General features: G+C 71.0%; 55 protein-coding genes and 4 pseudogenes (2 of these 59 only partly in view). 30 read left to right on the top strand and 29 right to left on the bottom strand.

Annotated features, from left to right (window positions below; all coding sequences use genetic code 11):
• The 3 genes in view from Prum_RS36120 to Prum_RS36110 are tightly spaced (at most 37 nt apart) and all read left to right on the top strand, a layout consistent with a single transcriptional unit that may run on beyond the window.
• A protein-coding gene (locus Prum_RS36120; protein WP_173080937.1) for a thioesterase family protein crosses the window boundary here: on the top strand, positions 1-219 show its final stretch. The gene continues 543 nt to the left of window position 1, outside the view; 219 of the gene's 762 nt are visible here — the last part of the coding sequence; the start codon falls outside the window, past its left edge; it ends in the stop codon at positions 217-219.
• Positions 220-256: 37 nt separating this feature from the next.
• Positions 257-997, top strand: a complete 741-nt coding sequence (locus Prum_RS36115) for an arsenate reductase/protein-tyrosine-phosphatase family protein (RefSeq protein WP_173080929.1) — start codon at positions 257-259, stop codon at positions 995-997.
• 15 nt (positions 998-1,012) lie between these two features.
• Positions 1,013-1,408: a VOC family protein gene (locus Prum_RS36110; protein ID WP_173080927.1), complete on the top strand. Its 396-nt coding sequence runs from the start codon at positions 1,013-1,015 to the stop codon at positions 1,406-1,408.
• On the opposite strand, the gene Prum_RS36105 is transcribed toward Prum_RS36110, so the two are convergent.
• The 8 genes from Prum_RS36105 to Prum_RS36070 form a co-directional block, all read right to left on the bottom strand.
• On the bottom strand, positions 1,409-2,059 hold the full coding sequence (locus Prum_RS36105; RefSeq protein ID WP_173084533.1) for an alpha/beta fold hydrolase: 651 nt from the start codon (positions 2,057-2,059) through the stop codon (positions 1,409-1,411). It abuts the gene before it with no gap.
• A gap of 60 nt (positions 2,060-2,119) precedes the next feature.
• Positions 2,120-2,860, bottom strand: a complete 741-nt coding sequence (locus tag Prum_RS36100) for a class I SAM-dependent methyltransferase (RefSeq protein WP_371871407.1) — start codon at positions 2,858-2,860, stop codon at positions 2,120-2,122.
• 102 nt (positions 2,861-2,962) lie between these two features.
• Entirely contained in the window at positions 2,963-3,595 is a 633-nt protein-coding gene (locus tag Prum_RS36095; protein WP_173080925.1) for a hypothetical protein, read from the bottom strand.
• Positions 3,592-4,164, bottom strand: coding sequence for an RNA polymerase sigma factor (locus Prum_RS36090; RefSeq protein ID WP_218577516.1), 573 nt, complete (start codon positions 4,162-4,164; stop codon positions 3,592-3,594). The genes Prum_RS36095 and Prum_RS36090 overlap by 4 nt, the downstream gene beginning before the upstream one ends.
• Positions 4,165-4,304: 140 nt before the next feature.
• On the bottom strand, positions 4,305-4,796 hold the full coding sequence (locus tag Prum_RS36085) for a peroxiredoxin family protein (RefSeq protein WP_173080923.1): 492 nt from the start codon (positions 4,794-4,796) through the stop codon (positions 4,305-4,307).
• Positions 4,796-6,790 carry a galactose-binding domain-containing protein gene (locus tag Prum_RS50010; protein WP_218577515.1) on the bottom strand — a complete coding sequence of 665 codons (1,995 nt, stop codon included), beginning with the start codon at positions 6,788-6,790 and terminating at the stop codon, positions 4,796-4,798. Before Prum_RS50010 ends, Prum_RS36085 begins: the two co-directional genes overlap by 1 nt.
• A gap of 150 nt (positions 6,791-6,940) precedes the next feature.
• Positions 6,941-7,123, bottom strand: coding sequence for a hypothetical protein (locus Prum_RS36075; RefSeq protein WP_173080921.1), 183 nt, complete (start codon positions 7,121-7,123; stop codon positions 6,941-6,943).
• Positions 7,117-7,908 carry an N-acetylglucosamine kinase gene (locus Prum_RS36070; protein ID WP_173080919.1) on the bottom strand — a complete coding sequence of 264 codons (792 nt, stop codon included), beginning with the start codon at positions 7,906-7,908 and terminating at the stop codon, positions 7,117-7,119. The genes Prum_RS36075 and Prum_RS36070 overlap by 7 nt, the downstream gene beginning before the upstream one ends.
• 89 nt (positions 7,909-7,997) lie before the next feature.
• Here Prum_RS36070 and Prum_RS36065 point away from each other — a divergent pair, with 89 nt between their 5' ends.
• The 8 genes and pseudogenes from Prum_RS36065 to Prum_RS55830 all read left to right on the top strand — a co-directional run bounded on the left by Prum_RS36065 (position 7,998) and on the right by Prum_RS55830 (position 15,776).
• Positions 7,998-8,750 carry a sugar isomerase domain-containing protein gene (locus tag Prum_RS36065; protein WP_173080917.1) on the top strand — a complete coding sequence of 251 codons (753 nt, stop codon included), beginning with the start codon at positions 7,998-8,000 and terminating at the stop codon, positions 8,748-8,750.
• A gap of 62 nt (positions 8,751-8,812) precedes the next feature.
• Positions 8,813-10,222 carry an N-acetylglucosamine/diacetylchitobiose ABC transporter substrate-binding protein gene (ngcE, locus tag Prum_RS36060; RefSeq protein WP_246278321.1) on the top strand — a complete coding sequence of 470 codons (1,410 nt, stop codon included), beginning with the start codon at positions 8,813-8,815 and terminating at the stop codon, positions 10,220-10,222.
• 11 nt (positions 10,223-10,233) lie between these two features.
• Positions 10,234-11,148 (top strand): carbohydrate ABC transporter permease, encoded by a 915-nt coding sequence (locus tag Prum_RS36055; RefSeq protein WP_218577514.1) that lies wholly within the window; start codon positions 10,234-10,236, stop codon positions 11,146-11,148.
• Positions 11,145-11,948, top strand: a pseudogene (locus Prum_RS55375) (carbohydrate ABC transporter permease); the annotation flags it as partial. The gene Prum_RS36055 and the pseudogene Prum_RS55375, both read left to right, overlap by 4 nt.
• Before the next feature lie 246 nt (positions 11,949-12,194).
• A complete protein-coding gene (locus Prum_RS36045; RefSeq protein WP_443094371.1) occupies positions 12,195-13,217 on the top strand; it encodes an alpha-L-fucosidase in 1,023 nt (340 codons plus the stop codon).
• A gap of 32 nt (positions 13,218-13,249) precedes the next feature.
• Positions 13,250-14,176 carry a MurR/RpiR family transcriptional regulator gene (locus Prum_RS36040; RefSeq protein ID WP_246278674.1) on the top strand — a complete coding sequence of 309 codons (927 nt, stop codon included), beginning with the start codon at positions 13,250-13,252 and terminating at the stop codon, positions 14,174-14,176.
• 37 nt (positions 14,177-14,213) lie between these two features.
• A pseudogene (locus Prum_RS55835) lies at positions 14,214-15,098 on the top strand (serine/threonine-protein kinase); the annotation flags it as partial.
• A gap of 6 nt (positions 15,099-15,104) precedes the next feature.
• Positions 15,105-15,776 carry a ricin-type beta-trefoil lectin domain protein gene (locus Prum_RS55830; RefSeq protein WP_443094370.1) on the top strand — a complete coding sequence of 224 codons (672 nt, stop codon included), beginning with the start codon at positions 15,105-15,107 and terminating at the stop codon, positions 15,774-15,776.
• On the opposite strand, the pseudogene Prum_RS36030 reads toward Prum_RS55830, so the two are convergent.
• The 3 genes and pseudogenes from Prum_RS36030 to Prum_RS52475 form a co-directional block, all read right to left on the bottom strand.
• Positions 15,773-17,550: pseudogene (locus Prum_RS36030) on the bottom strand (FAD-binding dehydrogenase). The gene Prum_RS55830 and the pseudogene Prum_RS36030 overlap by 4 nt on opposite strands.
• Positions 17,551-17,670: 120 nt before the next feature.
• Positions 17,671-19,143: an alpha-amylase family glycosyl hydrolase gene (locus Prum_RS36025; protein WP_443094369.1), complete on the bottom strand. Its 1,473-nt coding sequence runs from the start codon at positions 19,141-19,143 to the stop codon at positions 17,671-17,673.
• A gap of 62 nt (positions 19,144-19,205) precedes the next feature.
• Complete coding sequence (locus Prum_RS52475) at positions 19,206-19,847, bottom strand: hypothetical protein (RefSeq protein ID WP_246278320.1); 642 nt, start codon at positions 19,845-19,847, stop codon at positions 19,206-19,208.
• A gap of 45 nt (positions 19,848-19,892) precedes the next feature.
• On the opposite strand from Prum_RS52475, the gene Prum_RS50005 reads away from it, so the two are divergent.
• A complete protein-coding gene (locus Prum_RS50005) occupies positions 19,893-20,039 on the top strand; it encodes a hypothetical protein (RefSeq protein WP_218577512.1) in 147 nt (48 codons plus the stop codon).
• A 33-nt stretch (positions 20,040-20,072) separates the two neighbouring features.
• Here Prum_RS50005 and Prum_RS50000 read toward each other — a convergent pair whose 3' ends face one another.
• From Prum_RS50000 to Prum_RS36010, 4 genes are read right to left on the bottom strand one after another with little or no spacing between them, the layout of a single operon-like run.
• Positions 20,073-20,465, bottom strand: coding sequence for a thiamine pyrophosphate-dependent enzyme (locus Prum_RS50000; protein ID WP_218577511.1), 393 nt, complete (start codon positions 20,463-20,465; stop codon positions 20,073-20,075).
• Positions 20,420-21,793, bottom strand: coding sequence for a thiamine pyrophosphate-binding protein (locus Prum_RS36020; RefSeq protein ID WP_218577510.1), 1,374 nt, complete (start codon positions 21,791-21,793; stop codon positions 20,420-20,422). The genes Prum_RS50000 and Prum_RS36020 overlap by 46 nt, the downstream gene beginning before the upstream one ends.
• On the bottom strand, positions 21,781-23,325 hold the full coding sequence (locus tag Prum_RS36015; RefSeq protein WP_173080911.1) for a DJ-1/PfpI family protein: 1,545 nt from the start codon (positions 23,323-23,325) through the stop codon (positions 21,781-21,783). The genes Prum_RS36020 and Prum_RS36015 overlap by 13 nt, the downstream gene beginning before the upstream one ends.
• 14 nt (positions 23,326-23,339) lie before the next feature.
• Positions 23,340-25,376: an AGE family epimerase/isomerase gene (locus tag Prum_RS36010; RefSeq protein ID WP_173080909.1), complete on the bottom strand. Its 2,037-nt coding sequence runs from the start codon at positions 25,374-25,376 to the stop codon at positions 23,340-23,342.
• Positions 25,377-25,612: 236 nt separating this feature from the next.
• Between Prum_RS36010 and Prum_RS36005 the strand changes: the two genes are divergently transcribed.
• Genes Prum_RS36005 through Prum_RS35995 form a run of 3 tightly spaced genes read left to right on the top strand, consistent with a single transcriptional unit; the run spans position 25,613 to position 29,699 of the window.
• Positions 25,613-26,662: an aldo/keto reductase gene (locus tag Prum_RS36005; protein WP_173080907.1), complete on the top strand. Its 1,050-nt coding sequence runs from the start codon at positions 25,613-25,615 to the stop codon at positions 26,660-26,662.
• A 41-nt stretch (positions 26,663-26,703) separates the two neighbouring features.
• Positions 26,704-27,012: a hypothetical protein gene (locus Prum_RS36000; protein WP_173080905.1), complete on the top strand. Its 309-nt coding sequence runs from the start codon at positions 26,704-26,706 to the stop codon at positions 27,010-27,012.
• The gene (locus tag Prum_RS35995; RefSeq protein ID WP_246278319.1) at positions 27,012-29,699 is read left to right on the top strand and encodes a DUF4132 domain-containing protein; all 2,688 of its coding nucleotides are present in this window, start codon (positions 27,012-27,014) and stop codon (positions 29,697-29,699) included. Before Prum_RS36000 ends, Prum_RS35995 begins: the two co-directional genes overlap by 1 nt.
• A 161-nt stretch (positions 29,700-29,860) precedes the next feature.
• Here Prum_RS35995 and treS read toward each other — a convergent pair whose 3' ends face one another.
• Positions 29,861-32,548, bottom strand: a complete 2,688-nt coding sequence (gene treS, locus Prum_RS35990; protein WP_173080903.1) for a maltose alpha-D-glucosyltransferase — start codon at positions 32,546-32,548, stop codon at positions 29,861-29,863.
• Complete coding sequence (locus Prum_RS35985; protein ID WP_173080901.1) at positions 32,541-32,984, bottom strand: hypothetical protein; 444 nt, start codon at positions 32,982-32,984, stop codon at positions 32,541-32,543. Before Prum_RS35985 ends, treS begins: the two co-directional genes overlap by 8 nt.
• 110 nt (positions 32,985-33,094) lie before the next feature.
• Between Prum_RS35985 and Prum_RS35980 the strand changes: the two genes are divergently transcribed.
• The gene (locus tag Prum_RS35980) at positions 33,095-33,550 is read left to right on the top strand and encodes a hypothetical protein (RefSeq protein WP_173080899.1); all 456 of its coding nucleotides are present in this window, start codon (positions 33,095-33,097) and stop codon (positions 33,548-33,550) included.
• On the opposite strand, the gene Prum_RS35975 is transcribed toward Prum_RS35980, so the two are convergent.
• Positions 33,436-34,395: a DMT family transporter gene (locus Prum_RS35975; RefSeq protein WP_173080897.1), complete on the bottom strand. Its 960-nt coding sequence runs from the start codon at positions 34,393-34,395 to the stop codon at positions 33,436-33,438. The genes Prum_RS35980 and Prum_RS35975 overlap by 115 nt on opposite strands.
• Before the next feature lie 39 nt (positions 34,396-34,434).
• On the opposite strand from Prum_RS35975, the gene Prum_RS35970 reads away from it, so the two are divergent.
• The 3 genes from Prum_RS35970 to Prum_RS35960 all read left to right on the top strand — a co-directional run bounded on the left by Prum_RS35970 (position 34,435) and on the right by Prum_RS35960 (position 38,150).
• Positions 34,435-34,968 carry a MarR family winged helix-turn-helix transcriptional regulator gene (locus tag Prum_RS35970; protein WP_218577509.1) on the top strand — a complete coding sequence of 178 codons (534 nt, stop codon included), beginning with the start codon at positions 34,435-34,437 and terminating at the stop codon, positions 34,966-34,968.
• Positions 34,969-34,995: 27 nt separating this feature from the next.
• A complete protein-coding gene (locus Prum_RS35965; protein WP_173080893.1) occupies positions 34,996-35,859 on the top strand; it encodes an alpha/beta fold hydrolase in 864 nt (287 codons plus the stop codon).
• Between the two features lie 560 nt (positions 35,860-36,419).
• A complete protein-coding gene (locus tag Prum_RS35960; RefSeq protein ID WP_173080891.1) occupies positions 36,420-38,150 on the top strand; it encodes an Hsp70 family protein in 1,731 nt (576 codons plus the stop codon).
• A 5-nt stretch (positions 38,151-38,155) separates the two neighbouring features.
• On the opposite strand, the gene Prum_RS35955 is transcribed toward Prum_RS35960, so the two are convergent.
• Positions 38,156-38,452 carry an antibiotic biosynthesis monooxygenase family protein gene (locus Prum_RS35955; RefSeq protein WP_173080889.1) on the bottom strand — a complete coding sequence of 99 codons (297 nt, stop codon included), beginning with the start codon at positions 38,450-38,452 and terminating at the stop codon, positions 38,156-38,158.
• A 59-nt stretch (positions 38,453-38,511) separates the two neighbouring features.
• Here Prum_RS35955 and Prum_RS35950 point away from each other — a divergent pair, with 59 nt between their 5' ends.
• From Prum_RS35950 to Prum_RS35940, 3 genes are all read left to right on the top strand, one after another.
• Entirely contained in the window at positions 38,512-39,618 is a 1,107-nt protein-coding gene (locus Prum_RS35950; RefSeq protein WP_173080887.1) for a hypothetical protein, read from the top strand.
• A gap of 502 nt (positions 39,619-40,120) precedes the next feature.
• On the top strand, positions 40,121-41,482 hold the full coding sequence (locus Prum_RS35945; RefSeq protein ID WP_173080885.1) for a pectate lyase family protein: 1,362 nt from the start codon (positions 40,121-40,123) through the stop codon (positions 41,480-41,482).
• 109 nt (positions 41,483-41,591) lie between these two features.
• Positions 41,592-42,482 (top strand): phytanoyl-CoA dioxygenase family protein, encoded by an 891-nt coding sequence (locus tag Prum_RS35940; RefSeq protein WP_173080883.1) that lies wholly within the window; start codon positions 41,592-41,594, stop codon positions 42,480-42,482.
• Here the strand turns inward: Prum_RS35940 and Prum_RS35935 are convergent.
• Positions 42,445-43,500, bottom strand: a complete 1,056-nt coding sequence (locus Prum_RS35935) for a helix-turn-helix transcriptional regulator (protein ID WP_173080881.1) — start codon at positions 43,498-43,500, stop codon at positions 42,445-42,447. The two genes, Prum_RS35940 and Prum_RS35935, sit on opposite strands and share 38 nt — an antisense overlap.
• Positions 43,464-43,715: a hypothetical protein gene (locus Prum_RS35930; protein ID WP_173080879.1), complete on the bottom strand. Its 252-nt coding sequence runs from the start codon at positions 43,713-43,715 to the stop codon at positions 43,464-43,466. The genes Prum_RS35935 and Prum_RS35930 overlap by 37 nt, the downstream gene beginning before the upstream one ends.
• Positions 43,716-44,284: 569 nt before the next feature.
• Between Prum_RS35930 and Prum_RS35925 the strand changes: the two genes are divergently transcribed.
• The gene (locus Prum_RS35925; protein ID WP_173080877.1) at positions 44,285-45,103 is read left to right on the top strand and encodes a hypothetical protein; all 819 of its coding nucleotides are present in this window, start codon (positions 44,285-44,287) and stop codon (positions 45,101-45,103) included.
• 69 nt (positions 45,104-45,172) lie between these two features.
• On the opposite strand, the gene Prum_RS35920 is transcribed toward Prum_RS35925, so the two are convergent.
• Both Prum_RS35920 and Prum_RS35915 read right to left on the bottom strand, forming a co-directional pair.
• Entirely contained in the window at positions 45,173-46,393 is a 1,221-nt protein-coding gene (locus tag Prum_RS35920; RefSeq protein ID WP_173080875.1) for a hypothetical protein, read from the bottom strand.
• On the bottom strand, positions 46,393-46,917 hold the full coding sequence (locus Prum_RS35915; RefSeq protein WP_173080873.1) for a SigE family RNA polymerase sigma factor: 525 nt from the start codon (positions 46,915-46,917) through the stop codon (positions 46,393-46,395). Before Prum_RS35915 ends, Prum_RS35920 begins: the two co-directional genes overlap by 1 nt.
• 148 nt (positions 46,918-47,065) lie before the next feature.
• Here Prum_RS35915 and Prum_RS35910 point away from each other — a divergent pair, with 148 nt between their 5' ends.
• From Prum_RS35910 to Prum_RS35900, 3 genes are read left to right on the top strand one after another with little or no spacing between them, the layout of a single operon-like run.
• A complete protein-coding gene (locus Prum_RS35910) occupies positions 47,066-47,737 on the top strand; it encodes a helix-turn-helix domain-containing protein (protein ID WP_308785402.1) in 672 nt (223 codons plus the stop codon).
• Positions 47,738-47,789: 52 nt separating this feature from the next.
• Entirely contained in the window at positions 47,790-48,602 is an 813-nt protein-coding gene (locus Prum_RS35905) for an alpha/beta fold hydrolase (RefSeq protein WP_173080869.1), read from the top strand.
• Positions 48,603-48,615: 13 nt separating this feature from the next.
• Positions 48,616-49,179, top strand: a complete 564-nt coding sequence (locus Prum_RS35900; protein WP_173080867.1) for a dihydrofolate reductase family protein — start codon at positions 48,616-48,618, stop codon at positions 49,177-49,179.
• Between the two features lie 3 nt (positions 49,180-49,182).
• On the opposite strand, the gene Prum_RS35895 is transcribed toward Prum_RS35900, so the two are convergent.
• Positions 49,183-50,004 carry a fumarylacetoacetate hydrolase family protein gene (locus Prum_RS35895; RefSeq protein WP_173080865.1) on the bottom strand — a complete coding sequence of 274 codons (822 nt, stop codon included), beginning with the start codon at positions 50,002-50,004 and terminating at the stop codon, positions 49,183-49,185.
• 149 nt (positions 50,005-50,153) lie between these two features.
• Between Prum_RS35895 and Prum_RS35890 the strand changes: the two genes are divergently transcribed.
• Genes Prum_RS35890 through Prum_RS35880 form a run of 3 tightly spaced genes read left to right on the top strand, consistent with a single transcriptional unit; the run spans position 50,154 to position 51,976 of the window.
• On the top strand, positions 50,154-51,008 hold the full coding sequence (locus Prum_RS35890; protein ID WP_173084521.1) for a formylglycine-generating enzyme family protein: 855 nt from the start codon (positions 50,154-50,156) through the stop codon (positions 51,006-51,008).
• A 28-nt stretch (positions 51,009-51,036) separates the two neighbouring features.
• A complete protein-coding gene (locus Prum_RS35885) occupies positions 51,037-51,690 on the top strand; it encodes an SMI1/KNR4 family protein (protein ID WP_173080863.1) in 654 nt (217 codons plus the stop codon).
• Between the two features lie 25 nt (positions 51,691-51,715).
• Complete coding sequence (locus tag Prum_RS35880) at positions 51,716-51,976, top strand: DUF1905 domain-containing protein (protein ID WP_246278672.1); 261 nt, start codon at positions 51,716-51,718, stop codon at positions 51,974-51,976.
• Here the strand turns inward: Prum_RS35880 and Prum_RS35875 are convergent, their stop codons facing one another.
• Positions 51,977-52,657 (bottom strand): winged helix-turn-helix transcriptional regulator, encoded by a 681-nt coding sequence (locus Prum_RS35875; RefSeq protein ID WP_173080861.1) that lies wholly within the window; start codon positions 52,655-52,657, stop codon positions 51,977-51,979. It abuts the gene before it with no gap.
• Positions 52,658-52,707: 50 nt separating this feature from the next.
• Between Prum_RS35875 and Prum_RS35870 the strand changes: the two genes are divergently transcribed.
• Positions 52,708-53,433, top strand: a complete 726-nt coding sequence (locus Prum_RS35870) for a DUF899 family protein (protein ID WP_173080860.1) — start codon at positions 52,708-52,710, stop codon at positions 53,431-53,433.
• On the opposite strand, the gene Prum_RS35865 is transcribed toward Prum_RS35870, so the two are convergent.
• The 4 genes and pseudogenes from Prum_RS35865 to Prum_RS35850 all read right to left on the bottom strand — a co-directional run.
• Positions 53,417-54,700: a glycosyltransferase gene (locus Prum_RS35865; RefSeq protein ID WP_218577507.1), complete on the bottom strand. Its 1,284-nt coding sequence runs from the start codon at positions 54,698-54,700 to the stop codon at positions 53,417-53,419. The two genes, Prum_RS35870 and Prum_RS35865, sit on opposite strands and share 17 nt — an antisense overlap.
• A 172-nt stretch (positions 54,701-54,872) precedes the next feature.
• Positions 54,873-55,307: pseudogene (locus Prum_RS55370) on the bottom strand (pyridoxamine 5'-phosphate oxidase family protein); the annotation flags it as partial.
• A 3-nt stretch (positions 55,308-55,310) separates the two neighbouring features.
• A complete protein-coding gene (locus Prum_RS35855; RefSeq protein ID WP_173080858.1) occupies positions 55,311-56,252 on the bottom strand; it encodes an iron-containing redox enzyme family protein in 942 nt (313 codons plus the stop codon).
• A gap of 1 nt (position 56,253) precedes the next feature.
• On the bottom strand, positions 56,254-56,409 hold the final stretch of the coding sequence (locus tag Prum_RS35850; protein ID WP_173080856.1) for a hypothetical protein. Its footprint extends 1,200 nt past the window's final position; the window shows 156 of its 1,356 coding nt (coding positions 1,201-1,356); the start codon falls outside the window, past its right edge; the stop codon is at positions 56,254-56,256.

The following is a 56,409-nucleotide window of genomic DNA, read 5'->3' as shown; positions in this document are numbered from 1 at the left end:
GGCGTCAGCAACGTGCTCGACTTCCAGCAGTACCTCTTCGTCAACCCGGACCTGACCGTCCACCTTCTCCGGTACCCGATCGGGGAGTGGGTCTGCCTGCGCGCCGCCACCTCGATCGACGGGGCCGGCATCGGGATCGCCGACACCGCGCTGTACGACGAGAGCGGCCGGATCGGCCGCTCCGTGCAGAGCCTCTTCGTCGCCCCGCGCCACCCCTGACGAGTGCATCAAACCCATTTGATGTATCGTCGGGGTCATGGGCTCGGCGAGTCAGGACGCCCCGGCGTTCGTGCGCCTGGCCGGACACCCGTTGCGGTGGCGGCTGCTGACCGAGCTCGCCCACAGCGACCTGCGGGTCCGCGAGCTGGTGGAGCTGGTCGGCCAGCCGCAAAACCTGGTCTCGTACCACCTGCGGCTGCTGCGCGCCGGCGGCTTGGTCACCGCCGCCCGCAGCAGCTTCGACGGCCGCGACAGCTACTACCACCTGGACCTGGACCGGTGCGCCCAGGCGCTGGCCGGCGCCGGCGCCGCGCTGCACCCGGCCCTGCGCCTGGACACCCCCGCGCCGGTCGGCGCCCGCCGACCGCACGGACTCGCGGTGCTTTTCATGTGTACGGGTAACAGCGCCCGCTCGCCGATCGCCGAAGCCCTGTTACGGCAGCACACCGGCGGTCACGTGGCGGCGATCAGCGCCGGAAGCCACCCGAAGCCGCGGCTGCATCCCCACGCGGTACAGGTGCTGCGACACCGGTTCGGCATCGACGTCGCCGCTCAGCTCCCCCGGCACATGGACACGCTCACCGGCCACCGTTTCGACTACGTGATCACCCTGTGTGACCGGGCCCGCGAGGTCTGTCCCGCGTTCGACAGCCATCCCCGCCGGCTGCACTGGAGCATCCCCGACCCTGCGGCGGCCGGCTACGAGGCGTTCACCCGCACCGCCGCGGACATCGACACCCGCGTCCGGCATCTGCTGCCGGTCCTCGCCACCAACTGAAAAGGAGGTCGCATTGTGACCACGCCAGACAAGTACGCCAGCGTCCGCTACCTCGTCGACGACGTTCAGGCCGCCGTCGACTTCTACACCAAGCACCTCGGCTTCCAGCTGAACACCAGCGCCGCGCCCGCCTTCGCCGACGTGCTCCGCGGCCCACTGCGGCTGCTGCTGTCCGGACCGGCCAGCTCCGGCGCCCGCGCCACACCCGACGACGCCACCGCGCCGGGACGCAACCGCATCCACCTGGTCGTCGACGACCTGGACACCGAGATCGACCGGCTCCGCGGCGCGGGCCTGTCGTTCCGCAGCGACCCGATCTCCGGGCCCGGCGGGCGCCAGATCCTGCTCGCCGACCCCGCCGGCAACCTGATCGAGCTGTTCCAACCCGCCCACTCCCGACCGGCGCCCTGATCACCGACTCAGGAAGTCACGCACCGCGGCGAGGAATTCGGCCGGCCGTTCGCGGTGCACGTGGTGGCCGGCCCTGATCGTCACGAACGTGGCGTCCGGCAGGCGGTCGGCCAGTTCGGCCAGCAGTTCCTGCGGGATCTGGCTCTCCGGGCCGCCGCCGATGACAAGCGTCGGGACCGCGATGCCCGCGGTGCCTTCCCACCATGCCGGGTCGGGGTTGGTGAGCTGGAAGCGGATGGGGTTGACGACCCCGAAGTCGAACGGCAGCGGCTCGTCCGGCGGCTCCAGCGGCGGTCGGTCCAGCGCGCCCGGCTTGGCCGTCGGGCAGTCCTCCAGGACCAGCCGGGTCAGCCGGTGCGGCGCGGCCTGCGCCAGGAGCACCGCGACCATCCCGCCCAACGAGTGTCCTATCAGGACGGTCTGCCCGATGCCGACCGCGTCGAGGAAGCCGAGCACGTCGTCGCGCATCAGCTCGAAGGAGTACCGCTCGGGATAGCCGCTGGCGCCGTGCCCCCGCAGGTCCGGCGCGTACACGCGGTGGGTCCGGGCCAGTTCCGGCAGTACGCCATGCCAGTCGTGCTCGCCCTCGCCCAGCGCGTGCAGCAGCAGCATCGGCGCAGCGGCCGGGTCGCCGGCCACCCGGTACGCCATCGTCAGCCCATCGACGTCGACGCTGCGCAGTTCGCCGAGATCGGGCTTCACCCGGCCACCCTATGCCGCCTGGGTGAGGGTGACCAGGTAGTACGGGGCGTCGGCGTTGTCCACATCGGTCAGCCGCCAGCCGGTGCCGGCGATCAGTTCCGCCAGCTCGTCCAGCGAGCAGACCAGGTAGTCGAACCAGTCGGTGGCCAACTCGCGGTAGCGCAGCCGCAGGCGCAACTGCCCACCGAGCCGGCCGCGCCGCCGGTTGTGCTCGTGGTAGGCGACCTGGACCGGATCGGTCGTGCCGTACGGGTCGGTGCCCTGCGCGACGATCTGCGCGCCGGGAGCGGCCATCCCGGCGAGCGCGGCCAGGAACGCCGGTGCCCGCTCGTGCCCCTCCAGCAGGCCGAGGTTGTTGCCCAGGAGCAGGAACGTGTCGTACCGGTGCCCGGTCGTGGCATGCTCCTCGACGCTGGCGTGGACCAGGTCCCGCACGCCGCGGGCCCGGCACACCTCGATCGCGCCCGCGGAGATGTCCAGGCCGGTCACCGGTACGCCCCGGTCCTGCAGGGCGAGCGCCACCCGTCCGGCGCCCACGCCGATGTCGAGGACCCGACCCCGTACCCGCTCCAGTGCCCGGCGGTCGTGCGCGGGCCAGTGCTCCGGGTCGGCGAGGTAAGGCCCTGCCAGCACCCCGTTGATCAGCCCGTCGTCGCGCTCGACGATCTCGATGACCGGGCGGGGCAGCCGACCACCGGCCAGCGGGCGCCGGCCCACTCCGGTCGCCACGGCAAGGGCGTCCCGCAGCATGGAGCCGAATACGTCGCCGGACACGAGAGCGGGGTCGGCCGCACCGGTCAATCCGATCTTCAACACGTCCCGAATCTAACAACGCGGCCGATGGCCGCGCCGTCAGCGGGTGCCGAACGCCTTCTCGAAGTACCCGAGGAGCTCGGGGGTCAGCGGCCCGGTGTAGCCGCAGACGTTGACATGCCCCTCCTGCGCGGAGACCAGGTATGCCTGCCCCTGGGTGAACTCCACGGTCTCGGACACCTGCGAGCCAGGGCTGGAAAGGCGGACCGTGGTGGCGCCGCCCTCACCGCCGCGGAACCAGCGGTCGACACGCAGCACCACGCTGGTGTCCGCCACCGCGACGGCGGTCCCCTGGAACGCCACCGGCATCTGCCCCAGCAGGGCGACGTCGAACATCGCACAGGACTGGGCCGCCCCGCCGTCCGGGAGCGTCAGCGCCAGCTCGCGGGCGGCCTCGGGAGCCCGTTCCGGCTCCCCGGACCGGACGGCGATCGCCGCCCCGACGCCCGCCGCGGCGAGGACGGCGGCCGTGATCGCGACCGCCAGCCGGCGGCGCAATCGGGCCGGGGCGGTGGCCGGCGAGGCGGGGACGCGCTGGTCGACAGGGGTACTCATGATTCGCTCCCAATGGGCTCGGGCTCGCGGACTGGACGCGGCCTCGACCTGCCGGCCGGCCGCGGGGTCGTGGCGGGACAGCGTGGCCCTCAGCTCGTCGTCATTCATCAGGCTCATCGGGCCTCCTTCCCGCTCACACCGGTTATCTGTCCGGCACCCGTCGGATCCTGTCCCGGCTCGTCGTGGGACAGATAAGCCCTCAGCCGGCGCTTGGCCCTCGACAACCGCAGGCTCACCGCGTTGGCGCTCGTCCCGAGGGCGATGGCGATCTCCCGGGGCGCCAGCCCCTCCCACGCCCACAGCAGGACCACCTCGCGGTCCTTGACGCGCAGCGACGCCAGCGCGCCATGCAGGTCCGGTCCCAGCTCCAGCCGCGCGCCGTCGAGGCCGGCGGCGGCGGGCGCCTCGCCGGCCAGCCGCCGGATCAGCCGTCCCCGGCGGGTCTCGGATCGCCGGAGGTTCGCCACGCAGTTCCGCGCGACGTTGTAGCACCATGGCAGCTCCGCATCGGCGGGCACCTCGTCGAGCCGGCGCCAGAGCACCAGCAGCGTCTCCGCGACGATGTCGTCGACGTCGGCCGGCTCGACCCGGCGCAGCGCGTACCGCTGTAGCGGCTCGTGCACCAGCGCGGCCAGGCGCCGGAAGCGCTCCTGCCGGTCGTCCTCGCGTGGATGGGCAGCGGTCACGACTATTCCTGTCCGGCTCGGCCCCCGATCTGTCAACGTTCGTCGGGGCGCGGTGGCCAGTCCCGGTGGGGCAGGTAGCACAGGCGCCAGGCGAACGCCATCCCAGGACGATGGACGGTACCCGCCGCGGTCAACGGCGCTCAGCCCATGCCTGGGCGCTGCTGGATGACGAGGGCCAGGTCCTGGCTCAGCGCGAGTCCGTCCCAGCGGTGGACGACCGCGCCGTCCGGTCCTATCAGGACGGTGGTGGGTGCGGCCTGGACGCCGTACCGCCGGGCGATGGCCGCGTCCGCGTCGCCGACGAGGGTGACGCCGACCAGGTGGCGGTCGTACGGGTAGTTGGTCAGCGTGTCGGGGTCCGCCGACGAGGTGTCCACGATGACCACACGCAGGCCGGCGGGGCCGTACTGGTCGGCCATGCTCTTGAGCGTCGTGACCTGGAGCTGGGAGGGGTCGGCGCCGGTCGCCGAGATGGCGATGAACCCGAGCAACGTGGTCTGGCCCGGCTCGGCGACCTGGGCGGGCTGCGGCGGGTCCTCCCGCGTGCCGTACAGGATGGCGGCCAGCAGCAGCGGGACCAGAGCGGCCACGATGATCATGGCCGCTCTGGTCCGGGTGAGGCGGAGACGCATCAGGAACCGAACACTTCGACTTCGGCAAGCGAGAGGGGCCGGTCGCTGCCGACCAGTTGCACCCGGATGTACCGGGCGGACTGGTTGACGGTGATGGTCTGCGAGGTGCCGACCGCCGCGGCCTGGTAGAAGTTCCAGACCCCGGCCTGACCCGCCGTGGTGGTGGGGTTGGTGGAGGTGAACGCGCTGTTGGAGGTGAAGACGTAGAACAGCCGGAGCCGGTCCGCGCAGCAGTCGGTGCGGTTCGACAGCTTGATGGTGCTGACCGACCGGGACGCGCCGAGGTCGACCTGCCACCAGGGGTTGGTGTCGAGCGGGCTGTCGGAGGTGTGCGTGACGGACCCGCCCGTCCACGCGCCGTTGGTGTTGCCGTCCACCGCGCGGCTGGCGCTCGCGCCGCTGACGTGCGTGCTGGACTGCGTGGCGGTCTTGAGCACGGCCAGGTTGCAGTTCGTCGGCGTGGTCGTGTACTGGTGGGCGCCGCGGTCCGGCGCGCAACTGGTGGGCACCGCGTTGCCCCAGTAGTCCCGGCCGCCGTTGCCCGCGACCACGATGCCGGACTGGAGTGCCGGCGACCCGGCGGTGAGCTGGTACCCGTTGGGCCCGGTGCCGGGGCTGGTGAAGTTGGGGTTGGCGGTCGACTTGTTGGTGCCGGTCGGCTCGCCGGACGGGTGCAGGCCGTAGAAGGTGTTGGCGTTCCAGGTCAGGCCGGTGGCGCCGGAGTAGGTGACCTGGCTGGTGGTCAGCGTCGGGTCGACGTAGAAGATGTTGTTGTAGAACTTGGCGTGACCGGCCCCGGAGGAGTTGGTGTTGTTGACGATCCGTACGGGCGTGTACGCCGGGTTCCTCAGGTAGAAGGTGTTGTTGTAGATCTGCGTGTTGTCCTCGGTGCCGCAGACCAGGGAGAAGAGCTCGTCCCCGTCGTTCTGGCTGATGTTGTAGCGGACGACGTTGTCCCGCGACGTGCCGGCCTCGCAGATGGTCAGGAAGCCGCCCTTGTTGTTGTGCGAGTAGTTGTACTGCAAGGTGGCGCGGATGTTGCCGCCGTCGAAGTCGAAGGCGGTCGAGTCGCAGGTGCCCATCCCCCCGTACACCTCGTTGAACTGGATCAGCGCGTCGTCCGCGTTCCAGTTGTAGATGGGCACGTGACACCGGTTGACGTCGCGGGTGGTGTGTCCATTCACGACGTTGTGTTCCATGATGGCGCCGACCGAATGGTGGGTGTGGATGCCGTCCGCGCCGAGGTCGGCGAGGCTGTTGTTGCGGATGACGAAGTTCGTCGCCGGCTGCCAGGTGCCGGTGGCGTAGGGGCTACCGGAGGTGTTGCCCGGCAGTTCCGTCCGATGCCGCCAGGTGGTCCAGTGCGTGACCGCGAAGTAGTCGGTCCGCTCGAACGTGTTGTCCGCGACCAGGATGTCGTTGAAGCGGGTGGGCGTGCTGGTCCCCGTGACGTGCAGGAAGATGCCGCCTGTGGTGGTGTTGTCGTAGCCGCGCGGGCCGTTGACGTCGTGGATGTACAGGTTGGTGAACTGGTAGTGGTCGCCGACGCCGTAGTCGTGCAGCTCGATGTAGATTCCGCGCCGCCGGTTGGACTCGGGGATGAGCGCGGGGTCCGACTCGGTGATCGGGGTCCCGGAGTTGGTGATCTCGAGACGGTGGAACTCCCAGTACTCCTCGTTGTAGACGGTGATGGTCGACCAGGTGCCGTCGCCCACGAGCCTCGGCAGGGCTCCGGTGCCGTAGGCGTCCGCCACGATCGGGCTGCCCGCCGTCCCGGAGCCGTGCAGCGTCACCCGGCCGTTGCAGGTGGTCCCGCGCTTGAAGAGGACGCGGTCGCCGGGGGCGAACGTCTGGGCCGAGACGGTGCTGAGCGCGTTCCACGGCGAGGTCTGCGTGCCGGTGCCGTTGGTGGTGGCGGAGCAGTCGACGTAGCGGTCGGTGCCCGCGGCGGACGCGGGCGAGCCGGGCCACAGGCTCCCCCCGACAACGATCATGGTGAGGGCTGCGGCGGCCCAGGGGCGTGGGCTTTGCACGTGGTTGTCTCCCCTCTGACCTAGTGCGAAGAAGTATCACCTTCCCCGACGGTAGGGCGAAATTACGATTCGCTCGACATGAAGTCAATAGATCCATCGATACGATCATGGCTAGCCGCCAATCAGCCGGCGGTGTACCGCAGAAGCACGCGGGCCGGTCAGGGCGGCGAACTCACACGCGGCGAGCCAGGCCGCACCGGCCGCGCCGTCGGTGGCCACGCGCACCGGGGCGGCCCATCGTGTCGCGCACCGGTGCTCGACCCGCGCCCGCAGCGGACCCACCGCGGTCAGCACTCCCCGGCCAGCACGATCGGCCCGCGGTCGTCGGGGTCGCGGACCTTGGCGGCGGTGGCGACCAGGCGGTCCGCCGCCTCGTCCACGATGGACGCCGCGACCGGATCCCCGGCCCCGGCGGCCACGCTGACCAGGGGTGCCAGCGGGGCAAGCGTCCGCACGGGGGCGCCCTGGACGGCCGTGGAGATCGCGTCGGCGGTGTCCTGCGTCGCCGGGGCACCGGGCCCGGCCAGCCGATCGATCACGAGGCGGGCGAGCGGGCCCGCCTCCCCGGCGAGGATCTGCCGGACGGCGACCTTGGCGGCCGCGCGGCCCAGCCAGAACGCCGAGCCCTCGTCGCCCAGCAGCCATCCGTGGCCGTCGGCGACCCGGGTCACCCGCAGACCCTCGATCCGCAGGGCCGCCGCCCCGGTCCCGGACAGCAGGACGCTGCCCGCCGGCGCCGGTGTCGCGGAGCAGTAGGCGACCAGCGGGTCGGCCTCCGGCCGGGGCGCCCTGCCGAGCCCCAGGTCGGCCCACATCCGGGCGAAGAGCGCCGCGTTCGCCGGGTCGGCCAGCGCCCCGCGGCCCGCGAGGCCGAGCACGCCGCCGGCGACCGTGGCGGGGTCGGCGTCGCCGAGCGCCTGCCGCACCGCCGTACGGATCTGCGCCGCGGCGGCCGGCGCGCCGTGGGCGATCGGGTTGCCGCCACCGGCTCCCCCGGTGCCGACGCGCTCGCCGTCGACCGTGGCCAGGACGGCCCGGGTCGAGGTCCCGCCCGCGTCGATGCCGAGAACCAGAACCATGTCTCCCGCCCCGCCGGTGATGTGTAGTAATTTTGCCTACCAACGCACGATGGTGAAACATCCTACGACAGCACCGGGCAGGAGTCTGTATGCCGATCAGCGGTTCCGGGTACGCCGACGTGATCTCCGATTTCGTCCGGGAGGTGCCCGTCAGCCAGCGCGACAACGTTCGAGACGCCGCCGGACGCATCGCGACCGCGCTCCGCAACGACGGTGTCATCCAGGCATTCGGCTCCGGCCACTCGGAGGCGATCGCGATGGAGATCGCCGGACGCGCCGGGGGCCTGGTGCCGACCAACCGGCTGACCCTGCGCGATCTGGTGATCTTCGGCGGGGAGCCGCCGAGCATCCTGGACAATCCGGGGCTGGAGCGCGACCCGGCCATCGCGCACCGGATCTTCGAGCTGGCGAAGGTGGCCCCGCCGGACATCTTCGTGGTGATCTCCAGCTCCGGCGTCAACGGCTGCGTGGTGGAGCTTGCCCGGATCGCGAAGGAGCAGGGACACGACGTGATCGCGCTGACGTCGCTGCGGCACAGCGCCGCGGTGCCGTCGCGCCATCCGTCCGGGTTGAAGCTGAGCGACCTGGCCGACGTGGTGCTGGACAACGGCGCACCGCGTGGCGACTCGGTCATGCACCTGCCCGGCGGCGGCGCGTTCGGGGCGGTCTCCACGATCACCTCGGCCCTGCTCGCCCAGATGACGGTCGCCGAGGTGGTCCGGTTGCTGCTGGAAGCCGGCCAGACCCCGGCCGTCTACCTTTCCGCCAACATCCCCGAGGGCGACGAGCACAACCAGCGGCTGGAGGCCCGGTACGCGGGGCGCATCCGGCGAGGTGCATAAAGTATTGACCCGCACATGTGATGGTTGTAATTTCTACGACACTTCCTAGCCAAGGAGATAATGTGTCTAGCTCGTTGAACCGCCGGAAGCTGCTGCACGGCGGTGTTTCCCTGGCCGCGATGGGCGGCACCACCTGGCTGCTGGGCGGCTGCGTCACCAGCGGGTCCGACGACGATGCGGAGTCGGCGAAGGGCGCCGCCGACGAGACCAACCCGCTCGGCGTGCTGCCGGACAAGGCGCTCGAGGTCGTCATCTTCAAGGGCGGGTACGGCGACGACTACGCCAAGTTCAACGAGTCCCTCTACCAGAAGCGGTTTCCCAAGGCGGAGGTCAAGCACCAGGGCATCCAGACGATCGCCCAGACCATGCAACCGCGCCTCGTCGCCGGCGACGCGCCCGACGTCATCGACAACGCCGGCGACAGCCGCCTGGACATGGCGACGCTGATCTCCGGCAAGCAGGTGAAGGACCTCACCGAGCTGCTCGACGCCCCCTCCATCGACGACCCCAAGGTGAAGGTGCGCGACACGATCACCGCCGGCGTCATCGAGTCCAACACCGTCAACGGCGCCGTCTACCAGCTCAACTACGTCTCCACCGTGTTCGGCTTCTACTACAACAAGAAACTGTTCGCCGACCGCGGCTGGACGTACCCGACGACCTGGGACGCGATGCTCACCCTCTGCGGGGAGATCAAGAAGGCCGGCGTCGCGCCGTGGACGTACCAGGGCAAGTACCCCGGCTACTGGACCGAGCAGATCGTCACGCTGATCGGCAAGGCGGGCGGCCTGGACGCCGTCAAGGCCATCGACAACCTGGAGCCGAACGCCTGGAAGCAGCCCGCCGTGCTCGCGGCCGCGGAGGCGCTCTACCAGATCGCGGACAAGGGCTACCTGCTGTCCGGCACCGAGGGCCTGACCCACACCGAGGCGCAGACCGCCTGGGCACAGGGCAAGGTGGCGTTCATCCCCTGTGGCAGCTGGGTCGAGAACGAGATGAAGGGCATCATCCCCACCGGTTTCGAGACCACGGTCGGCGCCACCCCGTCCCTGTCCACTTCGGACAAACTCCCGCACCAGGCGCTGTACGCGGGCTCCAGCGAGTCGTTCATCGTCCCGGCCCAGGGCAAGAACGTCCAAGGTGGACTGGAGTTCCTGCGCATCATGCTGTCCCTGGAGGCGGGAAACAAGTTCGCCGAGCTGACCGGCTCCCTCCCGGTCATCAAGGGGGTGGCCAAGAACGTCACGCTGACGCCCGGCCTCGCCTCCGCGCGCGAGGCGCTTTCCGCCGCCGGCGACAACGTGTTCTTCTTCAAGCTGGGCGACTGGTACGCCGAGCTGGGCAAGGCGATCGGCGACGCCAACGGCGCGCTCATGACCAAGAGCATCACCCCCGCCGCGTGGGCCGACCGCGTCCAGAAGGCCGCGGACAAGACCGCCGGCGACAGCTCCATCACCAAGTTCAAGCGCTAGGGTCCGTACGCATGCACCACGGTCGGCGCCGTTTCATCGCCTCCATGCTCGTGCTGCCGCTGACGCTGTACGGCGTGTTCGTGCTCTCGCCGTACGCACAGGCTTTCTACCTCTCGCTCACCGACTGGCGGGGCTTCTCCGCCCAGGCGAACTTCGTCGGCCTGGACAATTTCGCCCGCCTGTTCGACGACGAACTGTTCTGGCGGGCGTTGCGCAACAACGGCATCCTGCTGGCGGTGGTACCGGCGCTGACCGTGGCGCTCGGGCTGTTTATCGCGGCCCTGCTCAACTTCGGCGGCAAGCGGCGCAGCGGCGGGTTCGCCCACGCCGGCGGGGCCAACTTCTACAAGGTGGTCACGTTCTTTCCGCTGCTGCTGTCCGTCTCCATCGTCGGGGTGTTGTGGCAGTTCGTGTACACACCGAACAACGGGCTGCTCAACGGCGTACTCGATGCGGTTGGTCTGGATGGTTTGGAGCGGTCGTGGCTCGCGGACCCGGCCACGGCGCTGCCCGCCGTGATCGTGGTGATGATCTGGAGCTCGCTCGGCTTCTACGTCGTGCTCTTCAGCGCGGCGATGCAGTCGGTGCCGTCCGATGTGCTGGAGGCGGCGGCGCTGGACGGGGCGGGCCAGGTCGCCACGTTCTGGCGGGTGACGCTGCCGCTGGTCTGGGACAGCGTCCAGGTGGCCCTCGTCTACCTGGGGGTGGCGGCGCTCGACGGTTTCGCGCTGATCCAGATCATGACGGTGGGCCCCGGCGGGCCGGACGGCGCCACCGAGGTGCTGGCGTTGAGCCTGTGGCGCAATGCCTTCTCGTACGGGCGGTTCAGCTACGCCACCGCGATGGGAGTGACCCTGTTCTTCCTGACGATGACACTCGCCCTGCTCACTTTCCGGGTGTCGCGACGCGAACGGATCGAGCTGTGAAGCGGACCGGCGTGCACGTCTTTCTGGTGCTGTGGGCGCTGGTCGTCACCGTGCCGCTGCTGTGGGCGGTGGTCAGCTCGCTGAAGACCGACAGCCAGATCTTCACCAGCCCGTGGAGCGTGCCCACCGATCCCCAGTTCGGGAACTACGCCCGAGCCTGGGGTCAGGCGCAGATCGGCACGTACTTCCTCAACAGCCTGATCGTGGTGGGCGGCTCGGTGCTGCTGGTCATGCTGCTGGGCTCGATGACCGCGTACGTGCTGGCCTGCTACCGCTTTCGCGGCAACCGGCTCGTCTACTACCTCTTCGTGGCGGGCATGACCTTCCCCGTCTTCCTCGCCCTGGTGCCGCTCTTCTTCGTCGTCAAGCAGCTCGGGCTGCTCAATACGTACCCCGGATTGATTCTTGTCTACACCGCGTACGCCCTGCCGTTCACGGTGTTCTTCCTGCGGGGCTTCTTCCGCAACCTGCCGTGGGCCGTCGCCGAAGCCGCCATCGTCGACGGATGCTCGCACTACGGCGTGTTTTTCCGGGTCATGCTGCCGATGGCGAAACCAGGACTGGTCAGCATCGGAATCTTCAACTTCCTCGGGCTGTGGAACCAGTACCTGCTCCCGCTGGTGCTCAACCAGCAGCCGGAACGGTATGTCCTGGCGCAAGGGCTCGCCGCGCTGGCCGTCAACCAGGGCTACCGCAGTGACTGGAGCGCACTCTTCGCCGGGCTGACCATCGCGATCATGCCCGTCCTCATCGTCTATCTGATTTTCTACCGGCACGTCCAGGCCGGCCTGACCGCGGGGCCGTCAAGTGACCATGCAGCCCTGGTTCACCGACGCGAAATTGGGCATCTTCCTGCACTGGGGGATCTACGCCGTCCGGGGCGTGGCCGAGTCGTGGTCGTTCTACTTCGGCGACGTGTCCTATGCGGACTACATGGCGCAGGCGGCGGGGTTCACCGCGCGGCGCTTCGACCCGGACGCGTGGGCCCGCCTCTTCCGGCGCTCCGGGCGCGGTACTCGGTGCTGACCGCCAAGCACCACGACGGCATGGCGCTGTGGGACACCCAGGCCGGCGACCTGTCGGTCGCCAAGCGCACGCCGGCCGCCCGCGACCTGCTCGGCGAGTACGTCGCCGGCATGCGGCGGCACGACCTGAAGGTGGGCTTCTACTTCTCGCACCTGGACTGGTCGCATCCGGACTACCCGACGCAGCGACCGTCCACTCTGGTCAGGCCGTGGGTGGAGAGCCGGTTCGGGCTCTGCGCCGAAGGCGCGGAGGATCCGGCACGGTGGGAGCGGTTCCTGCGGTTCCACCGGGCTCAGGTCGGGGAGCTGCTCGGGTACCGGCCGGACCTGATGTGGTTCGACGGCGCATGGGAGCGCGACGAGTCCCAATGGCGGATGCGCGAGTTGCGCGATTCGATCCTCGCCGAGGCGCCGAACATGATCGTGTCACGGTTGCTGGACCACAGCGACTACGAGACGCCGGAGCAGGGCCTGCCGATCGTCCCGCCGGACGGGCCGTGGGAGCTGTGCCTGACGGTCAACGACTCCTGGGGCCACCAACCCGCCGACCGGAATTTCAAATCCACCCGGCAACTCGTGCGCATCTTCGCCGAGACGCTCGGCGGCGGCGGCAACCTGTTGCTCGGCATCGGCCCGCGCGAGGACGGCACCTTCCAGCCCGAGCACGTCGAGCGCCTGCACGCCCTGGGGGCCTGGATCGAGCGCAACCGGGAAGCCGTCTACGGCACGGGCCGAGGGCTGCCGCTCGGCCACCACTACGGCCCGTCCATGCTGTCGAAGGACGGCCGCACGCTCTTCCTGGTCTGTCTGGACAGACCCATCGAGTACGTCGCGGTCAAGGGGCTCCGGACGAAGGTCCGCGGCGTGTCCGTCCTGGGCACCGGGGCCGCGTTGGGGCACCGGGTGGTCGGCGGGTTCGGCGACGACGTGCCCGGCGTGCTGTACATCGACGCCCCGGCCGAGGTCGACGAGTACGCGACGGTGCTCGCCGTCGAACTGGACGGCGTGTTGGATCTCTACCGGGGAGCCGGGTACCACGGATGATGGAGTCATCCCTTGATGAGAGGCTAGTGGGAGTGTCTACGCAGCTATCCGACGTCACTCCGGTGCTCAACCGGCTCAGAAGCATGCTCCCCAACCTCCCGGACGCCCTGGCCCGGGTGGCGGAGCAGGTGTTGGCCAGCCCACCGGAGATGACCACGCTGTCGCTGGTGGACCTGGCCGACCGGGCCCGCGTCGCCCCGGCCACCGTGACCCGCTTCTGCCGTACGGTCGGCTACGACGACTACCGGGCACTGCGCATCGCCATCGCGGCGGAGACCGGGCGGGCCGAGCAGGCCCGCTGGGAGCTGAACCTCGGCCGGGAGATCCGGCCGGACGACCCGGCGCACCTGGTGCTGCAGGTCATCGCGGGCGCGGACTCCCGGACCATCCAGGAGACCGCCGCGCAGATCGATCTGGACATCGCCCAGCGGGCCGCCGAGCGGATCGCGGGCGCCCGCCGCTTCGACATATTCGGCGTCGGCGGGAGCTGGCTGTCGGCGTCGGAGATGCAGCTGCGGATGGAGCGGATCGGCATCCCGACGTGGGCCCGCTGCGACGTACACAGCGCGCTGACCAGCGCCGCTTTGCTCACGCCGGACGACGTCGTGATGGCCATCTCGCACAGCGGGCGCACCGCCGAGGCGGTCGACGTGCTGACCGAGGCCCGCAACCAGGGTGCCACGACGATCGCGCTGACCAGCTTTCCCCGTTCGCCGATCGCCGACATCGCCGATCTTGTGCTGACCACGACCGCGGGCGAGACGACGTACCGGCCGGAGGCGCTCTCGGCGAAGCACTCCCAGCTGGTCGTCCTCGACCTGGTCTACATCCTGATCGCGCAGCGCACCGTCGAGCGGACCACGGAGGCGTTCGACACCACCGTGCGCGCCATCAAGCAACATAAGATCCAGTCGACCAGGCCGGGCCCCGCCGAGCGGCGGTCGTCGTCCGGCACGTGATGATCGCGTACGGGCGGCGCAGGGTACGGTCCACTCCGTGTCTGACATGCCTCCACGCTTGATCGCCGGCCGGTACCGGCTTGTCCACCCGCTCGGTCAGGGCGGAATGGGGCGAGTCTGGCTGGCCCGCGACGAGATGTTGCGCCGGGATGTCGCGATCAAGGAGCTGGTGCCGCCGCCCGGCCTGACCGACGCCGAGCGGCGGGACATGCGCGAACGGTCCATGCGGGAGGCGCGGGCGATCGCCCAGCTCAACCAGTCCAATGTGGTACGGATCTTCGACGTGTTGCACGACGGCGGCGAGCCGTGGATCGTCATGGAACTCGTCGTGTCCCGCTCGTTGCACGCGGTGGTGGCCGAGCACGGCCCGATGGCACCGGCGCAGGCGGCGCGGATCGGCCTGGCCGTGTTGGCCGCGCTGCGCGCCGCTCACCAGGCCGGGCTGCTGCACCGGGACGTGAAGCCGGCCAACGTGCTGCTCGCCAACGACGGCCGGGTGGTCCTGACCGACTTCGGGCTGGCCACCGCGCCCGACGACCCGGGCATGACCCGGACCGGGGTCGTCATCGGCTCCCCGTCGTTCCTGGCGCCGGAGCGGGCCACCGACGGCGTGATCGGGCCGGCGGCCGACCTGTGGTCGCTCGGCGCGACGCTGTACGCCGTCGTGGAGGGAAGGCCGCCGTACGTACGGTCGTCGGGGCTGGCGACGCTGGCCGCCCTCGCGACCGAACCGCCGGCGCCGCCGCGGCGCGCGGGCGCCCTGGGCCCGGCGTTGGAAGGGCTGTTGCGCAAGGACCCGGCCCTGCGGATCGGCCCGGAGGAGGCCGAGCACCTCCTGCGCCAGGCGACCCTCGAGCCACCGCGGGACGTGGACACGGTACCGGTTGAGGTGCCGCCCGCCGCCGCCCCGAGGAAGCGGCGCGGCTGGGTGATCGCGGCCGTCGTCGCGGCGCTCGCGCTGGCCGGCGGCCTCGCCGGTCGCCCGCTCATCAGCGCCGCCCTGGCCGACAAGGGCGACGACGTGGTACCCGGCGGCACGGCGACACCGGAGCCCACGGCGGCTCCCGGTGGGAGTCTCGACACCCGACCGGCGCCGTCCGCGACGGCGGCGTCGCCGTCGGTCAAACCCACCCGCAGCGCCCCATCCTCCGCCCGGGCGAGCGCCGCGCCGAGCAGGTCGGTACGGCCCACGAAGACCAGCGCACCGACCCAGCCGCTGTTCACCGACCGCCCCATCGTCAACGAGAGCAGCGGCAAGTGCATCGACGTTCCGGGCAGCTCCGCGGACACCCCGGCCGAGATCCAGATGTGGGACTGCCACGACGTCGCGGGTGAGAAGTTCACCCACGCCGCGGACGGCACCCTGCGGGTCCTTGGCAAGTGCCTGGAGATCAGGAGTACGGGCAACGGCTCGACCCTGCGGATCGCCGGTTGTACGGCCGGTGCCCGGCAACAGTTCGACCTGACCGGCGCCGGCAACCTGATCAGCCGCGGGGCGGGCAGGTGCGTCGACGTCACCAACGGCGACCCGGGCAACGGCATCTGGCTGATGATCTCCGACTGCACCGGCACGGAGACCCAGAAGTGGTACGTCGGTTAGGCGGTCGCGGCTGCCGCGGCTCGTCCGGTCTGGCGGCCGGTGAAGAGGCAGCCACCGAGGAAGGTGCCCTCTAGGGAGCGGTATCCGTGCGCCCCTCCCCCGCCGAAGCCGGCGACCTCACCGGCGGCGTACAGGCCGGGGACGGCTTGTCCGGTGGCGTCCAGGACGCGGCCGGACAGGTCGGTTTGCAGGCCGCCGAGGCTCTTGCGGGTCAGGATGTTGAGGCGTACGGCGATCAGCGGTCCGGCGTCAGGGTCCAGGATCCGGTGGATCGCGGCGGTACGGCTGAGCGTGTCGCCCGGGTAGGCCAGCGCGTTGCGGATGCCCATGACCTGGGCGTCCTTGCTATACGGGTTCTCGATTTCCCGGTCCCGGGCCTCGATCTGCCGCTGGAGGTCGGTCAGGTCGACGAGGTTGTCGCCGGTCAGCCTGTTCATGCCGGTGACCAGGTCCGGCAGGGTGGTCGCGCTGACGAAGTCCGCGCCCTTGTCCACGAACCGCTGGATCGGCTCGGGAGTCTGCCAGATGCGGGACAGCAGCAGCCAGATGTTCTTGTTGGTGAGGTCGGGGTTCTGCTCGGAGCCGGAGAGCGCGAACTCCTTGCCGATGATCTTCTTGGTGGTGACGAACCAGGAGTAGTCGTACCCGGAGGCGGTGATCGACTTGAGCGTGTGCAGGGTGTCGTATCCGGGGAAGTCGGGGGCGCCGAAGCGCTTGCCGGTGGCGTCGAACCACATCGACGACGGGCCGGGCAGGATCCGGATGCCGTGGCCGGGCCAGATCGGGTCGTAGTTGCGCAGCCCTTCGGTGTAGTGCCACATCCGGTCGGGGTTGACGATGCGTCCACCGGCCTGCTGGGTGATCGCGAGCATCCGGCCGTCCACATGGGCCGGCACGCCGGTGACCATGTACCGGGGTGCGGGGCCGAGCCGGGCCGGCCAGTTCTGCCGGACGAGGTCGTGGTTGCCGCCGATGCCGCCGGAGGTGACGATCACGACCGGGGCGCGCAACTCGAAGTCGCCGACCACCGTGCGGGAGGTGGCCTTGCCCGGGCGGCGGTGCTGGGCTCCAGCACCGAGCCGCGCACGCCGGTGATGGCGCCGCCGGTACGCACGATCTCGTCGACCCGGTGCCGGAACTTGAGCGTGACGTTCGCGGCCGCCCGCACCTTGTTGACGAACGGCTCGACCACGGCCGGTCCGGTGCCCCAGGTGACGTGGAAGCGGGGCACGGAGTTGCCGTGCCCGTCCGCCAGGCCGCCGCCGCGCTCGGCCCAGCCGACGATCGGGAACCAGCGCACGCCCAGGCCGTAGAGCCAGGACCGCTTCTCGGTGGCGGCGAAGTCGACGTACGCCTCGGCCCACCGGTACGCCCAGTAGTCCTGCCCGGCCGGGTCGTCGACGCCGCGGTCGAACCCGGCGGTACCGAGCCAGTCCTGCCAGGCCAGCTCGTGGGAGTCCTTGATGCCCATCAGCCGCTGCTCGTCGGAGTCGACGAAGAACAGCCCGCCGAACGACCAGAACGCCTGCCCGCCCAGGTTGGACTCCGGCTCCTGGTCCAGCAGGATCACCCGGCGCCCGGCCGCCGCCAGCTCCGCGGTCGCCACCAGGCCGGCCAGCCCGCCGCCGACGACGATCGCGTCCGCGTCGTCCGAAGCGGCGGCCGCGAAGGCCGGTGCGGCCGTCTGCGCCACCGCCACCCCGGCCAGGACACCACCGGCCATGGACAGCGCGCGGCGCCGGCTGATCGTGGCTCGAGCTTCGGCGCCGTCCATCCAAGACCTCCCGAATGAAACATGAAACATTTTCTTACTCGGGGGTAACTTAGATGGACGCGCCGCCGGCGCGCAAGACATCGATCGAAGTTTTCCTCACCACACCTTCCGCGGGGCTCCTCACCACATCTTGCGCAGGACGACGAAGCCGGCGCGGGGCAGCACCGCGGTCAGTGTGCCACCGGTCGCGGGCAGGTCGGCGCCGCCGTTGCCGTCGTTCCAGCCTCCATAGTGGATGGAGTCGCTGTTGAAGACCTCGCGCCAGAGCCCGTCCGGCACGCCCGGCGTCCGGTACCCGGCGGTGAACGGGGCGTCGTTGAGCGAGGCGATCACGAGCGTGTCGTCCGGGCCGTCGGTGCGGTGGAAGGCCAAAACCCGGGCGGCGTCGTCGGCGTGCACCACGTCGATGGTGCGGGAACGCAGCGCGCGCACCGCCCGGCGCAGCCCGATGAGGCCGCGGTAGAAGGCGAACAGGTTCGCGCCGCCGTCCTGCCGGGCGGCTTCCAGGTCGGTACGGTGCCAGGCGAAGTCGTCGTAGCGGTAGTCCTCCACGGCGCCCACCTCCTCGCCCATGAAGAACATCGGCGTCCCGGCGGACAGCAGGGACATACCGGCGGTGAAGCGGGCCCGCGCCTCGGCGTACCGGCGGGTCTCGCCGACCAGCGGCGCCCGGCCCACCGCGATCGCGAGCGTACGGCCGGAGGTGCCGCCGGAGTGGCGGGAGTTGCCGGCCTCGTCGTGCGACTCGTGGTAGACGAGCGCGGCGTCGGCGGTACGGCGGAGCGTCTGGCCGAACCGGGCCATCGCGAGCGGGCGGTTGTCGCCGAGCGCGGCGGTGGTGAGCAGGTTCGGCGAGCCGCTGTCGCGACCGGTGTCGCCGCTGAGGTGGTGGTAGAAGTCGGCGTACCAGGTCACGTCGAACCCGAGACCGCCCAGCCGGCCCGGCTGGGTGACCGCCGGCCAGCCGGAGTGGTCCTCGGCGATGAGGAAGACGTCGGGCCGGACCAGGCGCAGCGTGCGGGTCAGCTCGCGCAGGAACCGGACGCCGAAGGCGTTCACGTGCGGCAGCCCGCGGCCGTCGGCGTGCAATGTGGAGTACGCGTGCAGCGACGTGGTCTGGTCCACCCGGAACCCGTCGATGTGAAACTCCGCCAGCTGGGCCACCGCGCTGGAGATGAGCATCTGCCGGACCGGCTCCTCCCACAGCCGCGGCGCCCAGCCGGTGGACAGGTTGTCCACGTACCCGCCGGTGGGGTCGGCGTAGTCGGTGTCGAGCCCTTCGTACCAGTAGTAGCTGTTGCGGGCGTGTGCGTCGGAGTCGTACGCCCACTGCGCGCGCTCGGCGTGGTGGTGGTAGTGGTTGTAGACCACGTCGAGAATCACCGCGATGCCCCGCTGGTGGCACGCCCGCACGAAGTGCTTGAGCTGGTCCCGGCCGCCGCCGCTGAACTCCACGGCGAAGTAGTGCGAGGTGCCGTAGCCCCAGGACGCCCAGCCCTCGAACTCGGCCATCGGCAGCAGCTCGACCGCGTTCACGCCGAGGTCCACCAGGTGGTCGAGCAGCTCCATCGCGTCGGCGAGATTGCCGGGCACCGGGTTTCCGGCGCCGTCCGTACGCCCCGCGCCCAGCCCGCCGACGTGCAGCTCGTAGATGATCAGATCCTCGACGCGGGTGGGCAGCGGCCGGCGCGGATCCAGCTCGTCGCGCCAGAACTCCTCGTCGGCCCAGCCCGCCCCGGGCCCTCGAACGGACCCACCCGGTCCGGATCCACGACGACCGAGCAGCCGACCGTGCCGTCGAGGTCCTGCCACCGGCCGGAGAACGGCGACGCCGCCGGATCGATGCGCCCGCGCCCGATCTGGCACCGGGAGTACAGGTCGGTGCGGTACGCGACCCGGCCGTTGTCCTTCACCACCTCGAACATGTACGGCCGGCCGAGGACGGCCGCGTGGTCGTCCACTGTGGCCGTCCACACGCCACCGCCGGTGTCGCGCAGCGGGATCGGCTCACCGACCACACCGGTGCCGTCGTCGCCGATGTAGCCGCTGATCGGGTCGCCGAACACCACGGACACCGCGCGGGCGTTCGGCGCCCACACGGCGAACTCCGCGCCGGTACGGCCGCCGGCGTCGTGCCGCTTGTTGACGCCGAGCCGGCGGCCGGTGCTCAACCAGTACTCCTGCGGTGGCAGGTCCGCGGCGAGCGTGAACGTGCGGTGCCGCACCGGTGCCGCCGGGTCGCCCGCCTCGGTCGGGATGCCCCAGGCTTCCCGGCCGCCCGGCGCGTCCAGCAGCACCCCCAGTGGTACGGGTGACCGAGTCGCGAGTCAGGGAACGTGAGCGTGGCGCGGAACGTCGGGCAGCCGTCCGGCCCGCGGCTCTCGGTCATCGGCACGGTGGTCCAGGTCTGCGCCGGCTCGCCGGCCCCGTCCCAACTGCCGCACAGCCGGACGTTGCGGAACACGGGACTCGCGAGCCCGGTGTGGTAGACGAACTCGACCCGCATCGTGCCCACCCTCCTGCTAGCCGCGCGCCGGCGTCACGTCGCGGTCCAGGACCACCTCCAGCAGAGCGGGTCCGCGGTGGCCCAGCAGCGTGCACAGCGCCTGCTCGACCTGCGCGGGCTCCACCAGCCGGAACGCGGCGACGCCGAGCGCCTCGGCGAGCCGGACGAAGCTGACGCGTGGACTGGTCAGATCGAAGAACGGCGGGTACGGCTGGTCCGGCGAGTCGTCCCGCCGGTAGGCGGCCAGGTTCTCCTTCAGCAGACGGTAGCTGGCGTTGTGGCAGACGACCAGCTTCACGTCGAGCCCGAGGTGCGCGGCCGTCCACAGTGCCTGGTACGTGTACATCGCGCCGCCGTCTCCGGTCAGCCCGACGACGGTCCGGTCCGGCCGGGCCAGCTTCGCGCCCACCGCGCCCGGGATGCCCACCCCAGCGTGCCGCCCGGCGTCTGGAAGAACGCGCCCGGCGTCGTGGGCGGCAGCCAACGGGTCAGCTCCGCCGAGTGGGTGAGCGACTCGTCGAACACCACCGCGTCGGCCGGCAGCAGCCGCGCCAGGGCCTCGGCGATCATCGACATGCGCAGCGGTCCGCGGTCCCGCTCGGCGATGTCGAGGCGCAGCCGGCCGGCGTGCGCGCGGGCGGTCTGCTCGGCGATCGACCGGACCCGTCCCGCCGCGGCCTCGTGCTGCGCGTCCGTCATCGTCTCGTCCAGCACGCCGGTCAGCGCCCGCAAGGTCAGCCGCGGATCGCTGACCATGCCGAGGGTCACCGGGTGGTTCTTGGCGATCGCGGCGGCGTCCAGGTCGATGTGGACCACCGGGGCGCCGTCCCGGAACGGGCTGCGGGTCAGCGGGAACACGTCCGGGAACAGGTACGTCCCGCACACCAGGACGGCGTCCGCGTCGGCCACCGTGGCGGCACTGGTCTCGCCCGACAGGTGCCCGGAAAGGCCCCGCCACAGCGGGTGGGTCCACGGCATGACCAGCTCGGAGGCGGTCAGCCCGTACACGCCGGCGCCCCACGTCTCGGCGAACCGGGCCAGCTCGTCCACGGCGCCGCTCGCGGCAACGCCGTCGCCGACCAGGATCACCGGCGACCGGGCACCGGCCAGCAGCCGGGCCGCCTGCTCGACGACCGGCGCGTCGGGCACCACCGCGGTCTGCGGAAACACGGTCGGCGTGACCGGCTCCTCGTTCGGCTGGTCCAGGACGTCCTGCGGTACGGCGAGGAACACCGGCCCGCGCGGCGGGGTGGCCGCCACCTTCAGGCAGCGCCGGAACAGCCGCAGCAGGCTACTCGGGTGGTTGACCCGGGCGGCGTACTTGGTCACCGGACGGGCCATGGCGACCAGGTCGACCGCCAGGTGGGCATCCAGCGCGTCGTACTCCACCCCGGCCTCGCCCGCGAGCACCACCAGGGGCGTCTGCCGGCGCGCGGCGTGGTAGATGCTGCCGATGGCGTTGCCCAGGCCGGCGCCGCTGTGCAGCAGCACCACGGCCGGACGCCCGGACGCCTGCGCGTACCCGTCGGCGGTGCTCACCAGCGCCGCCTCCTGCAGGCCCAGGACGTACTCCACGTCGGGGTAGCGGGTCAGCTCGTCGAGCAGACCCTCCTCTGTGGACCCGGGGTTGCCGAACAGGTACCGGACTCCGTCGGCCCGCAGCTGCTCCAGCAACCGGCGGTGGCCGGTGGCCACCGCCGTGCTGGGCGGCGGGCTCAGGTCGGTCACCAGCCCCATCGCCGCAGCCCTTCCCGGAGCACCTCGATCAGCTTCTGCCCGGTCAGCGCGCTGTCCTGGATGGACCGTCCGGTGATGAACGGGTAGTCCACGATCACGCTCGTCGGGCGGCCGAAGTTGCCGTGGAAGGCGCCGCCGGGAGCGGTGGCGTCCCGCATCAGGAACTCCATCGTGTACGGCGCCGGGCCCATGTTGAAGTCCAGCGGCTTGTTGCGGCCCTCGACGAACACGGTGCCGTCCTTGTAGTCGTACTCCACGCAGTGGCCGGTCACGTGCTTGCCGGCCAGGATGCTGCGCCGCTCGTTCATGTCCCGCGCGAACGCCAGGCTGATGCCGCCGTAGCAGACCGCCGCGATCGGCTTGTCCACCCGGTGGAAGGCCAGGACCAGGTCGTGCACCCGCTGGTTGTTGCCCAGGTCGACGATGGCCCCCGCGCCGCCGACGAGGAGGATCGCGTCGTACTCGGCGACGCGCTCCGCCGCCCGCGCCAGGTCCCGGTGGTACACCTCCATCAGCCGGACGAACTGCGGCGCGGCGTGGTACGGCCGTTCCGGGAACCAGTCCGCCAGGTTGATCGGGTAGTCCAGCCGGGCGCCCTGCTCGGTGAACGGGTCGTCCATCTCCCGCGCCCACCGCGCCATCTGCTCGCTGGTGATCTTTCGTTGCAGCGGCGGGTCGAAGAAGTCGGCGTCCATGCTCACCGGGATCGCGTTGGGCCGCTTGCCGGTGGGCGTGACGAAGTCCACCGCGATGCCGGCGGCGTCCAGCTCGCGCAGCGGGCCCACCAGCTCCTCGCCCCAGTAGCCCCACTCGGACACCACCATCAGCACCTTGCCGGTGCGTTCGCGGGATACGGGCGGGACGAACTGGGGTACGGGCCGCTCGCGCGCGGCGAGGATGCCGTCCCGCACCGCGTCGACCAGCCGCTCGGTGGCGTGCCACGACGAGCTCGTCACCAGGTCGCCGTCGACCACGACCTGCTCGCCCTCGGGCGTACCCGGCGGCGGCGGCACGTACGTGGCGCCGGCGTTGAGCACGTCGGCGAGGACCACCGGATGGCAGATCACCCGGCGCCCGGCGAGCAGTTCCGGCGACGGGGTCAGCAACCACAGCGCGTGGCACGGGGCGGCCTTGACCACCCGCGGGTCCGCCATGGCCCGCTGGAAGAACCGGACCGCCGGCGCCGACCGCACGGCCGCCGCCGGCAACGTACCGGGCGGCGGCGGGTCGACGTAGCGCAGCCGCACGGTCGTGTAGTTGGCCATCGCGATGACCGCGTCGTAGCCGGTCGGATCCACCTCGTCGACGTCGAGGCCCACCTCGACCCACTCGATGGGCTGTGCCGACCCGCTGTCGTCCGGCTCCACAGTGGAGTAGAAGCGCAGGCTGTCGTTGCCCCACAGCCGTGATACCAGGTCGACCGTGGCGCCGTACTGGGCGAAGCGTTCCTGATAGATGCGCAGCTCGCTCGGGATGTACTGGCTTTCCACCAGCACCGCCACGCGCGCACCGGAAAGCGGTTTGTCCGTCATGAGGTCCCCCGTACTCAGTGGACAGAGAACTCGACGACGAGGCTGACCGAACCGTCCTTCGGGTTCGGCTTGACCCCGTCGATCGAGATCTGGAAGTCGTCGGCGTTGGCCGGCTTGAGATCCTCGGTGCGGTCCACGCCGTTCGCGCTGACCCGCAGGATCTCCACCCGGTTGGGCGGCATGAAGTCCGGCAGCACGTTGATGGTCCGCTGCTCCCCGTCGCCCTGCACCCGGAAGTAGAGGCAGAAGCGGCGGTGCTGGTCGTCCGGCTCCACGAAGGCCCGGACGTAGAGGTGGGCCAGGTAGTTCAGCTCGAAGCTGTGGTAGCCGGCCACCGAGTGGCTGCCCTTCTGCCCGTACACCCCTTGGAGCACCGGCAGCCCGCTCTCCGTGGTGCGGAAGAAGATACCCTGCCGGTCCCGGTCCAGGAAGAACAGATTCCAGAACGCCATGCACTCCCGCGCCAGGTTCAGGTAGCGCTCGTCGCGGGTCGCGCCGTACAGCAACAGGTACGCCAGGATGCCCTGCTCCTGTTGCCAGAAGTCCTTGGTCACACCCCAGGCGAACTGGATCGGCATGCCGTTGTCGGGCATCCGCTCCACCGCGTCGAAGACCCCGCCGCGGACCGGGTCGACCGCGGCCTCGGCCATCCGGTCGGCGAGCCGGCGGGCCAGGTGCAGGCAGCGGGCGGCCATCTGCTTCTGCTGGTCCGCCTCGGCGTGCTGGCCCCGATCGTGCAGCCGCTGCTCGCGCCCCTGGAGGTAGAACATGCAGCGGGTCAGGTTCCAGGCGATCTTCAGGTTGTGCCCGACGATCGCCCGGTTCTGCTGCCACCCGTACTCGTGGTCGGGGGTCCAGTCGGCGTGGAACCGCTCGTTGACGTAGTCGCTGTGGTCGTCCGGGAACTTCTCCACGATGAGCGCGACCGTCTCGTCGAGCAGTTCGATCGCGTCGTTCTGCAGCCGCTCGAACGCCGAACGGGCCTCGCCGCGCGGCAGCGGCTCCACCGCCAGCACCAGGTTGACCAGGTACGCCGGCAGGTGGTCACCGATCGAGTTCCAGTTCTTGCGCGACTGGTTCGGCCCGAGCGCGGCGCTGTCCGGCCGGAACGTCACGTCGTCCAGGTGCGAGAAGTAGCCGCCGTAGCCGGGCAGGCCACGCTCGCGGGCCGCCTCGTCGTCGCGGTAGAAGTCCCGGAACGTGTTCAGCGTCCGCCGGATGTCCGCCAGGACCTCCCAGTCCCCGGTAATCCGGTAGTACTGGCCGAGCCCGGCGAGCGCGTAGATCTGTTCGTACAGCGGGATCGCGCCCGCGTCGTCGGGGAATTCCGACGCCATGAGCAGCCGTTCACCGTCCGCGGTGGCCCGCCGGCCGTGGGCCCAGAAGCAGTGCCGGCCGTCGCTGGACAGCGTCCGGAAGGCTTGCCGTTGGTACGCCACCGCCGCCCGCGCGGCCAGGAAGTAGCGCTCCGCCCCGGTCAACAGGTACGCCGAGGACAGCCCGTAGATGAGCCGGGACAGCGTGGCGCACTCCTGCACGGTGTCGTCGGTGGGCCTGCCGACGATGTTGAGGTTCGTCCGGTAGAACTTGGCGAAGTCCTCCAGCGAGTAGTCCCGCCGGGCGTCGAAGAGCTGGTCCAGCCACCGGTCCGCCAGCCGGGAGATCTGGGTGAGCCACCACGTCGGCTCCTCGAACACGTACGCCCCGCCGGGGCTGGACTGCAACAGGTAGACGATCCGCCCGTCGTACCGGCCGCGGCCCTGGTGCTCCTGGTGGATGCCGCGGACGAACACCAGGTTGTCCACGGCGACGTACCGGCGGATCGAGTCCCGCACCGGATCCCCGCCGTCCGGATCCGGCGCGGGCCCCGGCGTGCGGTCCCGGGACACGCCGTCGACGTTGGACAGCACCTCGAAGGTGGTCGTCGGACCGACGAAGACCTCCACCACGTCGCCGCTGCGGCAGGCGATGGTGAACGACGAGGATTCGACGTCGACCGACACGACATTGCCCGCCACCGACGTGGTGGCGGCGTAGGACTGGTACCCCATTGTGAAGCCTCCCCTTTTCGCTCCGTGAGCCGACGATAACCAGCAGTTACGGAGCGTGGCGGGAAACCTCGAACCGTGCCCGCGAGGGCCCGGCGCCCGGTAGAAAGGAGGTTCGCTACTCGAACGTCTCGCCTCGCCATGGCCGAGTCCTCGCTCAGGTGCGTGGAGTACCAGGCTAGAACCGGCGCGGCACGTCCCGGGCGCGGATCGGCGGATAGCTCCGCTACGGTGGGGCCGTGGAGTACAGGACGCTGGGCGGTTCGGGTCTACAGGTGTCGGTGCTGTCGATGGGCACGATGACCTTCGGCGGCAAGGACATCTTCGCCAACGTCGGCACGACCGGCGTCGACGAGGCACGGCAGCAGGTCGACCGCTGCCTGGATGCGGGGATCAATCTGATCGACACCGCCGACGTCTACTCCGGCGGGGCGTCGGAGGAGATCGTCGGTGAGGTGCTGCGCGGTCGCCGCGACGACGTACTGCTCGCGACCAAGGTGCGCTTCCCCATGGGGCCGGGCCCCAACGACGGCGGGCTGTCCCGGCACCACGTCATCGCCGGCTGCGAGGCGAGCCTGCGCCGCCTGCAGACCGACCACATCGACCTGTACCAGCTGCACGAGTGGGACGGCCTGACCCCGCTGGCGGAGACCTTCGAGGCGCTGGACCTGCTGGTCCGGGCCGGCAAGGTCCGGTATGTCGGGGTGTCCAACTTCGCCGGCTGGCAGCTCATGAAGGCCGTCAACACCGCCGAGGTCCGCGCCCTGCCCCGCCCGGTCAGCCAGCAGATCTACTACTCCCTGCAGGCCCGCGACGCCGAGTACGAGCTCATCCCCGCCGCGGTCGACCAGGGGCTCGGCGTACTGGTGTGGAGCCCGCTGGCCGGCGGGCTGCTGTCCGGCAAATACCGCCGCGGCCAGCAGGCGCCCGCCGGCAGCCGGCAGCTGACCGAATGGAGCGAGCCGCCGGTGTACGACGAGGACAAGCTCTACGACACGGTCGACGTACTCGTGCGGGTCGGCGAGGCGCACGGCGTCTCCGCCGCGCAGGTCGCGCTGGCCTGGCTGCTCGGCCGGCCCGCGGTCAGCTCCGTGGTCGTCGGCGCCCGCACCGGCGAACAACTGGCCGACAACCTGGCCGCCGCCGACCTGCGGCTGACCGACGACGAGCGCCGCAGCCTCGACCAGGTCAGCGCCCAGCCGCTGCTCTACCCGTACTGGCATCAGGCGAACACCGCCCGTGACCGCCTGTCCCCCGCGGACCTGACGCTGCTCGGCCCCCACCTGTAGCGAGGGGCCTCGGCTCGATCGGGTGGTCTACGTTGTCGACCATGCCGACAGTGACCATCGTGGACGAGAGCCTCTCCGGTTCCCGGGCCGAAGGCTGGGCGCTGGAGATCTTCGAGGAGCGGTTGCGACTCGACGAGATCATCCGCCGCCGGATCTACCAGGAGGTAACCGAGCGCGACCCGCGGACCGACTGGCGCGCAGAGTACGAGCGTGCGCTGGACGCCTTTCGCCGCAACGGGTTCGTGGTGCTGGTCGGCGGCCACCAGGTGACCGAGCTGGAGCACGAGGTGGAGCTCTCCGCGGGCACCGAGGTCACGTTTCTCAAGCTGATCCCGCTGGTGGGTGGCTGATGGCGCCCCGGGACGAGGCCGACACGATGCTGCGGCGGATCGCCCGCGGCTACGGGTCCGCGCCGAGCTGGCGGGACTGGCTGGTCACCGAGATGTGCCGGCAGCCGGTCGCCGTCACCCAGGCGGTCCGGGATCTGCTGGTCGAGCAGCCGGAGCAGTACGCCTCGACCGAGGCCCACCGCGCCGCGCTGGCCTGGGTCGCCGACCGCCTCGACGAACACCTGCCGCGGCGGTACGCGCTGACCGCCGACCTGCCGCCGAGCGAGCTGGCCCGGCGGCTGCTCGTGGTGCTGGCGCCGCTCGCGCCCGACTACTTCTACTGGCAGGGCCCGGCCTGCGCCGAGATCGGTGACCTGCTGGTCGCTCAGCCGCCCGAGGACCGGGTGGAGCTGTCCCGCGAGTTCCTGCGGTACCTCGACGCCGGCTCCGGCCAGCCACCCATCCCGGCGCTGACCACCTTGCTGGGACGGCTCGTGGAGGCGGGCGGCGCGGTCGACGTACCGGCCCTGTTCACCTGGTACGGCCGCCAGGTCGCGGGCGGCGTACCGGGTGCCGACGCGCTGCTGGTCGCGGAGTTCGCCGCTGGCCGCCCGTGGCCGCTCGCCCTGGCCGCCGTCCGGCGCGAGGCGGTCATGTTCGGGGCGAACCATGTCACGGCCCTGCCAGCAGCCGAACCGCTGTGGCCGACCGTGAACCCCGGCGAGCCGTGGGCCGACCGGCTCATCGCCGACGTCGAGGCGCTGCCCGAGGACCGCCGGGCGGCCTGGCACGCGCTGTTCACGCACGCCACCGGGGCAACCCAGGCGCGCCCGTCCGACCGGTGGCGGCAGACCGGCGCCGCGCTGGTCGCCGAGGTCGGCGAGGCGGACTTCGCCGACCGTACGATCGGCTGGCTGGCGCTGGTCGGCAAGCCGCGCAGCACGCCGCTGCACCTCGGTCTCGACGACGGCGACCACAACCAGGGCTTCGACCCGTACAACGCGACGGCGCTGCGGGGCATGGTGTGGCTGCTGGCCGACCGCCCGCCGAGCCCGGCGATCGTCCGGCTGCTGGGCGCGATGGCGGAGACGGCGCTGCGCAAGGTGCCCGGCATCGGTCCGCGCAGCCCGAAGCTCGCCAACGCCGCGGTGTACGCGCTGTCCCGGCTGGACGATCCGGGCGCGGTCGGCGAGCTCGCCCGCCTCTGCGCCAGAGTGACCCACAAGGGCACCCTGAAGGAGGTCGAGAAGGCGCTGAACGCGCGGGCGGCGGCGCTCGGGGTGTCCCGCGACGAGGTCGACGAGCTGGCGATCCCCAGCTACGGGCTGGAGGACGTGGGACGCCGCGCCGAAAAGCTCGGCACGACGGTGGCCGAGGTGCGCGTCACCGGCATCGAGGCCAGCCTGCACTGGCACAACGCCGCCGGCCGGCCGGTCAAGTCGCCGCCGGCCGAGGTCCGCCGCGAGCACGCGGAGGCGCTGACCGAGCTGAAGGCGTCGGTCAAGGAGATCGGCAAGATGCTGACCGCCCAGCGGGACCGGCTGGACCGGATGGTCCTGTCCCGGCGGGAGTGGCGCTACGCCGCCTGGCGGGAGCGGTACCTGGACCACCCGCTGGTCGGCACGCTGGCCCGGCGTCTGATCTGGACGGTGGACGGCACGGCCTGCTGCTGGGCCGAAGACGCTATGCGCACAGTGGACGGTGCTGTGCTGGACTGCCCCGCCGAGGCCACAGTGGAGCTTTGGCACCCGATCGGTCAGCCGGTACCGGCCGTGCTGGCCTGGCGGGAGTTTCTCGAACGGCACGGCATCACGCAGCCGTTCAAGCAGGCGCACCGCGAGACGTACCCGCGCACCGACGCGGAGGGCGCCACCGGCACCTACTCCAACCGTTTCGCCGCGCACATCGTGCGCCAGCACCAGTTCCACGCGCTGGCGGCCGTACGCGGCTGGCGCAGCGTGCTGCGCATGATGGTCGACGACGTGTACCCGCCGCCGACCCGGGAGCTGCCCGAGTGGGGGCTGCGGGCCGAGTTCTGGGTGGCGGGCGCCGGAGACGACTACGAAAGCGACGCCAACGAGTCCGGCGCCTATCTGCGGCTGGCCACCGACCAGGTCCGCTTCTACCCGATCGACGCGCCCCAACACCAGGCGCACGCCAGCGGCGGCGAGTACGAGCAGTGGCTGGGCGCCGACCAGCAGCCGACCGCGCCGCTGCCGCTGGAGAGCGTGCCGGCGCTCGTGTTCAGCGAGGTGATGCGCGACGTCGACCTGTTCGTCGGCGTCGCCAGCGTCGGCAACGACCCGACCTGGTCCGACGGCGGTCCAGGCGGCCGGTTCCGCGAGTACTGGGCGAGCTACAGCTTCGGCGAGCTGTCCGCGACCGCGCAGACCCGCCGGGACCTGCTCACCAGGCTGCTCCCCCGGCTCGCCATCGCCGAGCGGTGCGAGATCGCGGGGCGGTTCCTGCGGGTCCGCGGCGACCTACGCACGTACAAGATCCATCTGGGCTCGGGCAACATCCTGATGGAGCCGCAGGACGAGTACCTGTGCATCGTGCCGGACCGGTCGGCGCCGTCCGGCACCGACGGGCTCTTCCTGCCGTTCGAGGGCGACCGGACGCTCGCGCTGGTGCTGAGCAAGGCCATCCTGCTCGCCGGCGACACCCGCATCACCGACCGGACGATCGTGCGCCAGATCCGCCCCTAGCGCGCCAGCGCGTCGAGCAGGGCGTGGTCGGATAGGCGCGGCCGGCCTCGTCGATCAAGGACTTTCGCGTCGATCAAGGGCAAATGGTCGTGGAAAGGAGATCAAAGCACGGCCGTTTGCCCTTGATCGACGGGGAGGGGACGCGGGGAGGGAGGGACAGGTCACGCGGGGAGGGAGGCGGGGAGGGAGGGGGGTGGGGCGGCGTCTGTGAGGCGGAACCAGAAGAAGCCGTGGCCGGCGAGGCTGAGCGTCCAGGGGGCCTCGGTGACCGTGCCGAATCGGGAGCCGCCCGTCGCCTCCACCAGCCGGGCGCCGGCGTGGGCGCTCAGGTCGAGCTCGGTGGGTTGGGGGTACCGGGAGAAGTTGGCCACGCAGAGCATGCAGTCCGGGCCGTCCTGGCGCAGGTAGGCCAGCACCGCCGAGTTGGAGGAGGGTACCGGCACGAATCGGCCGCCGTTGAGCGCGGGGCTGTGCCGCCGGATCTGGATCAGCCGGCGGATCGTGCTCAGCAGGGACGTCGATATCGGGCGCTGGCTGACCACATTGGCCGCCTGGTACCCGTACGTCGAGTTGAGCAGCACGGGCAGGGCGAGCTGGTCCGGTTCGGCGGTGGAAAAGCCCGCGCCGCGCTCGGTCGACCACTGCATCGGGGTACGGATGGCGGCGCATCCGGGGAGCATGAGGTTCTCCCCCATGCCGATCTCGTCGCCGTAGTACAGGATCGGTGAGCCGGGCAGCGACAGCAGCAGCGCCATGCACAGCTCCATCTGGCCGCGGTCGCCGTCCAGCATCGGCGCGAGGCGCCGGCGGATGCCGACGGCGCTGCGCATGCGTGGCAGTGGGGCGTACTCCTTGAGCAGGTACTCCCGGCCGTCCTCGTCGATGGTGTCCAGCGACATCTCGTCGCCGTTGCGCAGGAACAGGCCCCATTGGCAGTTCGCCGGGATCGCGTCGGTCTGGCTGAGCAATGTGGACACCGGGTGGTGGCTTTCCCGGCGCATGCTCAGGAAGATCCGCGGCATCAGCGAGGTGAAGAGCACCATGTCGCACTCGCGGCCCTCGGCGGGATCGCCGAAGTAGACCCGCGCCTGCGCCGGCCACCGGTCCGCCCAGGCCAGCAGCACCCGGTCCGGATAGTCCCGGTCCAGTTCGGCGCGCAGCTTGCGCAGGTACGCGTGTGTCTCGTGCAGCCCCTCGCACGGCGTGCCGTCCCGCTCGAACAGGTAGGGCGCGCTGACCAGGCGGAATCCGTCGACGCCGAGGTCCAGCCAGTACGGCAGGATGCGCAGGATCTCGTCCTGGACCGCGGGGTTGTCGAAGTTCAGGTCGGGCGCGTTCGGGCCGAACCGGTGCCAGTAGTACTGCCGGCGTACCGGGTCGTACGTCCAGCCCGACTGCGCCGACCACCCGGACTGGTCGGCGCCGGCCACCGAGCCGGATGCCTCGGCGTAGAGCGCGTCCGTGTCGCTCCACACGTAGTAGTCGCCGTACGGCCCGTCCGGGGCGCGGCGGGACGACTCGAACCAGGCGTGCTGGTCGCTGGTGTGGTTGAGCACCAGGTCGAGCAGCACCCGGATGCCCCGCCGGTGCGCCGCGTCGACGAGCTCGACCAGCTCGGCGATGCCGCCGAGGTCCGGATGTACGGCGGTGAAGTCGCTGATGTCGTTGCCGTCCTCCTTGAGCGGGGAGGCGAAGATCGGCGAGAGCAGGATGCAGTCGACGCCGAGCCACTGCAGGTACTCCAGCCGGTCGATCAGGCCACGGATATCGCCGATGCCGTCGCCGTCCCCGTCCGCGAACGACCTCACCTGGATCTCGTAGCAGACCGCGCGGCGGTACCACAGCGGGTCCGGGTTCTTGACCACCACGGACGCCTCGGTGGCCAGCCGGCCGGAGGCGACCGCGTACCGGCGGGACAGCAGCCGGCTGGCGGCCTGCGCGACCCGCTCGTTCGGGTCGGCGCGCAGCTCGGCGAGCGCGGTCTCGGCGGCCTCGACCACGGTGGTGTCGGCCGAGGACAGCCAGTGCGCCAGCTCGTCGACGGCGACCTGCCGGGCGGACGGGAGGCTGCTGCGCACCAGGGCGTCGATCGGCGGCGGCAGGGCGCCACGCCGTACGGGTGCCCGGCAGAGCACCATGTCCCCGGTGATGCCGGCGCGCATCTGCGGGGTCTGCTTGGCGCCCGTGTCGCGCAGCCGGGCGACGGCGTAGTCGAACGCCTCGCGTACCGTGATCAGGCCGTTGTTGTCGTTGTCGGCGCGGCCGGTCTCGATGCCCTCGAAGAACGCGTCGGCGAACTTGGACGGCCCGGTGACGGCTTGTCCCCGGTCGCCCTCGTGGGCCAGTTCGGACGCGCCCGCGGTGAGCACCAGGATCCGGTCGCGGCTGCCCCGCAGCCGTGGATCACCGGTGAACGCGCCGGCGTGGCAGCAGTCGAGCACCACGACGATCCGCCGCGCGCGCGAGCCGTCGAACTGCTCGGCGAGGTAGTCCGCGGAGATCGCCGTCGGCGGCAACCGGTCCGGGTCGGTGTCGATCGTGGTCAGGTAGAGCCTGCCGTTGGGCGTACGCCGGCCGTGGCAGGAGAAGTACGCGAAGAGGAAGTCGTCCGGTTGGGCGGAGGCGAAGAAGTCGTAGATGCGGTTGGTCGCGGTGCGCACGTCCGGGTCGAGCAGCGTCTCCACCGGATCGAAGCCGCCGATCAGCGGGTTGCCGAGGATCCGCGCGGTGGCCTCGCCGTCCCGGCTCGGCGAGTCCAGGTCGGGCAGCTCGGAATGCCGGTAGTGGTCGGTGACCACCGCCAGTGCCCGGCGCGGACCCTCGTCGAACTTGAGGCGGCCGTCATCCATTCTTCGTACGCCGCTGCTCCCCGCCGTGGCCGAGGATGGAGCGGATCTCCTCTTCGGAGAGGTTGGTCAGGTCGAACTCGGTGCCGTCGGGCCGCTTGATGATCGCCCGCTTGTCCTTGTGGCGCTGGGTCCACTCGCGCAGGATGCCGGCCAGGTGCGGCATCACCACGGTCCTGACCCTTCGCTCCAGGTGCTTCAGCTCGCGGCCGCCGCCGACCACGGTCTTGACGCTGTAGTAGGTCACCATGATCACCGCGGCCAGCTCCGTCAGGGTGCCGCGGGTGCCGTCTTCCGGCGGGTCACCGGGCACGCCGGCCAGTTCGACGTCGTCGACCTCGGCCAGCTCGTCCCGTAGCTGGCGGGTCGCTTCCTCCAACTCCTCCACGGTGTGGTCATCATTGCCGACGATCATGACGGTGAACTGGGGATCGACCATGGGCAGATTGTCCCTCGCACGACCCGCCTGCGACAGATCGAGCCTCGTGGACCTACTGTCCGGTTACCGACCCGGGACGCGCGTGCCAGGATGGGACGAGGAGGTGCGTCGTGCCGTCCTTCGGTGACTGGGAGCCCTGGCGGGTCGAGGCCGACGACCAGTGGCTGCTCACCCACTCGGGTGACGCCTTCGCCCGCGTACGGAGCGTCTTCCACCCCCTGGCCGGCGGCGCCGACGCGGTGTCCCACTCGGCGCTCGGCGGCATCCTCGGCAGCACGCCCCGCAACCCGCCGCTGAAGGTCAAGGACGTCACCGCCGAGCAGGTGCGGTACGCCGAGCAGCACTACGCGTACACCACGACGCAGGTCGAGCTCGGCGTGTGCCGGCGCTGCGGCCACCTGCTCAACGAACGGCACCGCCTGCAGCAGGTCGACGCGCGCGGGCACCGTACTCAGGTCGGATCGGCACACGCGTGCAGGTCGTGCGACGCCCGGTCGTGGATGTTCACCTCGCACATGCCGTCGGCCCGCCGGCTCCGGACGAGCCGTTCCAAGATCGTGCTCTGAAGGCCGCTGGCCTGCCCGAGCAGGACACCGGCGAACACGAGTGCCACCCCGCAGACCTGGCGTACGGCGAGCGCCTCACCGGCGATCGCGGTGCCGAGCAGGACGCCGGTCACCGGGTTCAGCAGCCCGACCAGGCCCACCGTCGCCGCGCTCAGGTGCCGCAGCCCGGTGAACCACACCGCGAACGCGAGCGCGGTCGCCACGACGGTGACGTACCCGAAGCCCACGATCGCGGGTCCGTCCAATGTGGGCGGTGCGCCCTCCACCGCGAGGGCGACGGGCACCAGGACCGCTCCCCCGGCGATGAGCTGCCACGCGGTCAGCGAGAACACGTCGACTCCGGCGCTCCACCTCTTGGCCAGCACGTAGCCGAACGAGGACATCACCATGGCGGCGATCGAGGCGAGGACGCCCGCGACCTCGATGCCGCCCGAGCCGTCGAGCAGCATCAGGCATACGCCGCCGATCCCGACCGCCGCGCCGGCCAGGTGCGTGGCCCGCGGGCGTTCGGACAGTGCCGCCCAGGCGAGCAGCATCATCGCCACCGGCGAGGTCGCCATCACGGTCGAGGCGACGCTCGTCGGCAGCGTCTGCGCCGCCAGGTAGACCAGGGCGAAGAACGCCCCCATGTTCAGGGTGCCCAGGACCAGCGATCTCCACCACCACGACCCGTGGGGCAGCCGCCGGCGTACGAGAAGGAGCAGCAGGCCCGCGGGCAGCGCCCGGATGACCGCGCCGTACAGCGGGTAGTCGGCCGGCAGGAACCGATGGGTGACGAAGTAGGTGGCACCCCACGCCACCGGCGCGATCGCGGTGACGGCCACCCATCGAAAATTACCTTCCATGGAAGCCAATATACCTTCCGAGGAAGGTATATTGAAATCGTGACCGAGTACGACGACCACGTCGCCCGCATCCAGCAGGCTTGGGGCCGCGAGCGACCGGACCTCGACGTGCGCCCGCAAGGGGTGATCGGCCGGCTGCACCGGCTCGCCGGCCACCTCACCGAGGAGCTGCACCTCGTGTACCGGCGGTACGGGCTCGGCGAGGGCGAGTTCGACGTCCTCGCCACGCTCCGCCGCGCCGGCGCCCCGTTCGAGCGCGCCCCCGGCGAGCTCGCCGCGTTCACCATGGTCACCACCGGAGCCATGACCAAGCGCATCGACCGCCTCGAACGCGACGGGCTCGTCACCCGCCGCCCCAGCACCACCGACGGTCGCGGACGGGTCGTCGCGCTCACCACCGCCGGCCGGGAGCTGATCGACCAGGCGTTCACCGATCACATGCGCAACGAGCGGCGCCTGCTCGACCACCTGACCCCGGAGCAGGCCAGCCAGCTGGAGTCATTGCTCGCCACCTGGCTGTCCCACTTCGAGGCCCCCAACCCACCCCGTGATCAGGACGGTTTCGCGGACTAAACGGGCATATGCCGTATCTTGGCTGTCGTGGAACATGACGTCATCCTCAGCTTCGGCGGTTACAAGTACCACTGCCGCGTCGCCGAACAGCCCGAGCCGACCCTGGCCCCCGTGCTCCTGCTCGGCGGCGCCTTCCAGGACCGGCATTCCTGGGCACGGCACGAGGCCCGCCTCGCCCCGCTGGCGACGGTCGTCACCGTGGACCTGCCGGGAACGGGCTGCGCCGATCCCCTACCGGCCAGCTACGGCCTGGAGTTCCTCGCCGACGCCGTGCACCACATGGCCGTCGAGGTCGGCCTGCCCCCGCTGAACGTCATGGGCGGCTCCTACGGCGGCACCGTCGCGTACCGGCTGGCCCAGCGGCACCCGACCCTCGTACGCCGCCTCCTGCTGTGCGGGACCGCCCTGCGCATCCCCGAGACGACCCGGACCCGTGCCCGCGCCAGCATCGACCTGCTGCGCGGCGGCGACCGCGACGCGTTCGTCCGCAGCACCATCGCCCTGTTTCTCTGCGCCGACCCCACGACCCTGATCCACCGGCGGCTGGCGGTCGCCCGCCTGCTCGAACGCCAACTGCGGACCTTGACCCCGGACCAGGTCGACAAGTACGTGACGAACACCGAACGGGTGCTCGCCTGCACCGCCGCCGACATCGGCTCCCCGCCGACCTGCCCGGTCCTGGTCGTCACCGGCGAGCACGACACCCTGAGCACCCCGGCCATGTGCCGCGCCACCGCCGACGACTGCCCCGACGCGCGGTTCACCACCATCCGGCACGCCGACCACCTGCTCCCGCTGCAACGCGCCGACGAGTTCGTCGACCTGATGATCCGCTACTTCGGCAACCAGCAGATCGCCGACCTGCCGTACTGCGGTAGCGGGCTCTATTGACCTTTCGGGTCAGGTTCAGAATCAGGATCGAGTTCTGAGCTGCCGCGGCGCTCGTCGCGGTCCAGGCCGTCGCTCCCGCGGCCGCACCCTACGCGGTCCACAACCATCCCCGACGGGTGATGCCTGCGCGGCGATGGGGTGTGGACCACGGAAAGATCTAATAGATGGACCCCACAGCCCGTGACACCGTCACAGGGCAGGCTGGTTTCTGGGCCCCATACCTCACAGTCATAAATATGCCTCCCAGGTATAGGGCCTAAAACTAGTCTCTAGAACGGAAGCAGAGCAAAGACCGCGACGCACACCACCATCTCCCGGGCGGCGCTCGGCCGTTGTCCCTGGGTCTTGTGCCGCGGGGCTGGCAGCGCTGGTCGGGGGTTTCGGCGAGCGCCAGCGAGCCGCCGACCTGCGCGGTGCCCGCGGGAGCATGCGGTCCGCAGGTGGCGCGGTCCGGGGCAAATCTGCCCGAGAATCGTTACGACGCACCGGACCCGCCGTCAACCGTAACGTCGCCGCCGGGCGTGGTCCGCGCAAGCTTGGGCGACGCGGTAGATTGCCGCGTGGCCGACGAACGGGTATCAAACGCACCGGTCCGGCTGGCGATCGATTTCGGCACCTCACACACGGTCGCCGTGGTGCGCCGCGATGGTCAGCAGCCGAGGTCGCTGCTGTTCGACGGCTCGCCGCTGCTGCCGTCGTGCGTTTACGCCGCGCCGGGTGGTGAGCTGCACACCGGCCGTGACGCCGAGCGCCTCGCGCAGGTGGATCCGGGTGGCTTCGATCCCCATCCCAAGCGCACCGTCGACCAGGACGTGGTGCTGCTCGGCCACCACGAGTTCGCGCCGGCGGCGCTGATCGGAGCCGTCCTGGGCCGGGTCGCCCGCGCCGCGGCCGAGGCCGGTGCCGGTCCGTCCGCCCCGGCGATCCTGACCTGCCCGGCCGACTGGGGGCGCCGCCGCCGTGCCGTGCTCCTGCACGGCGCCCAGCAGGCGGGGATCCGGGTGGAGGCGCTCGTGGACGAGCCGGTCGCGGCCGGCACGTACTGCCTGGACATCCTCGACGTCGCCGTCGGGCAGGCGCTCGTGGTGTTCGACTTCGGCGGCGGCACCCTGGACGTGGCGGCGATGCGCCGCGAGCCCGACGGCCTGCGCGTGCTCGCCACCGGCGGCCTGGACAACCTTGGCGGGCTCGACGTGGACGCGGCCCTCGTCGGGCAGCTCGGCCAGCTGCTCGGCGTGCGCGACCCGGCGCTGTGGCAGCGGCTCGCCAACCCGACCGACGCCGCCGCGCTGCGGGACCGCCGGGCGTTCTGGGCCGAGGTACGCGCCGCGAAGGAGATGCTTTCGCGCACCACCTCGGCGCCGGTGCCGCTGCCCGGCGACGTCGGCGCCCTGCACCTGACCCGCGAGGAGTTGGACCGCGTCGCCGGGCCGCTCGTCGACCGGGCGGTCGACGAGACCCGGCGGCTGCTGCGCGACTCCCGGATCGGGCCGGACCAGCTCGCCGGCATCTTCCTGGTCGGCGGCGCCAGCCGGATGCCGCTGGTCGCGAGCAAGCTGCACGCGCGGCTCGGCGTGGCACCGGCCGTACCCGAGCAGCCCGAGCTGCCGGTCGCGTTTGGCGCGCTGCGGGCCGCGGCCGTCCCGACACCGCCGCCCGGCCCGTCCCCGGAATGGCCGGTGACCACCCGGGACATCGGCGTGGCTCCGCCCGCCGGCGCCGCCACGAGGTCCCGTCGAGGACGCATCGCCGCTGGCCTACTCGCCGCCGTAACGCTGCTGGCCGTCGCACCGATCTGGTGGTACGTCAGCCAGCAGTCACCCGACGACACCGGTTCCGGCGCGTGGCAGGGCCCGACTGGAACCGCCAGTGCCGGCGCCGCACCGACCACGCCCGGCCCGGGTCTGCCGGCCGGTTTTGTCTCATGCGCCGACGACCGCCTCTGCCCGACGACCGCCACCTGCTGGGGCGGGCCGGTCATCATCGCGGGCACCGCCACGGCCAAGAAGATCGACTGCGCCAAGCCGCACTACTCGGAGACGTTCGTGGCGGGCTACCTGCCGGAGGAGGCGATCGGCGTCGCCTTCTTCGAACTGCAGGAACGCGCCGACATCAGGCGGCTCTGCGCCACCTCCGTGCTCCTGGCCCGGCGCCGCGACCCGGCGACGACGGGCACCTGGGAGTGGCGGGCGCTGCCGGTTCAGCTCGGCGAGTACACGGTGGTCCACTGCATCGGCTCCCGCGCCGGGGAGAAAGCGCGCACCGGCGCACTCTTCCGCGCCGGCGCGTGACCGCGTCAGGCGTCCTGGACGACCTCGAACTCCAGCAGGCTGGCGCCGGACGCGACCGGCTTGCCCCGGGCGCCACCATGCGCCTCCTTGGCCGGGCCGTTGGACCACGCCTGGAACGCTTCCTCGCTCTCCCACTTGGTGTAGACGAAGTAGCGGCTCTCGCCCGAGACCGGGCGCAGCAACTCGAAGCTGACGAACCCCGGCTGGTGCTCCACCGCGTGCAACCGGGCGGCGAACCGCCGCTCCAGCTCCGGGCCAGCGCCCTCGGGGACCTCGATCGCGTTGATCTTCACAACCGCCATGTCCCTCACGGTAGTCCACCGCACGGTAGCCCTCTGCGCCTGTCGCTACGGTTGCCTGCGTGACGGCGCACCAATCGGTCAAGTCGGCGCGGGCCCGCCTGTTCGCGCTGGTCGCCGCCGTCGTCGCGGCCGTCACGCTGCTGGCCCTGACGCCGACCGGTGGCCAGCCGGCCCGGCCGGTGGTGCCCGGCGTCGACTCGGTCTGGCCGCACGCCCGGCGCGGGGACGTGCCCGGCACGCTGCCCGACGGCGCCGCCTACAGCCCGGCCTACTTTCTCGACGAACGGGCGTCTGTCGGCACCGCGCTCGATCCGGGCGGCCGGTCGCTGCGCCTGCTGCTGCGGGCGGCCGACGGCACGGTACGCGTACTGCGCCGGCTGCCCACGCGGGTGGGCCCGCAGTTCGCCGGCTTCGCCCGGTCGGGCGCGACGCTGGCGTGGGCCGAGTCGATCAGCGATCGCGGCGCCGCGCGGACCACGTTGTGGCGCGCCGATGTGGAGTCCGCCGGCGCCCCTCAGAAGGTCACCGACGACGCCGGCGCCGTGCTGTTCGACAATTCCGAGTACGACATGGCGATCGAGTCGGGCCGGCTGTACTGGACCGCCGCCGCGCCCGGCGGGGAGACTGCCACCGAGGTGCGCTCCGCACCGGTCAGCGGCGGCACGGTCGACGTACGCACGGAGCCCGGCCGGTGGGCACTGTCCAGCTGGCCGTGGCTGGTCAGCACCGGCGACGGGCGGAACGGGCCGGCACAGCTGCGCGATCTCGACACCGGGCGGGTCGTGACGGTCGACCCCATCGGCGACGAGCAGGTCACCTGCCGCCCGAGTTGGTGCCGCGCGCTCACCCTGGGCGGCGACGGCAAGGCCCGGAGTTACCTGATGCGGCCCGACCGCTCCGACCGCCGGCGGGTGACCGCCGACGGCGCGACCGCCGCCATCATCGACGTGGCGGTCCTGGACCGCTTCGAGGTGCTCGCCGGGGAATCCAGCACGCTCGCCTCCGCGATCGGCGGCCAGCGCCTTTTCGTGTACGACGCGGCGGCACGCCGGCTGGCCACCGTTGCCGAGGCCGCGCTCAAGGTGCTCTACCGGGGTGGCGTGCTGTGGTGGTCGACCGGCAACGGCGACGCCGCGTGGCACACCCTCGACCTCCGCTCGCTGTAGACCGCGGTGGTGTCAGGAAAGCGCTTGCCGTAGGATCTGCGTCAATCCTGCAAATGAGGGGGTCTTGGGCAGCACCCCAAAGGCCGACAATAGCCCTCACATTGCGGCCGACCGACGAGTCGGCTATTTGCGTTTCGCCGGATCAATGCAACAAAGCTGCAAATGGTACCCATTGACTGTTTTAAGTCTACCTTTCTACGTTGGCAGGAAAGCGCATTCCGACGCAGGGAGGTCCTACAGTGCAGGAAGCGCAGTCCGTCCCCATCCGCCGGCTGAGCAGGGGTGCCCGGGTCGCCCTGGTGGCTGGCGTCACCGCCGCGCTCACCGCGCTGGTCTTTACCATCGGCACCGCGGCGAACGCGGCCACGCTGTTCTCGGACGACTTCAACGATGGCAACGCCAGCGGCTGGAGCACCTCGGGCGGCAGTTGGTCGGTATCGTCCGGCGCCTATGCACAGTCGGGCAGTAGCGCCAGCGCCAAAGCGCTGGCCGGCTCCACGTCGTGGTCCACGGTCACGGTATCGGCCAGCGTCGCGGCCACCGCCTTCGGCACCTCGACCTCGCGGGGATCGGCATCGCGACCCGCGCGCAGAGCACGTCCAACTTCTACGCGCTCGTGCTCACGCCGAACTCCGTACAGATCCGCAAGGGAGCGACCACCACGCTCGCCTCGGCGTCGTTCTCCACGGTCACCGGCACCCGGTACACCCTGTCGTTGAGCGCCACCGGCAGCTCCCTGGTGGGCTCGGTCAACGGCACCCAGGTGGTGTCCACATCGGACAGCTCGTACGGCACCGGACGCGCGGGCCTCGTGGCCAACTACGCCGCGGGCTCCTTCGACGACGTGCTGGTGACCGACACGGCCGGCCCGAGCCCGACCACGTCGTCGCCGAGCGCCTCGCCCTCGGTATCGCCGTCCACCCCGACGTCGCCCACACCAACGCCGACCACCAGCCCGCAGCCGCCGGGCGGGATCGTTGGCTGGGCCACGCAGGGCGGCGGCACCACCGGCGGCGCGGGTGGCGCCACGGTCACCGTGTCCACCTTCGCCGACTTCCGCACCCAGGCTCAGGCCGCGGGCACCCGGACCATCCTCGTGAACGGCATGCTCAGCGGCTCGGGCACCGTCGAGATCACGGCCAACAAGACGATCCGGGGCGTCGGCGCGAGCTCCGGATTCACCGGAACCACCCTCAACATCGAGGACATGCAGCCGGCGAACGTCATCATCCAGAACCTCAACATCCGCGGCGTACCGGGCACCGACGCGATCCAGATCGAGAACGCCACGCACATCTGGATCGACCACAACACGCTCTCCAGCACCATCGAGGCCGACGTCGACTTCTACGACGGGATGATCGACATCACGCACGCCGGTGACTACATCACCGTGTCGTGGAACGTCATCCGCGACCACTGGAAGACCTCACTGGTCGGCCACTCGGACGGCAACGCCGGCGAGGACGTCGGTCACCTGCGGGTCACCTACCACCACAACTGGTTCGACCGGACCTTCGAGCGCAGCCCCCGGGTGCGCTTCGGCGAGACGGTCCACGTGTTCAACAACTACTACACGAACGTCAACAACAACACGTCCTCGTACGCGATCGCGTCCACAATGAACGCCGGTGTGCTCGTCGAAGCCAACGTCTTCGAGAACGTGCAGCAGGCGTGCTGGTCGGCGAGCGGGTACGCGGATTCCGCTCCCGGACGGTTGGTGGCGCGCAACAACTCGCTCACCAACTCCGGACCGTGTGAGGTCAACGGCACCGTGGCCGCCATCCCGTACGGCTACACCGCGGGCAACGTCGCCACCGTCAAGTCATCCGTCACGGCGGGTGCCGGGGCGGGCAAGCTCTAGGAACCTACGTACCGGAGGATCCGGCGACCGGCACGGTCCGGTCGCCGGATCGCCTGTGTTCGATGGAATTCGGTTGCCGGCGGGTTTGCGTCTCGGCGATCCTGGCCCGATGGAGCTTGCGGACGCGGCACGGGCCTGGCACACCGACGGCTTCGTGATCCTTCCGGGTTTCCTCCCCGCCCGCGAGCTCACGCCCGCGGTGCGCGAGCTGGATCTGCTCTTCCCGTCCGCCGACGGATTCCACGACGGGACCGATCCGCGCCGCGAACGCTTCGTCGGCGACGAGTTCGCCGGGATCGACACGTTCCCCTTCGCCAGCACAGAGCTGAGCCTGCTGGCCGTCAACCACCGTGTCCTGGCGCTCGCCGAGGCCCTCCTGGGCGTGGACGACATCCACATCTACGGCGCCGAGGCGTGGGCCAAATACACCGGCGCCTGCAACTACGACCAGGACCTGCATCGCGACTACCTCAACCACACCATCCTGGTGCCCAGCACGACCCCGGGCTGCCGACAGGTGGAGATGTTCGTCTTCCTCCACGACGTGCCCGAGGCGCTCGGCCCACCGCACCTGCTTTCTCGCCAGCACACGGCAAGCCTCCCGGCCATGCCGAACTGGTACGACAACAGCGGCAGCCCGCGGCTCTACGCGGCCGAGGTTTCCGGGGCCGGGCCGGCCGGCACCGTCATCGCCTTCGAGCCGGGCACGTTCCACCGGGGCACCCAACTGACCGCACCCCGCGGTGCCCGATACAGCATGCAGCTGTGCTTCCGTCCGGCCAACCTCCAGTGGGGCCAGCGGGTCGGGTGGGCCGCGAGCGGCTTCACCACCGAATGGGGCGAGTTCGTCGGCCGCGCCACCGCACGCCAGCTACAAGCCTTCGGCTTCCCGCCACCCGGACATCCATATTGGACACCGGAAACGCTGGCCGGCGTGGCACTGCGCTACCCCAAGCTCGACCTCACGCCGTGGAGAGGGTCCTCGCCGGTACGGCGGTGACGTGCAGGGCGCCGAGCGCGAGGCCGAGTTGAAAGCGGTTGTCCACGCCGAGCCGGTCCATGAGGCCGCGGACGATCGACGAGACCGACCGGGTGCTGATGCGCAGTTCGCGGGCGGCGGTGGTGTCGGTGTGGCCCCTTGCCAGCAGCTCTATCAGCGCCAGCTCCCGGGGATCGAGCGTGATCCGCGGCAGGCTGTGCTGCTCCGGGTCGCGGCCGGCCGCCCACTGCTGCTCGAAGAGCGCCACGAGCGCGGCCACGACCGCGGGCTGGGTGACCTCCAGGTACCCGTGGTCGAAGTCGGTCGGCGTGACCGGGAAGATCGCGATCCGGCGGTCCACCACGAACAGCTTCATCGGTACGACCACGGCCGCCCGGTAGGCGGGGATCGCCTCCGTCGGCGTACGCCCGTACCAGACCATCGGGTCGGGACTGCCCGCCTGGACGCCGAGCACCCGCATGTGTACGCCGCGTTCGAGCAGCGTGCGGTCCATGGATACGGCCGGTCGCGCGGATTCGGCGTCGAAGACGTGCTCGGGGTTCATCGCCAGGTGCTCGTGGCGGGCGACGCCCACCAGCTCGGCCAGTCGGGTGCGGGTCATCGCCCGGGTCCGCAGGTGCCGGACGCCCTCCCCGATCCGGGCCACCTGCCCGATCGGGCCGGCGGGAGCCGTGGCGTACGTGCGGCGGTGCCGTGCGGTGTCGCCGACGGTTTGCCGCAAACGGCTGCGGCGCAGCGACGCGATGACCTCCGGCGCCGTTCGGGCCGTCCAGATGGCATCGCGCGGTGCCGCCGCCAGGCCCGCGACGGCCGCGCCGATCGATGTGAGCTCGTCGAGCGCGTCGGCGATCCGCTGGCGTGACAGTCCCAGCTCCTGCCGCAGCGCGGCCGCCCTGGCCGGGCCGAGGGTGAGCAGGCGGCGGTAGATCAGATCCGCGTCGGGCGTCGCTCCCCAGGCCACCAGCGAAGGGACCGCCCCGGTCATGCGCAGGTGCCACACGTCGGATTGAGCTCCCACGGGGGGAACACCTCCTCCCGGTATCCGGTGCGGACCCGAGGATCGTCGGTCGCGACCGGTGCGACGACGGAGTCTCTCGGCGCGGCGAAGTCGATGCTCAAACAGGCCAGCCGCTGCTCATCGGCGAACAACAGGCACAGCACCACCGGCTCACCGGGTGGCCTGCCGCCGTAGGGCCCGGTGATCGGGAAGTCGAAGCTCGTCGGCGAATCCATCGACTCGTACGGCAGGATAGGGCTTCGCTGGCCTATCGGGGAGGCGTAGCCGACGAAGGCGAACCCATTGGTGTACCCGGACTGGGCGCACGGCTGGATCCACCCCGATATCCGCAAAAATTCCCGCCCTGTTCGTCCGGTTCCGCCCAGTAGCCGGTCATCGCGCCGCTGGCACATGACACTGGCGCCCACCGCGGGTCGTAGGCGAGCGCGGGCGCCGGCCCGCCGAAGAGCAGAAGTCCGGCCACGGCGGCGATGGCCAGCCAAGCACGGCTGGAGCCCGTCATTGTCGCCTCCCCTGTGTTGCTGAACCCGTCACGCGGGCCCCCGGCCCGCGGGAGGGATGTAACCACTCCCGGTTCGGGACGGTCATCAACCGTTGCCGATTCGTGTCCAAGCCTGCGTGATTGCGCAACCCGCCGCCCGCTTCCGCTCCACGGCCGCGCCGCAAGGCCGTGCGGCATCACGCATCCCGCCGCTGCGCGATGACGCATTGCTTGACGGGCCCGCGCCGCCGCTCAGAGCATCGCACCGCCCGGAACCAACGGCTGCAAGAGTGGAGAACCGACATGAGAATGAGACTGCTGCGCACCGTCGCGGCCGGGACCCTCGCGGTCGCGATCGCCGTGGCCGGCGCCGGTCAGCCGGCACAGGCAGCGCCCCAGGACAACTCGGCCACCAACGTGAGCGCTCAGGCGTTCGACTGGGTCACCGCCGTCCTCGTGGTGGCCGGCAGCGTCTTCGGCGGCGGATCCTCCAGCGACCTGGACGCGGCGATCCAGCAGGTCATCGCCGCCATCGAGGCGTCCGAGGTCCGAATCCTCAACCACGTCGACGCGATCGCCAGCGCCGAGGTGCAGGCATGCGCCCGGAGCCACACCATCGAATTCGCGGACATCAACTTCATGTCCACGTCCGTGCGTCAACTGTGGGCCCAGGAGGCCACCAGGTGCGCCGGCCTGGCCTCGGCGTACCTCGACGCCGTCCAGAGCAAGCAGGCGACCGACAACATCGGTCACGTCATCGGCGAGATCTACGCGATCGCGATCGCGGCCCGCGCCAAGGCCGGCCTCGTCAACGGCATCGATCTGCTCATCCGCGACCAGATCCGCAGCTACGAGACCCTCGTGGTCAAGCTCGCACCGGCATGCACGGAGGATCGGGTCATCGAGCGGGACTTCGACGGGCGCGTCGTCATCGTCGAGATCCAGTACCACTGCGTCGCCTACAACGGCGACGATGCGTTCGGGATCGAGGTTTGGCGCCGGGGCACGATACTGGTCGGCCGGCCGCTGGACCGTGAGGCGGTCGCGAACTACGCCACCCGGAACACGAGCCGGGCGGTGGCGCAGACGGCGCTGCCAAGGCTCAGGAGTGCCCTGCCGTAGGGGCTGTCGTACCAAAGGGGGTGTCCGACCCGGCTTCCGGCCCCGGACACCCCACGCACCATGCCGGGCCTACTGGCAGCGCCACACGATGGCCTGGATGGTCCCCGTCGCGTCGTCCGACTGCCCGGCGACGGTACGCCCATCGTCGCTCACCGTGGTCGCGATGTTCGACAGCCCGTTCGGCGTGTGGCTGTGCAGGTCCGGCAGCACCACCGTCACGGCGTCGGCGACGAGCACCGCGCGCCCCTGCTGGTCGGTGCCCACCTGCCAGCCGTGCGCGTTCACCCCGTTCGCCGCGGAGCTCAGCGCGTCGAAGACGCGCACCTCGCCGGTGCGGATGTTCCACCGGACCGCCACCGCCTTGCCGCCCAGCGCGGGGTCGCCCTTGCGGCCCTCGCCGTTGGTGGCCACCCCGGTCGCCCAGCCGTTCCGGACGCTGAAGACCCGGGCGGTCGCGGCCGGCTTGCCGTCGAGGTCCGGCAGCGCAAGCTCGCGGTGGGTGCCGTCCGGCAGCCAGACGTACGGCCGCTCGTTGTCGACGGTGCCGACGATGGTGCCGTCCTCGTCGATGTCTCTGGCCATGGCCTCCGAGGTGCCGGCGGGCACCGGCAGGCGGGTCGGGTTCGCGGTCGGCGACGGCCAGAGCAGCGCGGCGCCGTTGTCGTCGTCGCCCACGATCGCTCCGGCGTCGTTGATCGCGGACGCGGATCCGCGCCGCACGCCGGGCAGTTGCGACACCTTGCCGTTGTGGTAGACGTACGGGACCTGCCCGGTGGTCTCCTCGCTGCCGCCGACGTAGCTCCAGCCGACCGCGGTACCCGTCGAGTTGACGTCGCGCAGCGCCTCCTCGAGGTCCCCGGGGAGCATCACCTTCGTGGCCTTGCCGTCGTGCCAGATGACCGCCTGGTAGCCGCCGGCCTTCGGGTACGAGCGCCCGACGATGTACCGGCCGCTGGGGTCGGCCCCGCTGACCAGGGCCATCGGCGCGTTGTCCGGTGCGGGCAGCCGGTTGAGTGTGCAACGGGTCGGCGGGGTCGCCGGCGGCGCGGTGGTGGTGGCGGCGCGCGGCGTGCCGGTCGTCCCGACCTGCGGTGCGGCGTGGGTGAGCAGCCCGCCCGCGAACGAGGCGCCGGCGACGGCGAGCGCGGTCACCGTCGCCGCGCCCGCGTACCCGATGGTGCGGCGGATGCGACGACGGCGCCCGACGGTCATCGCGCGCTGGATGTCCACGGTGGACGGCGTGCGCGGCTCGTCGTCGAGCGACCGCAGAAGATCGATTTCGGATGGCATTATCGGGCTCCTCGATTCGTGGTGGAATAGCCGGCGAACTCCCGCTCGCCGAGCAGGCGCCGCAGATGTGCCAGTCCGCGGGACGTCTGGCTCTTGACCGTGCCGGTTGAGCAGCCGAGCATGCCGGCCACGTCGTCGACCGACAGGTCGTAGAAGAACCGCAACACCAGGACGGCCTGCTGCCGGCGGGGCACCCGGCTCAGCGCCGCCCGGACGACCTGCCGGTCTTCGATCCCGTCGTCCTCGAACGGCGCGGGCTCGGGCAATTCGCGGAACAGCCGGACCCGCGACCACGCCAGCCGCCGCTCGTCCACGTACGTCCGGACCAGCATGGTGCGCACGTACGCGTCGAGATTGTCGGCGACCTGCGCCCGCCGCCACTTCACGTACAGCCTGGTGATGGTCTGTTGGACCAGGTCGTCGGCGCGGTGCTCGTCGCCGGCCAGGAGGTACGCCAGCCGTCGCAGCGCGGGAATCCGCGCCGTTACGTAGTCGACGTACTCTTTGTCCGAACTATCCCGCATTGCCGGCCCTCCGATGGCTCATCAACCCTCAGACGGGCCCGGCCGAGGATCCGGTTGTCCGTGCGAGACTGGCCCCATACGTCATCGGGGAGACGGTATGCCGCTGGAGAACGAGGACCGACCCTCGGACTCGCCCTACGTTCACCGCGTGTGGCGCAGCCGCGCGTCCGGGGTCGCGCGGATGACCTCGATCGCGACGTCGAACTGGGAGCTCGTGTTCTGGGAGCACGACGGCCGGATCCACGCCGCCGTACGCGGTCCGGAGACCACGGCGACGAGCGTCGACGTGCCCGACGGGTCGTGGTCGTTCGGCATCACGTTCGCGCACGGCACCTCGATGCCGCATCTGCCGGCGGCGCGCCTGGTCGACTCGGCGCTGCTGAGCCCGCACGCGACGGCCAAGACGTTCGTGCTGCGCGGCGACGAATGGCTCATCCCGGACTTCGACGGCGCGGAGCAGTTCGTCGCCCGGCTGGTGCGGGAGGGTGTCGTCGTGCGCGACCCGCTCGTCGACGACGTCGTTTCCGGCGGGCTGCCGGCGGTCGGTACGCGGTCGGTGCAGCGCCGGGTCGCCGCGGCCACCGGCCTCACGCAGGGCAGCATCCGGCAGATCGAGCGGGCCCGGCAGGCCGCGATCCTGCTCGCCGAGGGCCTCGCACCGCTCGACGTCGTCAACCGGCTCGGCTACTACGACCAGCCGCACCTGGCCCGCTCGCTCCAGCGGTTCATCGGCCGCACCGCGACCGAACTGCGCCACCCGGACGCGGCCGAGCAGCCCCTGTCGCTTCTGTACAAGGTCGACGACGTCAGCGGTTCCTAATCTGAGTGGCACGCGGCGAATACGCCGCACCGCTACCAGGAAGGCAATCCAGATGACCGAGAACGTCAGCGCGGCCGCCGTGTCCGCCGATGGCACCGTGATCGCGTTCACCGCGTGGGGCGAGGGCGAGCCGCTCATCATCATCGACGGCGCGACCGCCTACCCCGCGATCAACCCGCTCAACGAGCAGATCGGAGGGATGCTGAGCGACGAGTTCCGGACGTACGCGTACGACCGTCGCGGGCGCGGCCAGAGCACGGACACCGCGCCGTACGCCGTGGCCCGCGAGATCGAGGACCTCGCCGCGCTCATCGAGGTCGCGGGCGCGCCGGCGACCGTGTTCGGCTGGTCGTCCGGGGCGGTCCTCGCGCTCGACGCCGCGGCGGCCGGCCTGCCGATCAGGCGGCTGGCGCTGTTCGAGCCGCCGTTCGTCGTCGACGACAGCCGCCCGCCGCTGCCGGCGGACTACGTGGAACGCCTCGACGCCGCCGTGGCCGACGGCCGCCCCGGGGACGCCGCAGAGCTGTTCATCACCGCCGCGGCCGGCATGCCGCCCGAGTTCGTAGACGGCATCCGGCAGAGCGAATTCTGGCCGATCATGGAGGCCGTCGCGCCCACGATCGCGTACGACGGTCGGATCATGGGGACCACGATGTCGGGCGCCCCGCTGCCCGGTGACCGCTGGGCCGCCATCACCGTGCCCACGCTCGTGATGCACGGCACCGGGACGTTCCCGTTCATCGTCACCGGCACCGAGGCGCTCGCCGACCTGCTGCCGACCGCGACCCTGCTGCCCGTCAAGGGCGAGCAGCACAGCGCCCCCGCCGACGTGCTCGCCGCCGTGCTGCGCGACTTCGACCGCTGAGAGGGGAGCCGACATGGGAAAGATCGTGGTCACCGAGTTCATCTCGCTCGACGGCGTCGTGCAGGCGCCCGGCGGGGAGGACTTCAAGTACCCGAACTGGAGCTTCGAGTTCGACCGCGGCACGGAGGGCGAGCAGTTCAAGGTCGACGAGGCGCTCGGCGCCGCGGCGCTGCTGCTCGGCCGCCGCACCTACGAGGGATTCGCCGCGGCCTGGCCCGGGTACGAGGGCGAGCTCGCCGACAAGTACAACGGGATGCCCAAGTACGTCGTCTCGGGCACGCTCGCCGACCCCAAGTGGAACAACACGCGCGTGCTCGCCGGCGACCTGGTCGAAGAGGTGACCCGGCTCAAGGACGAGGTCGACGGCGACATCTCGGTCGCCGGCAGCATCCAACTCGTACAAGGGCTGCTCGAGCACGACCTGGTCGACGAGCTTCACCTCATGACGTTTCCGGTCATCCTCGGCACCGGGCGGCGCCTGTTCGGACAGACCACGGACAAGTCGGCGTGGACGCTGACCGAGTCGATCGCGGTCGGCGCCAGCGTGCTGATCACCATCCTCCAGCGCGCGCGTTGAAGCTCAACCCGCCACGATCCGGTTGGCGCAGTGTCCGAGTCCGTCCACCGTCGTGACCAGGCGCTGACCGGCCCGCAGGTAGCGCGGCGGCTTGCGGGCGTGCCCCACGCCGCCCGGCGTGCCGGTCGCGATCACGTCGCCGGGCTTGAGGGTGACCATGGTGGAGACGTACTCGACCAGGTCGACCGGGTCGAAGAGCAGGTCGCCGGTGTTGTCCCGCTGCACCGTCTCGCCGTCGATCTCGGTGCTGATGTCGACCTTCGGCCGCACCCCGCCGGGCAGTTCGTCCGGGGTGACCAGGTACGGCCCGAGCGGGGTGGTGGCCTCCCAGTTCTTGCCCTGGAGCCATTCCTTGGTGCGGAACTGCCAGTCCCGGCAGGTCACGTCGTTGAGGACCGCGAACCCCGCGATGGCGTTTTCGGCCTCGGCTCCCCTGGCCCGGCGCACCGGTGCGCCGACGATGACGGCCAGTTCGCACTCCCAGTCGAACGCCTCGGTCTCGGGCGGCAACACGATGTCGTCCTCGGCGCCGACCAGGGTCTCGGCGTACTTGCTGAACAGCGTCGGATATGCCGGCAGGTCCCGGCCCATCTCGAGGATGTGGTTGCGGTAGTTGAGGCCGACGCAGATGATCTTCCCGGGCCGGGGCACCACGGGCGCGTAACGGGCCCCGTCGAGCGGGTAGGTCCGCTCACCGGTGACGGCCCCGCCCGGGTTCGCCAAGTACTCCCCCACGTCGGCGGCACCGAGGTCGACCAGGTGGTCGTCCTCGACGCGTACCGCGCGAGTGGCGCCGTCGGCGGTGCGGATGGTGGCCAGTTTCATCGGGTGCGGTCCTTCCACCGAGGGGCGTTCGAGCGAACATCGTGACCCCGGCGAGGTGGCCGGAACACAGAATTCTGCCTTGAAGAACCGGCCTACCATGCGATGATCAGCCGGATGGACGCCCCGACTGTTGCGCGCCGTCGCGGACGCTGCCGCCGCTCCCCCACGACACGACACCGCCGGCCGCCGGGACCGGCGCACGGCCCGCGCCGGACCTCGTCCGGCTCGACGGCGGGCCATTTCTCATGGGTACGACCGACGCCGACCGCAACCGCGCCGACGGCGAGGGCCCGGTGCGCGAGGTGACCGTCGCCCCGTTCTGGATCGGCCGGCGGACCGTCACCAACACCGAGTTCGCCGCGTTCGTCGAGGACGCCGGGTACGTCACCGGGGCCGAACGCCACGGCTGGTCGTTCGTCTTCGACGGCCTGGTGCCCGACGAGCTGCGCCGGCACGCCCAGCGGCCCCCGACGGCTCCCTGGTGGTGCCGCGTCGACGGCGCCACCTGGCGGCACCCGGAAGGCGGCGACAGCACCATCGGTGAACGGATGGACCACCCGGCCGTCCACGTCGACCACTTCGACGCCCTGGCCTACTGCGAGTGGGCCGGGCTGCGGCTGCCGACCGAGGCCGAGTGGGAGTACGCCGCCCGCGGCGGCCTGGTGCAGGCCCGCTACCCGTGGGGCGACGAGCTCACCCCGGACGGCGTACACCGGTGCAACATCTGGCAGGGCAGGTTTCCGGTCGCCAACACCATGGACGACGGGTTCCTGGGCACCGCGCCCGCGGACAGCTACCCGCCCAACGGGTACGGGCTGTACAACATGGCCGGCAACGTCTGGGAGTGGTGCGCCGACTGGTGGGGCACTGCCCGGGTCATGCGGGGTGGCTCGTACCTGTGCCACGACTCGTACTGCAACCGCTACCGGGTCGCCGCCCGGACCCGCAACGATCCGGACAGCTGCGGCGGAAACCTGGGCTTCCGCTGCGCCCGGGACGCGTAGCGGGGCCGCGCGGTGGCAAACTTCGCTGATGGATGCGACGGAAGCGGTCGCCGGGCTGCCGGCGATGGTGGACAGTCTCGCGGCGCAGGGCTTCGACACGCGACCGTTGGTCGTCGCGCCGCCGGCCTCGCCGGGCCAGGTGGACGCGGTCGAGGAGCAGTTGGGGCGCGCCCTACCCGGATCGCTGCGGCAGGTGCTGACGACGGTGGCCAGCCGGGTGGAGTTCGCCTGGTACGCGCCGAACGACCGCACCTTTCCCGAACCACTCGACGAGATCTTCTCCGGCGAGTTGCACTGGTCGCTGGACGCCCTGCCCAAGCTGATGGGCGCGGTACGCGGATGGGTGACGCACGCGTTCCCTGACCCGACCCATCCCTACCACGGTGTCTGGCACGACAAGCTGCCGTTCATGGACGTCGGCAACGGCGACTTCCTCGCCCTGGAGGTGGGCCGGGAGCAGGAGGGCCGCGTGGTCTACCTCAGCCACGACAACGGCGAGGGTCACGGCCACGTCATGGCCGACTCGTTCGAGGACCTGCTCGTACGATGGATCCCGCTGGCCTGTCCGGGAGCCGAAGACGTGCAATGGTGGCCGTTCTGCGCGGAGTCCGACGGGCGGATCGACCCCGCGTCCCCGGCCGGCCGCCGATGGACCGCGCTCCTGCACCTTTCGGCCGCATGATGAAGCTGACCTTCAGCGGCGAAATCTGGTACTGGAAGGGCCCGGCCCCTGGCACTTCGTCACCGTTCCCGACGAGCAGTGCGGCGAGCTGGCGGCGGCCGCCGCCCTCGTGACCTACGGCTGGGGCATGGTTCCGGTCACGGCTCAGATCGGGGACACCGAGTGGACGACGTCGCTGTTTCCGAAGGATGGCCGGTACGTCGTGCCGGTGAAGGCGCGGGTGCGTACGTCCGAAGGGCTTGAGGTCGGCGACGTGGTGACCGTCCGCCTGGCCGTCAACGCTTGACTACTGGCAGTTCAGCACGAAGAGCCCGACGACCCGGACGACGGCGTTCCGGTCGCCGGCTATGCGGGCGGTGCCGTCGCGTTCGGCGTGGGTGAGCGTCAGGTCGCCGAAGAGGATCCTGCTCCAGATCGTCGAGTCCGCCGTCACGGCCGCCGCCGGTTCCGGACCCGCACCCGCCCGGATGTCCAGGGTGCCGCCGGTCGCGGCCACGTGATAGCTGTACACCGGCGGGTCGGGCCGCCGGCGGTCGGCGAGGTGAAGGGCGACGACCGGCACTTCACCGGGGACCGCCGGGGCCATCGTCCGCATCGCGAGGGCGACCGCGTCGGGAGTCATGCCGCCGGCGGTGACCGGGTCGGGACCGGCGGAGTACCACTGGCCCAGTGCGCTCAGGACCGACTCCAGTCCGCGCCCCCACTCGGTGGCGGTGTACGCCCGGGTGCGGGCGAGGTCCGGCAGGACCACCTGGTCGACGATCCCGGCCTGACGCAGTGCCCGCAGGCGCTCGGTGAGGACCGCCGGGCTGATGCCACGGACCGAATCCTGCAGGTCGGCGAAGCGTTTGGGTCCGAGGATCAGCTCCCGCACCACGATCAGCGCCCACCGGTCACCCACGAGGTCGAGGGCGTTCGCGGCACGGCAGGCGTCACCGAGATCGCCGTAGGTCCGTTTGATAGGCAAATGTGCCTCACTATCTTCACAGAAGCGCCGATTATGTTTAGGGTAGCGGAATGTCGTCCGTCGAAACCACGAGCCCCGCCCCAGCGATCGTCGACCGGGAGGCATGGCTCCGCGAGCGCGAGAAGCTGCTGGTCCGCGAGAAGGCGCACACGCGCGAGGGCGACGCCATCGCCGCCGCCCGCCGCCGCTTGCCGATGACCGAGATCGCCCCGGCGACGCTGGTCGGAGCGGACGGCCCGACACCGCTGCGCGAGGTCTTCCAGGGGCGTGACCAGCTCGTCGTCTACAAGCACATGTGGCACCTCGGCAAGCCGTTCGAGGACCAGTGCGAAGGCTGCACGGCCACCATCTGGGACTTCCACGACGCGGCCTACCTGGAGGCGCGCGGCGTCTCCTTCGCCATCTTCTGCGAGGGTCCCTACGCGGAGACGGCTCGGTTCCGGGAGTTCATGGGTTACACCCACCCGTGGTATTCGACGTACGGCATCGAGGACCCGGCCTACGCCGGCGGCGGCGATATCGCCTGCTACCTGCGCCAGGGCGATCGGTTCTTCCTGACCTACGAGTCGACCAGCCGCGGTGTCGAGGCGATCATGTCGTCGCACAAGCTGCTGGACATGACGGCCTACGGGCGGCAGGAGGTGTGGGAGGACTCGCCCGAGGGGTGGCCGCAGAGGCCCACCTACTCGAGATGGCGCACCGCCGGACGCCCCGTCGGCCAGTGGACCCGGCCCGGGGCGACCCCCGTCGGCTCGCCGCCTACGTCAGAACTCTAGAGAGTTTTGGGGCCCCCAAACCGCTTTGGATCCCACCGGCCGGGGACGACGCCTCGATGATGCGATGCCCGATCCGGGCCGCCTCGGTCAGCAGGTCCTCGTCCCACCGGGGACGCAACCCGGCCAGCCGGGACGTCAGGACGACCACGTCCACGGACTTGTCGGCCAGCGGCGTCTGAATGCCGATCGCGTGGTGCCCGGTGTGCCGGCCGTCGACCAGCGCGGCGTCCAGCAGGTCGGCGTCGAAGTCGCACAGCACCGCCGGCGTGGCGGTGTCCGGGCTGTACGAGCCACAGCCGAACACCGCGATCCGCGCGCCCGGCCCGGCATCGCGGACCGCGGCGGCGACCTCCTTTGCCACGTCCGTCTCACGAGCCTTCCCGGTCCAGGCGATCAGGTCCTCGACGTGCTCGTTCCATTCCAGGCCGGACCCGTGGAAGACCAGCCGTTCACCGATCTCCATCATCGGCTGCCGGTGCTTGGCGAGGAACTGCCGCATGTTGACCCGGTAGGTGGCGTCCTGCACCTCCCAGTCCGACTCGTGCGGCACCTCGACCACCCACGCGTCCCGGTCGAAGGTGAACCGCAGGCCGGTGCTGTGCAGCCGGTAGGCGAGTTCCGAGTCCTCGGCGCCCCAGCCGACGAACGACTCGTCGAAGCCTCCGGCGGCCCAGAAGTCGCCGGCGTGGATCGAGACGTTGATGGTCCACATCAGGTCCCACGGCAGTGCCCGCCGCTCGGGATCGAAGTCCACCGGCTCCAGAATCGCGTGCCGCCGGTCGTGGAACGCCGGATTGCCGGCGAACAGCCGGACCGTCTCCTCGGGCGGGTGACTGAGGATCACCCCCTCGGCCCCCTCCATCGGCTCCTCCGGGTTGTAGCCGTAGGCGTACCCGATCACCGCCTTGCGGACCGGCCTCTCGTGGGCCGCCAGGTGCCGGCCGAGGAAGTCCGGGCCGGGCAGCGTCCCGCTGTCGAGGAACACCAGCAGCGGAGCGGCCGCCAGCCGGGCACCGGCGTTGCGTGCCTGGCCCGCCCGGAAGCCGAGGTCCTCCTGCCAGATGTAGCGGATGTGCAGGCTCCCGGCGAACTCCTGGACGACGGCGAGGGTGTCGTCGCTGCCACCGTCGTCGGCGACGATCACCTCGAACCGGTCCACCCCGATCCGCTGCCGGACGAGCTCGGCCAGCGTCCGGCGGATCATCGGCGCGCGCTGGTAGGTGGGTATGACGACCGTGACCTGCGGCGTCGCGATGATGCGGCTCACTCGCGCTCCCTCCCCGCGGCTGCCGGACGGGCCGGCAACAGCTGCTCATACTCCGGTTTCTGCTTCCAGGCGGCCGCGGGCGGCCGATAGTCCGGGCGCGGGCAGTCCCGGGAGTGCCCGCCGGTCCCGGGGTCGTGCAGGTAGCGGGGCAGTTCTCGAAGACCTGCTCGATCGTCACCCGCACGACCGCTTCCGCGCCGTGGTGCCCGGCGAGGACGCCGGCGTCGGTCGACACCTCGCAGGCACCGTTGACCCGCAGCTTCGAAGGTGTCTCGGGGAAGAGGAAGAGCAGGCCGATCCGGGCACCCCCGGCGGCGTTGCCGAGCGTGCGGTACATGCCGTTGCCGTCGTAGCTCGGAATCTCCAAGCACCGGCGATCGGGGACGCGGACAAAGCCCGGCAGCCCACCCTTGTACGAGCACTCCGGCTGCCCGTCATCGCTCACCGTGGCCACCCACACCGCGTCCGCCCCGCGGATCCAGTCGACGTGCTGGTCCTCGAGCGCGTCCAGCACGTACCTGCGGGCCAGGTGCGCGGCGAGCGCCCCCGTTCCGAACTCCTGTTGCAGGCGCCGGCTACCGGGCCGGTAGAAGTCGTCCGGCTCCATGCCTCAACGCAGCGCCTTCATCTGCTGCCACACCCGCCGGTAGTACGCGTTGGCGACGCGTTCCCGGGTCAGGATGCCGAGGCCGATCTCGCGCAGCATCTCGGGCGAGCGTTCGGTCAGCGGGGTGAGGACGTAGTCCAGCCACTCCGCGCCGTGGTCCTCGTCGACGTGGATGTGGATGCGCTGGTACTCGATCACGTCGTCCGGCACGCCGAGCCGCGAGCACCCCTCGACCATCGCCGTGAAGCGGGCCGGTGCACTGTGCTCCATCAGGCCGAGCGCGCCCAGGGAGCGGGGCGTGAGCTCCCGGTGGACGCCGTACATCAGGGTGAGGCAGGCGTTCTCGTAGATCTCGGCGCAGATCAGGTCGGCGACGTCGTAGCCCTGGTCGGTGAGCCGCTGCCGCATGTACTTGGCCGAGTGCTCGAACAGCACGGTGTGCATCCGTTCGAGCTTTCCCTCACCCATCTCGTCCCAGTAGTTCTCCGCCATGACCAGCTTCATCACGCTGGCCGAGCCGAGCTGGGCCAGCGCCACCAGGTCGTCGAAGCGGCTGTCGACCAGCTCCTCGGCCAGGAAGAACAGCGCCACCTCGGCCACGGTCGCGTCCTTGGCGAGGTAGCCGCAGAAGTCGGGCTGCACGTGGTCGGCGCTCAGCTTCTGGAACCAGTCCGCGAACCCCGCGGCGCTCGACGGCAGCCGTGCCGGGTCGACCTGGGCGTCCTCCCAGCGCAGCCAGGCACGCTCCAGCTGGACGATCTCCGGGTCGGTGTTGAGCCGGGGGATCCGCTGGAACTCGTGCGGTGCGCCCAGGTAGTCGGTGTAGTACCGGTGCAGGCGTCGGAACAGGTCCAGGCGCACCGCCATGTCGGGCGCCGACGAGTCGTGCGGGAAGGCCGCATCGAGGACCTCGTCGGTGATCACGGCACCGTGGGTCACGGTCATCTCAGTTCTCCTCAGCAACGGTCGAAGCCGACGACGCGGCGGTCAACGCCGGCGGCCGGATCGCGTCGATGGCGTCCCGGATGCCGGCGACGATCTTCTGTGCCTCGGCCGCGGTGGGCGCCGCGGCGATGACGGCGATCAGCGAGTCGTCCCAGGA

This window comes from Phytohabitans rumicis (assembly GCF_011764445.1).
Lineage (GTDB): Bacteria > Actinomycetota > Actinomycetes > Mycobacteriales > Micromonosporaceae > Phytohabitans > Phytohabitans rumicis.
This window is presented reverse-complemented; position numbering and strand designations above follow the sequence as displayed.

Bases quoted from the DNA above. Each gene is read 5' to 3' on its own strand.
- Prum_RS36015 (WP_173080911.1), bottom strand. From the start codon at position 23,325: ATGACGGACAAACCGCTTTCCGGTGCGCGCGTGGCGGTGCTGGTGGAA.
- Prum_RS36070 (WP_173080919.1), bottom strand. From the start codon at position 7,908: ATGGTTCTGGTTCTCGGCATCGACGCGGGCGGGACCTCGACCCGGGCC.
- Prum_RS50010 (WP_218577515.1), bottom strand. From the start codon at position 6,790: ATGATCGTTGTCGGGGGGAGCCTGTGGCCCGGCTCGCCCGCGTCCGCC.
- Prum_RS36100 (WP_371871407.1), bottom strand. From the start codon at position 2,860: ATGCTGCGGGACGCCCTTGCCGTGGCGACCGGAGTGGGCCGGCGCCCG.
- Prum_RS35930 (WP_173080879.1), bottom strand. From the start codon at position 43,715: ATGGATTCGCCGACGAGCTTCGACTTCCCGATCACCGGGCCCTACGGC.
- Prum_RS35920 (WP_173080875.1), bottom strand. From the start codon at position 46,393: ATGCCATCCGAAATCGATCTTCTGCGGTCGCTCGACGACGAGCCGCGC.
- Prum_RS36020 (WP_218577510.1), bottom strand. From the start codon at position 21,793: ATGGGGCTGGTGACCGACCTGAGCCCGCCGCCCAGCACGGCGGTGGCC.
- Prum_RS35900 (WP_173080867.1), top strand. From the start codon at position 48,616: ATGGGAAAGATCGTGGTCACCGAGTTCATCTCGCTCGACGGCGTCGTG.
- Prum_RS35855 (WP_173080858.1), bottom strand. From the start codon at position 56,252: ATGACCGTGACCCACGGTGCCGTGATCACCGACGAGGTCCTCGATGCG.
- Prum_RS36095 (WP_173080925.1), bottom strand. From the start codon at position 3,595: ATGAGCCTGATGAATGACGACGAGCTGAGGGCCACGCTGTCCCGCCAC.
- Prum_RS35905 (WP_173080869.1), top strand. From the start codon at position 47,790: ATGACCGAGAACGTCAGCGCGGCCGCCGTGTCCGCCGATGGCACCGTG.
- Prum_RS35985 (WP_173080901.1), bottom strand. From the start codon at position 32,984: ATGGTCGATCCCCAGTTCACCGTCATGATCGTCGGCAATGATGACCAC.
- Prum_RS35995 (WP_246278319.1), top strand. From the start codon at position 27,012: ATGGCGCCCCGGGACGAGGCCGACACGATGCTGCGGCGGATCGCCCGC.
- Prum_RS36000 (WP_173080905.1), top strand. From the start codon at position 26,704: ATGCCGACAGTGACCATCGTGGACGAGAGCCTCTCCGGTTCCCGGGCC.
- Prum_RS35870 (WP_173080860.1), top strand. From the start codon at position 52,708: ATGTCGTCCGTCGAAACCACGAGCCCCGCCCCAGCGATCGTCGACCGG.
- Prum_RS35940 (WP_173080883.1), top strand. From the start codon at position 41,592: ATGGAGCTTGCGGACGCGGCACGGGCCTGGCACACCGACGGCTTCGTG.
- Prum_RS36045 (WP_443094371.1), top strand. From the start codon at position 12,195: ATGGCGCTGTGGGACACCCAGGCCGGCGACCTGTCGGTCGCCAAGCGC.
- Prum_RS35915 (WP_173080873.1), bottom strand. From the start codon at position 46,917: ATGCGGGATAGTTCGGACAAAGAGTACGTCGACTACGTAACGGCGCGG.
- Prum_RS35895 (WP_173080865.1), bottom strand. From the start codon at position 50,004: ATGAAACTGGCCACCATCCGCACCGCCGACGGCGCCACTCGCGCGGTA.
- Prum_RS35885 (WP_173080863.1), top strand. From the start codon at position 51,037: ATGGATGCGACGGAAGCGGTCGCCGGGCTGCCGGCGATGGTGGACAGT.
- Prum_RS35975 (WP_173080897.1), bottom strand. From the start codon at position 34,395: ATGGAAGGTAATTTTCGATGGGTGGCCGTCACCGCGATCGCGCCGGTG.
- Prum_RS35925 (WP_173080877.1), top strand. From the start codon at position 44,285: ATGAGAATGAGACTGCTGCGCACCGTCGCGGCCGGGACCCTCGCGGTC.
- Prum_RS36085 (WP_173080923.1), bottom strand. From the start codon at position 4,796: ATGCGTCTCCGCCTCACCCGGACCAGAGCGGCCATGATCATCGTGGCC.
- Prum_RS36065 (WP_173080917.1), top strand. From the start codon at position 7,998: ATGCCGATCAGCGGTTCCGGGTACGCCGACGTGATCTCCGATTTCGTC.
- Prum_RS36010 (WP_173080909.1), bottom strand. From the start codon at position 25,376: ATGGGGTACCAGTCCTACGCCGCCACCACGTCGGTGGCGGGCAATGTC.
- treS (WP_173080903.1), bottom strand. From the start codon at position 32,548: ATGGATGACGGCCGCCTCAAGTTCGACGAGGGTCCGCGCCGGGCACTG.
- Prum_RS36105 (WP_173084533.1), bottom strand. From the start codon at position 2,059: ATGGCGTACCGGGTGGCCGGCGACCCGGCCGCTGCGCCGATGCTGCTG.
- Prum_RS36055 (WP_218577514.1), top strand. From the start codon at position 10,234: ATGCACCACGGTCGGCGCCGTTTCATCGCCTCCATGCTCGTGCTGCCG.
- Prum_RS35955 (WP_173080889.1), bottom strand. From the start codon at position 38,452: ATGGCGGTTGTGAAGATCAACGCGATCGAGGTCCCCGAGGGCGCTGGC.
- Prum_RS36115 (WP_173080929.1), top strand. From the start codon at position 257: ATGGGCTCGGCGAGTCAGGACGCCCCGGCGTTCGTGCGCCTGGCCGGA.